The organism is Flavobacterium sp. KH_001, assembly GCF_057840745.1.
In genome coordinates this window covers 2883571-2941241 of record NZ_CM174520.1, presented here as the reverse complement: position 1 = coordinate 2941241, position 57671 = coordinate 2883571, and the positions used below count along the sequence as shown (strand labels likewise).

Genomic DNA, 57671 nt, shown 5'->3' with positions numbered 1-57671 from the left:
TTTTAAAAGTCCTTTATAATCTTTTTCCTTAATAAACTGAAAAGCAAAATATCCCGAAAGAATCAGCAAGAAAATCAAAAGATAATACGTCATTTGAAAGTGGTTTGCATTGACTTCTAACGCAACTGCAAACATGGTAAGTAAACCTCCCCAAATATATTTTTTCTGAAAGACCAATATGAAACCGGCAATAACCAGCGGCATATAAGCAATTGCATGCGCTTTTGCATTATGACCAACTCCAAGAATAATAATTAAATACGTAGAAAAACCGAACGCAATTGCGCCGATAAATGCTTTAAGCGGATCTGTTTTTAAAACTAATAACAAACCATAAAAACCTAAAAAGTATAAAAACAGGTAATCAGAAGGACGAGGTAAAAAACGTAAAACATCATCTAGCTTACCCACAAAATCATTAGGATAATTGGCTCCTAACTGGTAAGTTGGCATTCCACCAAATGCAGAGTTTGTCCAATAAGGTTCTGCATGTTCAGCGGCTCTAAAGTCATTTTGCTCTTTTGCCATTCCGGTATATTGCGCAATATCCGATTGGAAAATTTGTTTTCCTTGTAAGACTGGATAAAAATAAATTAACGAAACGAGAATAAAACCCAATATAACAAGGGCGTGCGGATAGAACTTATTTACTATTTTCAATTTAGGTTGGTTTGGGTTAAATGATGAATCCTATTTACTAGGACACAAACTTAATCTATTTCTTCGTAATCAACATAATCGCCAACCTTTTTGGTTTCGCGAGGATTTTTTGCATTAGCAGTGTTGATGATTATCTCATCATTATTAGTACGTGTTTTTTGCCATGAATTATCCTGGGTATATTGTTGCTGTTTCTGAAAATTTTCACCTGCTTTTTCAACCGCTTTTTTTACCAATACTGGCAAAAAGATTCTGGCTAAAAATTTGAAAATATAATAAAACGCAATGATCCACATTATCGTTTTAAACAAATTTGTAAAAGATGCTTCTTGCATAATCGTATAATTTTTGCCAAAATTAATAAATCCGTTGTTTAAAATTAAAATATCAATCTTAAATAAATAATAAAATATAGTACATTTGAAATGCGTTATAGTTTTTTAATCAAAAAATACATTTATGTTAAAAATTAAAAACTTATTTATTACAACTCTTTTATTATCATCCCAACTTTTCTTTGCACAATACACAGATGTTATCAATTCAAATCGTCCTGGCGAAACAATGTCTGCTTATGCAGTTGGAAAATCAATTATTCAGGGCGAAATTGGTGTTTACGGAATTAAAGAAAAACACGATTTACTAGATTATGATGCAAGCGGTTTTGGAACCGATTTAACAGTGCGTTATGGTGCTTTTTTAGAACAATTAGAATTTGTTCTTGATTTACAATATCAAATGGAAAACTTTGACACTCCATACACTAGCTATAAAAAGAACAATTTCAGACAGACTGTTTTAGGGGCCAAATACTTAGTGTACGATCCTTATAAAAATTACGAACCAACAGCTAACATCTATAGCTACAAAGCAAATCACTCTTTCAATTGGCATCAATTGATACCAGCAGTATCAGTATTTGCCGGAGCAAATTTTGTTGGTGCAGATAACCCTTATTCTTTTTCTCCTGAATCTAGCATTTCACCAAAAGTAATGTTGATTACTCAAAATCTTTTTGGAGGCGGAAAATGGGTTTTTGTAACTAACTTTATTGCCGATTATATCACAACTGATTATCCAAGTTACGGATATGTATTAACTTTGACGCACGGATTTAACGACAAATGGTCTGGTTTTATTGAAAATCAAGGTTATAAAAGCGATTTTTACAGCGATGCCATTCTTCGTGGTGGTGCTGCCTATTTGCTTAATTCAAACATGCAGATTGACGCTTCTATAAGTACTAATTTTAAAGATACACCTTCTATATTATATGGTGGTGTTGGATTTTCATGGCGTTATGATGGCTGGTATAAAGAAAAACAAGAAATGACATTCAAGAAAGACAAAAAGTCTAAAAAGAAAGAAACAGAAGAAAACATAGACTATCAGGAGCAAGAAAGAAAGCGTAAAGCTAAATATGAATAAATTACTAACTGAACTTCTCTAAAAAGAGAAAACAATTAAGACTTTTAATGATTACAATTAAAGAAGCCAAAACCAAAAAGGAATTAACAGAATATATTAAATTTCCATTTTCATTATATAAAGACAGTCCATATTGGGTTCCGCCAATTATTGCTGATGAATTAGAGTCTTTTGACAAAACAAAAAATCCTGCTTTTGATCATGCGGAAGCCTATTTTTTTATGGCATACAAAAACAATGAAGTTGTTGGTCGTATTACCGCAATTATAAATTGGTCTGAAGTTAATAATCAACATAAAAGAAAAGTTCGTTTCGGGTGGTTTGACGTTATTGATGATATCGAAGTAACGAAGGCTTTGCTTGAAAAAGTATATGAATTAGGTAGAAAACATAATCTGGAGCATGCTGAAGGTCCAATGGGATTTTCTAATCTGGATAAAGTTGGCGTTCTTACCGAAGGTTATGATCAGGTTGGAACCATGATTACCTGGTACAATCATGCGTATTATGTAACACATTTAGAGCAATTAGGGTTTCAGGTTGAGAAACAATATATCGAAAGTATATTTCCTTTTTCAAATGTAAAACCTGAGTTCTTCTTAAAAGCACAGGCTTTGATAAAAAAACGCTATGAGTTAAGAGCGTTAAATTTCACTAAGACTAAAGACATTATGCCTCACGTAGACAAAATGTTTGATTTGTTTAATGAAACTTATGCCAATCTTGCTTCTTTTGTTGCCATTTCTGATGTTCAGAAAGCATATTTTAAAAAGAAATACATCAGCTTTATCAATCCTGAATATATTAAGTTTGTAGTTGATAAAGACGATAATTTAGTTGCCTTTAGCATTGTTATGCCAAGTTTTACAGAGGCATTGCAAAAAATAAAAGGTAAATTATTCCCATTTGGTTTTTTACAGTTATTAAAAGCAAAAAAACACAGTAAAGATGTTGTTTTTTACCTGATCGGCGTTCATCCTGATTATCAAAACAAAGGTGTTACAGCTATTATTTTTGATGAATATTACAAAACCTTTTCAGAAAAAGGAATTCAAAACTGTATTAGAACTCCCGAATTATTAGAGAATAATGCAATTCACTTACTTTGGAAAAACTTTGACCCAAAAATTCATTGTCAGAGAAAAACATATAGAAAAGATCTTTAAGAAGATTGAAATCAATTCGTTTTCAATAAAAAAATCCATTTCGAACATATCGAAATGGATTTTTCTTTTTTACAATTTTTTTATTTTTTTATTGTGGGCAATCTGATTTTGTCAACGTATTTTTTGCATCAAATTTTAATTTCTTTTTATCCTTAAAAGTAACCTTATTATTAGCATCAACTACATCTCCATATCCTTCAATAAGAGTTCCGTCTTTTTGCAAAAAAACAACCTCTCTAACCGAAGAAACTCCTTCAGACATGAAAGTATAATCAGCAATAAGCGTGTCACCTTTCATATTCCCAATTATAGTTCCTTCATTTTTATCTTTTCCTGTTATATTATAACTTAATTTTCCGTTTACTTCCTGATGTGAGTTCACATTAAAACTTAAGGCTACAATATTACCATTAAGTCTTGAAGTATAACATTGATCTCCTGCAGGCTCTGCAATTTCTGCTTCTTTTGGAGGATTTGGCTCTATTTGGGGAGGCGGAAGTGTTGTTTCTTTTTTACAAGAAATAAAAACACTTAAAATAACGATTACTAATGCTGATACTTTTTTCATAACTCTTATTATTTACTTATTTTGAATTATAAAGTTACCCCAAATAAAAAAAATCCATTCGTATAACGAATGGATTTTTTTACATAATTTCCACTTAAGGAAGTCTATTTTTTTAATACTACTAAGCGTCTAAATCAACGGTAGTTTTACTAGCAATTTCTTTATAAGTTCCGTTAACTAATTTCTCACGAATTGCTTCAAAAGCAACCAAAGTTTCATCAATATCAGCTATAGTATGAGAAGTTGTTGGAATCATTCTTAACAAAATAATTCCTTTTGGAATTACCGGATAAATTACGATAGACAAGAAAATACCGTAGTTTTCTCTTAAGTCATTTACCATCACCATTGCTTCCGGAACACTTCCTTCCAAATAAACAGGCGTTACACAAGTATTAGTATCTCCAATATTGAAGTTTCTTTCACGTAAACCATTTTGTAATGCATTTACATTTTCCCAAAGTTTGTCTTTCAATTCTGGGTGATTACGCAATAATTCTAAACGTTTCAATGAACCAATAGTCTGGATCATTGGCAATGCTTTTGCAAACATTTGAGAACGTAAATTATATTTTAAATAATCAATAATATCCTGATCTGCAGCTACAAAAGCTCCAATATTTGCCATAGATTTTGCGAAAGTAGAGAAGTAAACATCAATACCATCCTGAACTCCCTGCTCCTCACCTGCTCCTGCTCCTGTTTTACCAAGAGTACCAAAACCGTGTGCATCATCTACTAATAATCTGAAATTATATTTTTCTTTTAAAGCAACAATTTCTTTTAATTTACCTTGCTGCCCTCTCATACCAAAAACACCTTCGGTAATAAAAAGAATTCCTCCACCTGTTTCAGTAGCCATTTTAGTAGCACGTTGCAGGTTTTTCTCCATACTTTCTAAATCATTGTGTTTATAAGTAAAACGTTTACCCATGTGTAAACGAACACCATCAATAATACAAGCGTGAGAATCTACATCGTAAACAATAATATCATTCTTAGTAACTAACGCATCAATTATCGAAACCATCCCTTGGTAACCAAAGTTCAATAAATATGCTGCGGGTTTCATTACAAACTCAGCTAATTCATTTTCTAGTTGTTCGTGGTATTTAGTATGCCCTGACATCATACGTGCACCCATTGGGTAAGCTGCTCCAAATTGTGTTGCAGCATCAATATCAGCCTGACGAACTTCCGGATGGTTAGCAAGACCTAAATAGTCATTTATACTCCAATTTAAAATTTCTTTCCCACCAAACTGCATTCTCGGACCTAATTCTCCTTCTAATTTAGGAAATACAAAATAACCTTCTGCTTGTGATGCCCATTTTCCTAAAGGACCTTTATTGTTCTGGATTCTTTCGAATAAATCTTTTACCATAATATATTTGAAGTAATAATTTTATTTATCAGCGAGCAAAAATAATGATTATTATTCTAAAATAGAGTTGGGCTATTATTTTTATTAAAAATTTATCTGAATATCAATATTTAATGGGGAAAGCGCATAATAATACCAAAAATTTAATAAGTTTAAACTTAAAATTTAAAGATTAAATTTTAAAATACATAGCTCTTTTGTAAGTAATAATTGGCGTTTTTTGACCTAAATCGGATGCGTTTTTTACGATATAATCTCTTATTTATAACCAAAATAATTTATAAAATACAAAAGACTTATTTAATACCAAATTCCTATAAAATCAATTTTAGTTTTTACCTTTGGAAGTATTGTAAATATTTAATATCCAGATATGCCTTTAAGCAACTCCAAAGATTTAAAATTAGCGGTTCTTATAGATGCCGATAACGTACCCTACAGCAATGTAAAAGGTATGATGGAAGAAATAGCAAAATTTGGAACACCCACTACCAAACGTATTTATGCAGATTGGACCAAGCCTAACTCAAATGGATGGAAAGGTGTTTTGCTTGAACATGCCATTACTCCTATTCAACAATATAGTTACACGGTTGGAAAAAACTCTTCTGACTCTGCCCTAATTATTGACGCAATGGATTTGCTTTATTCCGGAAAACTAGACGGATTTTGCATAGTCTCCAGCGACAGCGATTTTACGCGGTTAGCGATTCGATTGCGTGAATCTGGTATGAAAGTAATCGGAATTGGAGAAAAGAAAACACCTAACTCTTTTATCGTTGCCTGTGACAGATTTATATATATTGAAGTTTTGGATGGTGCTATTCAAAAGAAAAAACCAAAAACGACGGTTACTGCTGACGCTAAAAAACCAGTAGAAAAACCCTCAGAAAAAGCATTGCACAAAATTGACAAACAAACCATTGAATTAATTGAAGACACAATTGAAGACATTGAAGATGATGATGGATGGGCATTTTTAGGCGATGTCGGAAATTTAATTGTTAAGAAGAAGCCTGAATTTGATCCGAGGAATTATGGCTTTTCTAAGCTTACGCCTATGTTAAAATCACTAACTGATATTCTTGAAATCGACGAGAGAGAATCAGACAAAAAAGGCATTAAGCACGTGTATGTTCGCCTAAGATTCAATTAATTATTACTCTTCTAAATATTTTAAAAACATGAGAAAAAAATTCTTTATCTACGGATTCTTATTGTTTCTAATTGTTGCCGCAATTTATTATTATACAGAACGTGGTTTTCTGCTTGTCATTATTCTGCCAATCTTACTTATTGTCGGCGTCTATAATGCAATTCAGAAAAAACATGCTATTCTACGAAACTTTCCCGTGTTAGGTTATTTTAGGTATTTATTCGAAATGATTGCTCCTGAAATTCAGCAGTATTTTATTGAAAGATCTACTGACGGAAAACCTTTTTCCAGAAATCAACGCTCTTTAGTTTATCAAAGAGCTAAAAATATTGATTCGAATTCACCTTTCGGAACACAACTAAATTTAAATCAGGATAATTACGAAGGAATAAAGCATTCCATTTTTCCTGCCAAAGTAAACGAAGAATTACCACGCGTTCTGGTTGGCGGAAGAGATTGTAAACAACCTTATTTAGCTTCTTTATTTAATGTTTCTGCAATGAGTTTTGGTTCGCTAAGTGAAAATGCAGTTCGTGCAATAAATATTGGTGCCAAAAAAGGAAATTTCTACCAAAATACCGGAGAGGGTGGTTTAACCGAATATCATTTGGCCGGCGGTGGCGATATTACCTGGCAAATTGGTACAGGATATTTTGGTTGTCGTGATGCCGATGGAAATTTCAGTGCTGAAAAATTCTCAGAAAAAGCGAATCTTCCAAACGTGAAAATGATTGAAATTAAACTTTCACAAGGTGCAAAACCAGGTCATGGAGGTGTACTTCCTGCAGCTAAGAACACCGTTCAAATTGCTAAAATAAGAGGCGTTGAACCTCATAAAATGATCCTTTCTCCTCCTGGCCACCATGCTTTTTCAGACAGTAAAGGACTTATTCGTTTTATAGCCCAGCTACGTGAATTATCAAACGGAAAACCTATCGGATTTAAATTATGTATTGGAAATACGGCCGAATTTGAAGCCATTTGTCACGAAATGATTGCTGAAGATATCTATCCCGATTTTATAACTATTGATGGTGCCGAAGGCGGAACCGGAGCCGCTCCACTTGAATTTGCAGATGGGGTTGGAATGCCTTTTGAACCTGCCCTGATATTTGTAAACAAAACATTAGTAGGATTAAATATCCGAGATAAAATACGAATTATAGGAAGTGGAAAGATTATTTCTGGTTATTCTATTCTGCATGCTATAGCTTTAGGTGCCGACATGTGTAACAGTGCCCGTGGATTTATGTTTTCATTAGGCTGCATTCAGGCCTTACGTTGTCATAACAATGAATGTCCAACCGGAGTCGCAACTCAAAATAAAATGCTGATGAAAGGTTTGGTTGTCACCGATAAATCAGAGCGTGTTTATCATTTTCATAAAAACACTTTACATGCGGCCAATGAACTATTGGCAGCAGCAGGAAAGAAAAGTTTTGCTGACGTTGATATTAATATCTTCATGCGTGGTGATGAATTTGCGAATTTATCAGACTCATATTTTCCTGATCAATTAACGAATGTTACCAAACATTAAGAATAAAAAAGCCTCTTTGTAAATTTTAAAGAGGCTTTCTTATATTTTGGTGATTTATGTTTTTTGGCATTTATTTCAATTAAAGTTTTGCAGTTTCTTTACCAGCTGCAGAACCATTTTCTATAACCGCTAATTCTTCCTTATCAACTAATTGCTGCGCAAGAATTATATTATTGTAAGATATAAAGTACACATCAAATTTTACTCCTTCTTCGATTAACTCTGGCGAAATTTGGTCATTCTTAACCATTTCTTTCAACAATTCAGGAAAAGTATCTTTATAGGCTAATTTATTCGCATCAGTACCTTCCAGATTTGTCTCAATTCTGATTTCAATTTTGTTATCATTTAAAAATGCTTTTGCACTTGTACTAACAACATTTCCACCTTTTATAGAAGAGGAAGTATTATAATTACTAACATGCTCCTGTATCTTCTGCTTGGTGTTTTTACAGCTTGCCAGCAGTAATAAAAAGGAAATAGCAAATGCGATTTGGGTAATTTTTTTCATAATTTTTTGGTTTTATAGTTATTTTTTAACTCAAACATAACAAACTTTTAACACAAAAGCAACATGAAACAAAAAAAACAATAAAACGTAATTATTTAACTACAAATCGATTAGCGAAAAGAAATCATTCCTTTTATGAAAACAAAAAAGCGGTCATTCTCCACAAAAAAACCTCTTTAAAAATGCATCAAAGAGGCTTAAAATATTCAGCATGTTATACTCAGGATTACTACTTCAGTAATGAAGACATTTCTTCTGTATTAATTATTCTTTTCTCCAAAACGGTATTATCATTTGCCAAAAAGTAAACATCAAACTGCACCCCTTCTTCTACAAGTTCCTTAAAATTTTCATCCTTGTTTATCATCTCCTTCAGGAGCTTCGGGAATTCTGTTGCAGCCTTTGTTTTATTAGATTCATTTTGTTCTAGGTCCGTTTCAAATCGCAATTCAATTTTATCATCATTGATATAACCCCTGGCAGTTGTTAATGTAACATTTTCGCTTTTAAAATTGACAGCTGTTTTATTGTACGAAACCACATATTCCTGAAGTTTCTGTTTGGTGTTTTTACAGCTTACCACCATTAATGCAATTGCAATTAAAAATAAAATTTGGCTTATCTTCTTCATCATAATCTTTTAATTTATTTTAGTTTTTGAAGTCTTAAAAGAGCTTCCAAATAATAATAATCCGCATAATTTATAGAACAGTCAACTTCACTTCCGGCCGGTTTATGACCTGTTGAATGAAGCAGGAATGCTGAATTTATATCATGACTTTGATAATCATCTGAAAGTGACACAATCATCTTTTTAGATTTTGACAAATATTCATTTTTCAGAGTTGCATCTTTTGTATAAGAGCTCAACTCAATTAGTGCCGAAGATACAATAGCTGCCGCCGAAGCATCTCTTGGCTCATTCGGAATTCCCGGAGCATTAAAATCCCAATACGGAACTAAATCTTCTGTCGTTAATCTATCCAAATAAACTCGTGCTATTTTATGCGCAAAATCTAAAAATTTAGGATCTTTAGTTTCTCTGTAAACCATTGTAAATCCATAAATACCCCACGCCTGACCACGAGCCCACATACTGTCATCGCTATAACCTTGTGCCGTTCTTCCTTTTATTTTTTTACCTGTTTCATAATCATAAATAATAACATGATAAGAGGAATAGTCAGGTCTAAAATGATTGGCCATTGTGGTTTCAGCATGTTTTACAGCAATATCATATAACTTTTTATTTCCACCGTTTTTAGAAGCCCAGAAAAGCAATTCTAAATTCATCATATTATCGATAATCGTATTATGACCGCCCATTTTATTATGTGGCCAGGATTGAATCGTTCCTACCTTTGGATTAAACAGTGTGGCCAGCGTATCAGCCGTTTTTAGGATAATATCTTTATACTCTTTGTTTTTTGTTAGGCGATAGCCATTTCCAAAACTATTGAAAACCTGAAAACCCAAATCATGATCACCGGCTTTGCTTACTGACAATGGTGTTAAAAATCGACTGAATTTATCGGCTTCTTTTTCCCATTTTTTATTGCCAGTTGCCTGATACAAATACCATAATTCTCCAGGCCAAAATCCGCTTGTCCAATCTTTGTAATCCACAAATTTCCATTCTTTGCTTCCATTTGGAACCGTTCTTGGGGAAGTTCCGTCATTCGGAATTACTTTTAAAGTTTTTGAGGCTTGTTCTGCGCAATATTCAAGTTGTTTTTTAACGTCAAATGAATCGTTTTTTTGAGAATAGGCAGAACCCGTTAAAAAAAACAAGGATAAAATGAATGGTGTAAATCTTGTAATCATGTGGTTATTTTTGTAAAGTTTTTTTTTAGAATTGATAAATTTATAAAATAAAGTATATCTATTCGAATCTTTGTATTTTTGTTTACCTCAAAATGTACTAATGTCGCCCAACAAAATTTAATTTTGAAAAAATACAGATTTCAATATTTCATTATTTGCCTTGGAATTATTTACCTCGGAATCCTTTCCAGAAAAATAAGTTTTATTCCTCTATTTACAGGTGACTTACTGTATGCCGTTATGATTTACGTTTTGACCAGAATAGCATTCATTAACAACAAAGGAATTCATGTAGCAGTTATTTCTTTATCGCTTTGTTACGGAATTGAATTTCTACAACTTTATCAGGGCGAATGGATGATAGAACTCAGAAAAACGCTTTTTGGAAGATATGTTCTCGGACAAGGTTTTCTTTGGACTGATATGCTTGCGTATACTTTTGGAACTACAATTGCTTTTTTACTCGAAAACCTGACTTTAAAACGTTTATCTAATCAAGGGTCTGTGTAATTTTCTCAATATTCAGACTATTCGCCATAGCCGTAAATATTCCATAATAAACTGATTTATTATCGTATAATTCATCGTGTGTCCCTTGCTCTATGCATTTTCCTTTTTCTAAAACTATTATATGAGAGGCATCAATAATTTGAGAAATACTATGCGATATAATAATTACGGTTCTGTCTTTTTTAATAGCGTCAAGTGATTTTTTGATTTGTTCTGTTGCAATTGCATCGAGACTGGCTGTTGGTTCATCCAGAAAAATAATTGGCGGATTTTTTAAAAACAATCTTGCAATAGCAATTCGTTGTTGTTGTCCGCCCGAAAGTAGATGCGCATCAGAATCATATCCTTTTGGCAATTGCATCACTTGTTCATGAATATAAGCCTGTTTGGCTGCATCTATTATTTCAGATTGTGTCGCATCAGGATTTCCGTATAGAATATTCTCAGCGATAGTTCCTTTGAAAATATGATTCTTTTGCAATACCAATCCAATGTTTTTCCGAAGAAAATCAGTATCATAATCATTTAGATCAACTCCATCCAAATAAATTTTTCCTGATGAAGGCAGATAAAATTTATCTAATAAATTGATAATCGTACTTTTCCCCGCGCCGCTTAACCCAACCAAAGCACTGGTTTCATTTGGCTTAATTGTAAAATTAATATCCGATAATGCTTTTGTTCCGTTTGGATAACTAAAATCGACATTTTTAACTTCTATTAGTCCCACAATTTTCTCTGGAATATATTTTCCGCTTGTTTCTTTCTCTTTGTCCGATTCTAAGATATCGAAAAATCCTTCGGAATAAATCAAAGCATCATTTACTTCATCATAAATACGATGCAATTGTCTGATGGGCGATGAAACATTGTTAAACAACATAATATGAAACATGATTGCGCCAATTGTCATTGTATTATTTAAAACAAAATAAGCCGTCAAAATGATGATAATTACTACTCCAATTTGCTCAATAAAACCTTTAATACTTTCAAAAATAAAACTGGTTTTTCTAGTCGCCAATTGATTTTCAGTCATTTCAAATTGAATCTTCTGATGACGATTTGCTTCCATTGGCTCTCGTACAAACGATTTAATTACCGTTATTGATTCTATTAAACTTATGATTCCGTTATTCTTCGTTTCACGATAATTACGCATTCTTCTTCTAAATCCGCTTAATTTACTAGCCTGCAATTGACTGACATAAAAATAAATCGGTATTATGCATAAACTTACTAGACCAACATAAAAATTGGCGTAAAACATCAAAATCAAGGCAACAAAAGCGTTGGCAAATAAAGGCAGAATATCAATAAAAAAGTTCTGAACTAATCTTGTCAAACTACTGATTCCTAAATCAATTCTGGTTTGAAGCTTACCGCTTTCATTTTCATTCGAAGTATAAAACTCCATTCTGTAACTTAGAATTTTTTCGACTATAGTTTGAGAAATATCCCGGGTTATGAAGATTCGCAATTTTTCTCCATAGAATTTCTGTCCAAATTGAACTACTGAATAAATCAATTCTTTGGATAATAACACAATACTAATAATACCTAATAAATGAAATCCTTTTGATAATGGTTCGTGTGCCACCATCAAGTTACTGATTGTATCGACAGTATATTTTAAGATTAAAGCATTTACCTGTGCCGCAAAGGAGCCTAAAAATGTAAGCAGTAAGGTTGCGATAACCATTTTTCGATAAGGCCTGACAAAAGGCGTTATCTTTTTATATAAGGCGGATATCTCCATTTATTTTCTTTTTAGGCTACTTATCAAATATAAGAATTCTAAATTTGTATTACAATTACTAATACAACTAAACTCGTTATTATGAAACTCGTTTTTGCGTCAAACAATCTAAATAAAATCAAAGAAATTCAAAGCATCTTAAACGGATCTATTCAATTATTGAGTCTTGAAGAAATTGGCTGCTTTGAAGAAATTCCGGAAACTGCTGATACTATAGAGGGAAATGCTATTTTAAAAGCCAATTATGTAACTGAAAAATACGGTTATGATTGTTTTGCCGATGATACAGGTTTGGAAGTTGCAGCTTTAAATGGAGAACCTGGTGTTTATTCTGCGAGATATGCGGGCGAGCAAAAAAATGCAGACGATAATATGAATAAGCTTTTAGAAGCACTAAAAGACCAATCAGATCGCACTGCACAGTTCAAGACCGTTATTGCTTTAAACTTAAATGGAGAACAACATTTATTTACCGGACTTGCAAAGGGAGAAATTATTTTTAAGAAAGCAGGAAATTACGGTTTTGGATATGACCCTATTTTTCAGCCGGAGAATTATTCAGAAACTTTTGCCGAATTATCTTCAGAAATCAAAAATAAAATCAGTCATCGTGCCAAAGCAACTCAGCAACTAATTGATTTCCTGAACTCCACAAAATAATTGTTTAAAATACAACATTTTAAAGGGTATATTTTATATTACTAGACGTAAAAATATTCATTTTCTGATCAAATTGATTTTGCGATAAACATAACTTTTTGATAATCAAATCATAACAAATACATAATTCTTAAAAATGCATTAGTTTATATGGAATATTAACAGTAATTTTGCACCCTATTTTAAATACACATATGAATAAATTTGAACAATTAGGATTGAATGAATCGTTACTGAAGGCGATTTTAGATCTAGGATTTGAGAATCCGTCAGAAGTACAGGAGAAAGCGATTCCCCTATTATTGGAAAAAGACACAGATATGGTTGCGTTGGCTCAGACAGGGACAGGGAAAACGGCAGCTTTCGGTTTTCCGCTAATTCAAAAAATTGATGCTGACAACAGGAATACACAAGCATTAGTTTTATCGCCAACACGAGAACTTTGTTTACAGATTACCAACGAACTTAAAAACTACTCAAAATACGAGAAAGGTATTAATGTGGTAGCAGTTTACGGCGGGGCTAGTATTACAGAGCAAGCTAGGGACATTAAAAGAGGAGCACAAATTATTGTAGCTACTCCGGGAAGAATGCAAGACATGATTAACAGAGGTTTGGTTAACATTAAAAATATAGATTACTGTATTTTGGATGAGGCAGATGAGATGTTGAACATGGGATTCTATGAAGACATCGTATCTATTTTATCAGATACTCCAGATCAAAAAAGTACATGGTTGTTCTCTGCAACTATGCCACAAGAGGTTGCCAGAATTGCAAAACAATTCATGAGCGAACCGGTTGAAATTACTGTTGGAGCTAAAAACTCAGGTTCTGCAACAGTTTCTCACGAGTTTTACTTAGTAAATGCACGTGACCGTTACGAAGCTTTAAAACGTTTAGCCGATGCAAATCCAGATATTTTCTCTGTGGTTTTCTGTCGTACTAAAAGAGATACACAAGCTGTAGCTGAAAAATTAATTGAAGATGGATACAGCGCTGCTGCATTGCACGGAGATTTATCTCAGGCGCAACGTGATGGTGTAATGAAATCTTTCCGTGGAAGACAAATTCAGATGCTTGTTGCTACTGACGTTGCTGCACGTGGTATTGACGTTGATAATATTACTCACGTAGTAAATTACCAACTTCCTGACGAAATTGAAACTTACAATCACCGTTCTGGACGTACTGGTAGAGCTGGAAAATTAGGAACTTCTATTGTAATTGTTACAAAAAGTGAGTTGCGTAAAATTTCTTCTATCGAAAGAATCATCAAACAAAAATTCGAAGAAAAATCTATTCCATCTGGAATCGAAATCTGCGAAATTCAGTTATTACACTTAGCAAACAAAATTAAAGATACTGAAGTTGATCACGAAATTGACAACTATTTACCGGCAATCAACAATGTTCTTGAAGGTTTATCTAAAGAAGAACTGATCAAAAAAATGGTATCAGTAGAATTTAACCGTTTTATTGCTTACTATAAAAAGAACAGAGATATTTCTACTCAATCTGGAGAAAGACGTGAAAGAAGTGATTCTGAACCAAGAGAATTCAATAATAATGGAGCAGTTCGTTATTTTGTAAACATTGGTTCTAGAGACAATTTTGACTGGATGACTCTTAAGGATTACCTGAAAGAAACATTAGACTTAGGTCGCGATGATGTTTTCAAAGTAGATGTAAAAGAAGGTTTCTCTTTCTTTAACACTGATCCTGAGCACACTGATAAAGTAATGGAAGTATTAAACAACGTACAATTAGAAGGGCGTCGTATTAATGTTGAAATTTCTAAAAATGATGGTGGCGGAAGACGTGACCATAACGGACGTTCTGGTGGTGGAAGAAGCGCTGGAGGACCAAGACGTGAAGGTTCTGGAAGCGGAAGTTTCGGACCAAGACGTGAAGGTTCTGGTGGAGGTTTCAGAAGCGATAGAAACTCAGCTCCAAGAGAAGGTGGTTTCAGAAGCGACAGAAATTCATCTGCTCCAAAAAGAGAAGGTGGTTTTAGAAGTTCAGCCCCAAGAAATGAAGGAAGTTCAGACAGAGCTCCAAGACGTTCTGAAAGCTTTGGTGATTCACCAAGACCAAGAAGACCAAGAAGAGACTAATCATTTAGATTATCTTTAAATATAAAATCCCAAATTCCAGACATACTTGGAATTTGGGATTTTTTTATATCTCTATCTGTGAGTTTTCTAATTCAAAGACAATTTAATTAATCATCCTTTTACCTTTTTATGTAAATACCAAAAGCAACTCTACCTGCTTTGTTAATTTTCTTATAATTATATTCGAAGACTGCGAAATATTTAATCCCTATTTACTACTTTTAGTGCTTTAAATCAGGATATGAAATATTTCGCAGTTTTCTTTTTTATACTAGTATCGACCATAAGTTTCGCTCAGGAAACGGAACCTACAACTCCTCAAAGAGTTTCTGGTTACATCTACAACGATAATAGTAAACAGCCAATTCCTAATGTAAATATCATTAACACAAACAAAGTACGTGGTGCACAGTCTGATGGTAAAGGATATTTTGAAATTGATGTGCAGCCAAATGACACACTCCATTTCTCTCTTTTAGGATTTCAATCTCTGCGAATCAGAGTAACAAATGACTGGATAAAAAATAAAGTAACAAGAATTCAGCTTACTGAAAAAGCAATTGCTCTTGAAGAAGTTGTTATTGCTCCTTTTAATTTGACAGGATACCTTGAAATCGATTCCAAATTGATCCCTACCAAAGAAAATTACCGTTACAGTATTTCTGGTCTTACGCAAGGATATGAAGCTGGTGAATATGCTCCAAATGCCTTTGGAAAAGTATTGGGATCCATCTTCAATCCGGCTGATATGCTCTACAATTTCTTTGGAAAAAACGGTAAAGAGCTCAAGAAACTAAAAGATATGAAAAAAGACGATACTATTCGAAACCTTTTAGAATCGAAATACGATCGCGAAACACTTGCTGTTCTTTTAGGAATAAGCAAAGACGAAATTCCAGATATTTTGCAACGTTGCAACTATTCTGATTCCTTTATTCAATCTGCAAACGATTTGCAAATTCTGGATGCTATTAGCGGTTGTTACGAACAATACAAAGTTTTAAAACGAAATTAGATTTTGTTTTAAAATCAAAATATTCGAATCCTTAATTTTAATTAAGGATTTTTTTATGCCTGACAAAGAAATTTTCATCTTCTTTTTCTAGTCATTGCAGATAGTTTCTCTAACAAATCCAGCTTTTAATCTCTTTTTTTGATTAAATTAGACATACCAACTTCTATTTACATTTTAATTTTACTTTATAATTCCTTTTCAAATCATGACAGATATTACTCAAAAAATTTTAAATTTTATTGATCTTCATAAAGGCGAAGAGAACAAAAAATCTGTAATAGAAAACATTACAGGCTCTGTATCTTTCAGAGGTTCCAATATTTGGATTTTAGCTTGTGCTATCATTATTGCATCAGTTGGATTAAATGTGAATTCAACAGCAGTAATTATTGGCGCCATGTTAATCTCACCTTTAATGGGACCAATTGTTGGAGCCGGATTTGGTTTAGGAATGTATGATTTTGAGCTTTTAAAAAAATCTATTAAAAACCTGATTATTGCCACTTTGGTAAGTTTAGCTACTTCTACCCTATATTTTTATATTAGTCCGTTTAAAGAAGCCCAATCCGAATTATTAGCCAGAACTTCTCCTAATATCTATGATATTTTAATTGCTTTTTTTGGAGGATTAGTGGGTGTGATAGCCGTAACACGGGTAGAAAAAGGAAATCCGATTCCAGGAGTAGCGATTGCAACCGCTTTAATGCCTCCTCTTTGCACAGCTGGTTATGGATTGGCATTAGGGAATTACCTGTACTTTTTGGGAGCCTTGTATCTATACACTATTAATTGTGTTTTTATTTGCATCGCTACCTTTTTGATTGTTAAATACTTAAAATACCCAATTGCAAAACAGCTTGATCAAAAACATCAGAAACGAGTACAATACGGAATCTCGATTTTAATTTTATTCTTAATTACACCTAGTGTTTATTTTGCTTACCAGTTATATAATCAAAAAAGCTATAATTCTAAAGTAGAAGTTTTTCTTGAGGATGAATTCCAAAATAAAGATTATCCTATTATTTATAAGAAAATAAGATACAATGCAGATCCTAAAAAAATTGAGGTAGCTTTTTTAACCAAAAAATTTAATGATAATGAAATTGCAAATCTTAACAAGAAGCTAATTAATTACGACTTACCCAATACAAAACTTATTATTAGACAAGATACCGTTAATTTGAGAAAAGACATTATGAATCAGATTAACAACAATCAAAGTGTTGTCGATCAAAAGGATATTTTAATCAATAACCTTAGAAATCAATTATCGCAATATAATTTCAGCGCGAACCAGATTAACAATGAAGCTAAAATTTTATTCCCAGAAATAACTTCTCTTAAGATTGGAAATTATACTATTGAGAACGAAACAACTAAATCGAAAGTTATTCCGGTAATTCTTTTTCAAAGCAAAAAAAGTCTAGATGAACCAACACAAATAAAAATGAAAATGTGGTTAAAACAAAGGCTTGCCAAAGACTCAATTGAAGTATATCGACAAAACTAGCATCATAAACCAAAAATAGAAGGTATATTTACTTGAAAATAAATAAAATAACTTAATCATAAAAAATATGTCAAAGAGTCAAGATGCTAAAAAAACAGCAAAAAAAGAACCGTTAAAAACGGCAAAAGAAAAAAAAGAAGAGAAACGAGAGAAGAAAAATTCTCCGAAGAGAGATTAAAAAAGTAAACAGTGTCCAGTTTTTTAGTATACAGATTTACTGGATACTAAAAAACTGAACACTGAAAACTATTACTTAACCGGAATATTTGAAAGAATTTCTAATACAAATTTCCAATATTTTTGAGCTGATGATATACTAGCTCTTTCATCAGGTGAATGCGCACCGTGAATTGTTGGCCCAAAAGAAATCATATCCATATCTGGGTAGTTTGTTCCTAAAATTCCACATTCTAAACCAGCATGACAAGCAACCACTTTTGGTTTCTCATTATTTTGCTTTTCGTAGATTCCAACTAAAGTATCTAAAATTTCAGAATTTACATTTGGTGTCCAACCTGGATAAGAACCAGAAAGTTCAACTTCACAACCTACTAATTCAAAAGCAGAACGAAGTGAATTCGCTAAATCAAATTTTGAAGTTTCGACAGAGGAACGCGTTAAACATCCAACTAAAATTTCACCGTCTTTTACAATAACACGGGCAATATTATTTGAAGTTTCAACTAAATTTTCCATATCAGCACTCATTCTGCAAACACCGTTTTGAGCCGCATAAATAGCTCTTATGATTCCTTCCTGCACGCCTAGGTCCATTACTTTTTCTGGTAAATCACATTTTACGATTTCAATAGATAAGTTTGGTTCAGTCGTTTTGTATTCTGCTTTAATATCGTTGATAATTTCCTGCATATCAAAGATATAAGCTTCATCAAACATTTCAGAAATAATCACTTTTGCAACACTTTCTCTCGGAATAGCGTTACGCAAGCTTCCTCCGTTAATTTCAACAACCTGTAATCCGAAGTTTTCGAAAGCATCAAACAACAAACGGTTCATTATTTTATTGGCATTACCCAAACCCTTATGAATATCCATTCCAGAATGACCACCTTTTAAGCCTTTTACGGTAATAATATGACCTACTGATCCTTCCGGAACTTCTTCTTCATGATAGGTTCTTGTCGCCGTTACATCGATTCCACCAGCACATCCTATATCAATCTCATCATCTTCTTCAGTATCAAGATTCAATAAAATCTGACCTTGAAGAATTCCTCCTTTTAAGTTTAAAGCTCCTGTCATTCCAGTTTCTTCATCAATCGTAAACAAAGCTTCGATTGCCGGATGCGGAATATCCTTGCTTTCCAAAATAGCCATAATTGTTGCAACTCCTAATCCGTTATCAGCACCAAGCGTTGTACCACGCGCACGAACCCAATCACCATCAACATACATATCGATTCCCTGAGTATCGAAATCAAAAACAGTATCTGCATTTTTTTGATGTACCATATCAAGATGTCCCTGCATTACAATTGCTTTGCGGTTTTCCATTCCCGGAGTTGCAGGTTTACGGATAATTACATTTCGAATTTCGTCTTCAAAAGTTTCCAAACCTAAACTGTTTCCAAAGTTTTTCATAAACTCGATCACACGTTCTTCTTTCTTTGACGGACGCGGAACAGCGTTTAAATCGGCAAACTTATTCCATAGTGCCTTTGGTTCCAGATTTCTTATTTCCTGACTCATTATATTTTGTTTGAAGTTTAACAATTAAGAATGTCAAAGTTACAAAGTTTATATTTTTTTTCGCCACAAATTTCACGAATTAGCATCAATTATCTACTTTAAAATCAAATTCCATAAATACAAACTTTTTTTAGTTCTAATATTGTATTTATATTTACGTATCCAAAATTTAAGAAGTGAAATCAAAATACATTCTCCCTATATTTCTAATCATTCAAATTGTTTTTCTAAAGATCCTTCCTTTTTTTCCGGATTTTATAGAAGGTGCTTATAGCAACAATTTATATATCAGAATTTCGCATTTGTCACGCACACTTTTAGGTAAGATTCCGTTTTCTATTGGTGATCTTATTTATTCTATTCTAATTCTGTCTGTAATCAGCTGGTTTTGGCAAATCCGGAAAACTTGGAGAACAGACTGGAAAGATCATCTGCTAAAAATCGTAGGTAAAATTTCTGTTTTTTATTTCTTATTTCATGTTCTCTGGGCATTCAATTATTATCGCGAACCACTTTTCGAAAAAATGGAGATCAAAAGAGAATATACAGATGCGGAATTATTAGCTTTTACAAAAAAACTAATTAGTAAAACCAATGAAATTCAATTTCAAATCACCAAAAATGACAGCTCAAAAGTTATTTTTCCGTACTCTCAAAAACAAGCTTTTCAGATGAATCTGAATGGTTACGAGAACCTTGCTAAAGAACATCCTTATTTCAAATATGAAATTTTAAGTGTGAAAAAATCTCTTTTTAGCCTGCCTTTGACCTACATGGGTTTTGGCGGATATCTGAATCCTTTTACGAATGAAGCTCAGGTAAATGACTTATTACCAATGTATAATTTTCCAGTTACTACCAGTCACGAAATGGCGCATCAAATAGGTTTTGCAAGTGAAAGTGAATGTAATTTTATTGGCGTTTTAGCTTCAGTAAAAAACAAAAATTTATACTTCCAATATTCTGGATACAGTTTTGCTTTACGTTATTGTTTAGGAATCTGGCAAGTTAAGAATGAGAAGATATTTGAGCAGTTAAAGAAACAAACTCATATTGGAATCCTAAAAAACTATCAGGAAAGCCATGATTTCTGGAAACAGTACGACACTTTTATAGATGAAGGTTTTCATGTTTTTTATGATAATTTTCTAAAAACAAACAACCAAAAAGACGGCATGGACAGTTACAGTAAATTTGTCGATTTAATGGTGAATTACTATAAAACCAAAAAATAATAATACATCTGTAACAAAATAGATTGCAATACTACTAATACATTATGAGCGAAAACCTAGAACAGTCATTTGTTGCGCAATTGAAGGCTAATCAGAATATAATCCACAAAATTTGTAGATTGTATACTGCTGGCGAAGATGCACACAAAGACTTGTTTCAGGAAATTACCATTCAGCTTTGGAAAGCTTATCCGAAATTTAGAGGCGACAGTAAATTTTCGACCTGGACGTATCGTGTGGCTTTAAATACCGCCATTACCTTATACCGAAAAACCAAAAGAACCATATCGACCGTAGAATATGAAAGTCATCAGCATTTTGTAAAAGATGTTGATTACAACTATGAAGAGGAAGAACAGATTAAATTGATGTACAAAGCCGTTTATCAGCTTAATGACATCGAAAAAGCATTAGTTTTTATGTATTTAGAAGACAAAGATTATCAAGAAATAGCAGAGACCCTAGGGATCAGCGAAGTGAATGCGCGCGTGAAAATGAACAGAATTAAGGGGAAACTTAAAAAAATACTAAATCCTTAAAAATTATTATGAAAGAACTGGATTTATTAAAAAAAGACTGGAAAAAGAACTCGGCTTCTTTTCAACAAATTTCTGAACAGGAAATCTACAAAATGATTCACAAAAAATCATCTTCTATTGTGAAGTGGATTTTGATAATCAGCATTTTGGAGATTTCGTTTTGGACTTTTTCAAACTTATTCCTTAATACTGATGATGCTTTGCAAAAAATCAATCATCCGGAAATTGTCAATGCACTTGAATATCTGACTTACCTAAATTATTTAGTAGGATTGATTTTCGTATTTATTTTCTATAAAAACTACACCACAATTTCAACAACTGTTGCCACCAAATCATTAATGAGTGCTATTTTAAGAACTCGAAAAACCGTCCAGTACTATGTTTGGTATAACCTGGGAATGATTGTTATAATAGCAATATTAAGCTTCTTTGTCGCTTTTGTATATAATCCGGATATGGCTTTTATAAGAGAAAAATTGGCTGCCAATGGCAAAGCTATGTTTATAACTTTTGGGATAGCTCTTTTAGTTTCCTGTGCCTTTTTTGGACTCTTCTGGTGCTTTTACCGTTTGCTTTACGGAACGCTATTGCGAAGATTATACGCTAATTATAAAGAGTTGAAGAAAATTGATTTTTAAAAAAGGTACAAAGGTTCAGAGAGGCAAAGGTTCAAAGGTTTTCTTTTAAGTCAATAGAAAAATAATAACCGCTTATCATTTTATCACACCTAAAAAATATTTACAAATCTAATTTTCATTTTCTGGCTCCTTATAACTCCATCTTCTCATTTCGTTAAGTTCTTCCTCTGCCTTAATTACTTCGGCTGGAATAACTTTTAAAAACGAGGGATGTTGTTCGATAGCATATTCAACTTTTTCTACAATTTCTTCAATGGTGTCGTTTTCATAATCAATGTCAAGAGGTTCTTTGATTATAAAAGACTGCAGAATCCCTTTTTTCTTCATTCGTAATCCTTTTTTGTCAAATGAACGACGGAAACCGTCAATAACAATCGGAATTACAATTGGTTTATGCTGTTTGATAATATGAGCTGTTCCTTTACGAACTGGCTTAAAAGATTTTGTAGTTCCTTGCGGAAAAGTAATTACCCAGCCATCTTCAAGGGCAATTCTAATATTTTCAGTATCATTTGGGTTGACTTCACGTTTTTCCGTTACATCGACACCTTTGGCTCGCCATGTTCTTTCTACTGTAATAGCACCAACATAAGCCAGGATTCTTGGCAATAAACCTGCTTGCATGGTCTCTTTTGCAGCAACATAATAAATATTCATTTTGGGTTGCCACAAATATCCAATGTTCTTAATAGTATCTTGACGTCCACTTAAACTTGCGTTAAAGACATGAAACATTGCCACAACATCGGCAAAATAAGTCTGGTGATTCGAAATAAACAATACATTATTATCTGGCAATGTTTTAATAATTTCAGACCCTTCAATCTGCAGTTCATTAAAACCTCTGTATCTGCGGTGCGTCATGGCGCCCAAGATTCGGATTAACCATTTCTTGATGAATAATATATGTCCAAAAGGATTTCGTTTAAACAATCCCATAAGTGCTTATTGTGTTTTTTTGTTAGGTCGCAAACATACAAAAATTATTCTTTTAGCAATACTATTAAGCAATTTCGGAAATAAATTGTTATTATAATGAATATCAAATCATTAATTTTTCATTTTTACGAGTTTTCCTCAAAAGTTATTTTCAGAACTTCTCTTAGTTCGCTCAATATCATCGCGGTTGCTCCCCAAACAACGTGATTTTGAATATTAAATGCCGGAACTAAAACATTTGCAGCGTAAGAAGTTGACAATGTGGTTTCGATAATAATTTCATCATCCAAAAAGACGGACAACGGCAATTCTATAATATCAGCTACTTCTCTGATATCGGGAAAGAATGAAAGTTCTTCTTTGGCAATTCCCAAAAAGGGATGTACTAAAAAATTACTTGGCGGAATATACATAGGAGTAAAATGCTTAACTATTTCAATTTTTTCAGATGATACACCAACCTCTTCTTCTGTTTCTCTAAGTGCTGTTTCTTCAAAATTGACATCTGAAATTTCATATTTACCTCCTGGAAAGGCTATTTGAGAGGAATGAACGCCATTATAAGCATTCCGAACAATTAAAACCAAATGTGTTTCCTCATTTTTAGGATAAAACAACATCATAACTGCGGCAATTCTCGGGGTTTTAGTTGTTAAATCAAAATTTTTAAGTTCTTCAATGCGTCCTTTTGGAGCCATCTTTATGTGGGCCAAAGTTGCCGGCAATTCAACTGGAATTAAATTAGGAACATATTGCAAAAAATCTTGAAAATCCATATTCAAAGTTTATTTTTGTATTTTCAAATAAAATATAAATATAGTCCAGAAAACGCGGTTTTACAAGTTTTCTGGAACCAAAGCCTATAAAAATGTACAGTAAAGAAGAATCACAGAAGATTAAAAGAGAATTTTGGGTGGCTTTCGCCGAGAAATATCCACGCAAATGGGTTCTTTACGACACTAAAATAAAAGACTTTTCTTTTAAATTTTTCGTTGACAATAAAAAAGCTCAGGTTTTAATTGATATCGAACACAGAAGTGATGAAAAACGAACAGCCTATTTTGAAAAAATAGAAGCTTTAAAAAATATTTTGGAAGAAGAATTTGTTCAGGATTTAGTTTACGAGAAAAATTACACTTTGGAAAGCGGTAAAACTATCAGCCGAATCTGGGTTGAAAAAACAGGTTTAGGCTTTAGTAACCGTAATAACTGGGATGCTATTTTTGATTTTTTCAATGAAAAAATGCATACTCTTGAAATGTTCTATTTAGAATATGATGAGTTCATCAAAGACATTGATTAAAAAAAATCTTAGATTTAAATAAAAAGGCTCTGAAATTCAGAGCCTTTTTAATCCTGCTTTAGAATAATTACTTTTTAATTATCTTTTTCGTTTCCGTTCCTTTCTCAGAAAAAACTTTCACAAAATAAATCCCCGAATTAAGCTGACTCATATCTATTTCAGGACTATCTGTATTCTTTAAATCTGCAGTATATACTTCTGCTCCATTTACTGAATAAATGACAATTTTTGTTGGCGCAATCGAATTTGAAAATGATAAACTCATTTTCTCGGTAACAGGAATTGGATAAACCAGAACATTTGAGATCTCTTTTTGTGGAATTGGCCCAACTCCTAAAGATCCTGAATCTTTACCTACATTTAATTTTACAATAAATGATGGTGCTTCAGCTCCAGTATTTTTTGATGAACCAATAGCAAATATAAAACGATCAGCATCAATTGCTGCCTTTGCTGTAGATTTTTTACCCGCGGGCGTAATTTGTTCTTCCACTGCAACAATATCACTTACCTGATCCATTTCAACTGGTAATTCAAAATCTTTAACAAATGTACCATCTAGATTAATTGCGGTAACATTGGCATCTCCTTCAGTAATATAAAGAACGTTTCCTACTTGCTCAATTTTTCTGTAATCATGATTTGTACTGATACCAATTGTACCTGATTTTTGATTTTCATTAAATTCCAAATCCATTTCACCATCTTTAGAAAGCTTTACAATTTGATTGGGAACTGGCAATCCATTAAAATTTAAAAAATCTCCTGCCAAAATAATTTCACCTGTATCCAGTACTTTTATTTTGCTAATTGAAGTATCAGGACCTGAACCGTTTATTTTGAACGTGTCATCAACTTGGCCTGTAATATCAATCCTCAAAATTTCATAAGAACTGTAAATGTTAGGAACAGTCCTATAATCATTATACATTGCGCCAAAAATAATTTTACCCTCCTGAAGGTCGAATTTAGTCCCTACAAACCAATATTGAGTATTAGTTGGCAGAGTAAAAGACTTAATACCACCCTCTCCTTCACCAAGTACGAAATATAATCCATATATATCCGAAACTAAAATTGTCCCACTTTCTAAAACTTTAAAATTATCTACTGAAATTAAGTGAACATCCTCAAAATTAAAATCTTTTAAAATTTCGCCTTTATTATTAAGTTTTAGAAGCTTCTCATTACTGCTAACAAAAATAGTTTCATTATCTACAACTTGAAACTGTTTAATTTCTCCAAGATAATTAGAAAAAGCAAAAGATGGATCAACCGAACCGTCTTCATTTAAAAGAGCGATATCATTAGTATCAACATCATTAATTTTTACAAAATCGCCTTTAACTACTAATTTTCCATCAAAAGATACACCTTTGTCAAAGGTTCCGTATTGACTTGGTTTTAATTCTGAAGAATCTAATTGATTACCATTTAGATCACATACAGACAAACCATATTTATTGCCAACATTTCCTGAATTGTTATAAATAATCTTATCATCTATTAGACCCATTGTGAAAAATTGCTCTCCCCTTTCATTCAATCTGCCAAGAGAAAAAGTTTGATTTAGTGAACCATCAGGATTAAGTTTGGCTATATAACTTTTAAATGCTGCAGCGTCATACATTCCGAAGTATACATAGGAATCTTTCACTATAACTGTTGAAGCATGAAAATTAAGATAATAAGAGTTAAAAGTATCATCAAATGATCCATCTAAATTTAACCTGCGTATATTGCTTGATAATGGCTCATTAGGTTTTGGTAAAAAACTTCCTCCAACTAATAATTTGCCATCCTCCTGAAGTGTCATTGAAAAGGCAGAACCATTAGAACCTTGTCCTACATCAAATGTTTCATCAATTTCACCATCAGAAGTTAATTTTACAATACTATTTTTAGCAATTTCATTGATAGTAGTAAATGTACCGCCTACATATATACTGCCTTCCTTAGAAACTACAAGTGATGTTGTTGATGTATTAAAAGCCAAATCGTTGTTGAATGTTTCATCTAAAGAAAAGTCACTATTGAATCGGTTTAAATAACAGCTGGTAAAATCATAATAACCTGGCGCTCCTCCAGTTACTAATATTTTATTATCAGCCTGAATGGCAATAGCTGTTGCATTAAAAATAGTAGTAATTTCTTTTACAATGTCACCATTAGGATTAAGCTGATACAATTTAAAATAATCAGCAAGACCAAAATTATCTTTGGTAGTTAGAACTATAATATTTCCGTTGCTTTGAAACTTAACATCTTTAATTTCAAAGCCCGGATCTCCCACAAAAACAAAACTTTCATCAAGAGAGTAATCTGAATTTAAACGAATAAGGTTATTTACTTTTTTATCCTGATAAAAGGCGATCTTTCCAGCAAGCAAAATCTTACCATCGGCGAGTTCTTTTATAACGCTAATTTTAGCAGCTTTATAAGCTGTTGGTTCTTTAAATGTTTCATCTATGGTTTGGGCATAAGATGATAAAATTCCGAAAAGAGTAAATAAAAGTAAAGAGTAGAATTTCTTCATACGCGGTGTAGGTTAATTGTTTTTTAGTTTAGGTATTTTGAAAAAATCATTCAATAACTTATCATTTTATTAAATAAATGAACAATTTTAACAAGTCAAAATATAACAATTTTCATCACAAACTCTTAAAATAAGTAATTTTAATAAAACATACTTTTTTAATTCTCCCATCATTAAAATTTTAAAATTACAAACCCGATAAACTTTAAAAATTTATCGGGTTTGAGATGCTGTTTATATGAATACTTTTACACACTAGACATATTATAAACAATAATATGATCGTCGTAATTGATATAAAGCTGTTTGCGGTAATCCTGTTTTTTGCGTGTAATAATAGACAACTTACACTCTCTTCCGTCATTATCTTTACACATGAAAGAATAAACGATATCAGTATCGTTCTCTTCTCTTTCAATATAACTCAAAATACTAAAAAGTTGAATTTCTTGAGAATAAACAACAATTCTATGTTTATTAGTATCCAGAATTACAGATAAATTGACTAAGTCAAGATTCGACCAATCACCCCATTTTCCTCTTTCGTTTTTTTCTAAAACACTAAATCCTGATGTTTTAAATTGATAAGACTGGCTTTGAACCTGTTGTAGACCAAATGCCAAAAAAAGTAATATTATGTAGGTTCGTATAGAATTCATATTGTATTTCTTGGGGAAATTAAAACTCAAATTTAGCCTTTTCTTTGCAGGCAGTTTCAAATTCAGTCATCATTTGTTGAATAATTTGTTCAACCGGCAAAATTTCGTGAATGAGTCCGGCAATTTGTCCAATTTCAAGTTCTCCTTCATCAAGATCTCCTTCAAACATTCCTTTTTTTGCTCTGGCACGACCTAAAAGCTGCACTAAATCTTCTTTTGATGGGCATTTTTCATATAGATCCTGAACATCCTGATAAAACTTATTTTTTATCAGACGAACTGGAGCCAATTCCTTTAGAGTCAATTGCGTATCTCCTTCTTTCACTTTAACTATTGTTTCTTTGAAATTATTGTGTGAAGATGATTCTATTGAGGCTGCAAAACGACTTCCAACCTGAACACCATCGGCACCCAAAATCATGGTAGCCAGCATTCCTCTTCCTGTTGCGATTCCACCAGCGGCGATAATCGGAATCTGAATTTTTTCTTTCACCATAGGAATCAGCGTTAATGTTGTAGTTTCATCGCGACCGTTGTGTCCCCCGGCTTCAAAACCTTCTGCAACGATAGCATCTACCCCTGCTTCTTGTGCTTTCAAAGCAAAAATACTACTACTTACAACATGAACAACTGTAATTCCTTTAGATTTCAAAAAAGAAGTCCAGGTTTTAGGATTTCCAGCCGAAGTAAAAACGATTTTAACACCTTCTTCCACCACAATATTTATGATTTCTTCAAGATTGGGGTATAACATCGGAATATTAACACCAAAAGGTTTATCAGTCGCTTTTTTACATTTCTGAATGTGCTCTCTTAATACTTCAGGATACATTGAGCCAGCGCCAATTAAGCCTAAACCTCCTGAGTTACTAACTGCAGAAGCTAGTTTATAACCGCTGTTCCAAATCATTCCACCTTGAATTATTGGGTATTTTATATTGAAAAGTTGTGTGATTTTATTCATGCAGGCAGATTCTTATTGTTTGATTATCTTTCCGGTTTTATGTAACCCTTCAGCATCAAAAGTATAGAAATAAAGTCCACTTTTTAATGCTTCTACAGAAAGAATTGGGTTTTGATTTGTAATTTGTTTCTCGATTATTTTTTGCCCTAAAACGGAGTAAATGGAGACTAATGCTTCATAATTTTCATTTGACAAAGAAAAAGAAACAAAAGTTCTAGCTGGATTCGGGAATACTGAAAAATTAGAAGAAACCAGAAAATTTCCAACCCCTAAAGTAGATCCGAAATTTGGAATTCCATATCCATAATCATTGTTTGGATTTACAAATCGATCAGAAATTTCCAAAAGCATTTGTCGAATTTCCTTATTTGTTTTATCTGGAAACGCTTGCCATAAACAGGCAATCATTCCCGCCATTACCGGACATGAAAATGAAGTTCCATTAGAAGTCCCAATATTTCCTAATACATCAGAAACAACCGTCCCTGTTCCCTGCGCCATGACGTCTGGTTTTATTCGATTATCGAAACTAGGGCCAATTGAACTGAAATTAGATTTTATCTTTGCAGCATCAACAGAACCAACTGTAATAACTGAAACTGCATCGGCCGGAGCTCCAATATGAGGTTCAGCCGTTCTGCCTTCATTTCCTGCTGAAGCTACCACGATAATTCCTTTACTGAAAGCGATTTCTGCACCACGAGAAATAAAACTAGTACTTCCGTTCATATCACTGTAAGTATGGCTATAACTGGCATTATCAAATTCAAAATACCCCAATGAAGTGGTAATAATATCTACTCCTAAACTATCTGCTTTTTCAGCCGCTTCTACCCAAAGCGATTCTTCAACAGGATTTTCAGAAGCATCATTTTCGGTTATAAACAGGTAATACGAAGCATTAGGAGCCGTACCAATCAACTCATTCTCTTTATAACCTCCCATAGTTGAAAGTACTAAAGTTCCATGACTATCTCCTGTATAAAAATTGACATTTCTATTAACAAAATCATAACCGCCCAAAATACGATTATTAGTTTGAAGATTTTGAAAAGGCTGCGCTGTATTTACACCTGGAAAACCAGCATCTAAAACTGCAATTATTTTTCCCGTACCAGTATAATTCTGTTTATGTAAAGCCTGGCCATTAAGCATTTGAATTTGACTTGCAGAATTTCCGTAAGCAAAATCAATAGTTGTTTTCAGCTTGTCATTTGTTTGCGTCTTCTTATGCTCTGATACTTTTTTAGAAGTAGTACTTAAAGCCTTATTTGCAAATACAACTTTTTCAACAAATAAAAATGATTTTAGTGCCAAAATATCAGCCTGATTTCCACGAATATGAAGTGCATTTAACCATTTTGAATTTGCCATAATGGTAATTCCTGCGCTCGCTTTTATTTGACTTATGTAGCTTTTTTCTACAGGAACATCAGAATTGGTCAGTGGTATATTCTGATTCGTTCTTCGATCTAAAGAACGTTGAGTAAGCATATCTAAAGGGTTATCTAAAAACAGTTGCGCACCTGGCTTGTCTTTAAAATAAACCCATGCGTCTTCTTCCTGCGAAAACATCACAATAGAAGACAAGAATAAAACAAACGTGAAACAGTATTTCATAGTTTACTTTTTTTAGAGGGATAGCCTCCGTAAAAAAGTATAAAGCTAAGAAATTACTCCCGAACCAACTAATTCATCATCGAAATACCAGGCAACAAACTGACCTTCAGTAATAGCAGATTGTGGTTCATCAAAATGAACATACATTCCATCTTCAAACTGAAGCAAAGTCGCTTTTTGTAAAGGCTGACGGTAACGAATTCTCGCCATTACTTCCATTGTTTCACCAGCTTTTAAAGTCAGATCGGTACGAATCCAATGCACCTCAGATTTTTCGATGAATAATGCTTTTTTGAATAAACCAGGATGATTGCTGGTTAAACCTGTATAGATTGTATTGGTCTCAACATCCGTTGCAATAATAAATAATGGATCAGTTGTTCCACCAACGTTCAAACCTTTTCTTTGTCCAATAGTAAAATAATGAGCACCTTGATGTTTACCCACTACTTTTCCCATTGTTGGAAGATAAGCACGTTTCTGAGCTTCTAATTTCAATTCCTCTTCTAATGATAAACCAGCTGGTTTTTCAATATTATAAATTGGATCGTTTTTATCAATCTGAACAATTTTACCTTCTTTAGGCTGCAATTTTTGTTGCAAAAATTCCGGTAAACGTACTTTTCCAATAAAACATAATCCTTGAGAATCTTTCTTTTCAGCGGTTACCAAATCCATTTCAGCAGCAATTTCACGCACTTCCGGTTTTGTTAAGGCGCCAATTGGAAACAATGCTTTTGCTAATTGTTCTTGTGACAATTGACATAAAAAATACGACTGATCTTTATTGTTATCAGCTCCGGCAATCAATTGATAAACCGGTTTTCCATCAACTTCAATTTCACTTTTTTGACAATAATGCCCCGTTGCTACGTAATCAGCACCAAGACTTAAGGCAATTTTCATGAAAACATCAAATTTTATTTCACGATTACAAAGCACATCCGGATTTGGAGTTCTCCCTTTTTCATATTCGTTGAACATATAATCAACGATTTTTTCTTTGTATTCTTCGCTTAAATCGACAGTTTGAAACGGTATTCCGAGTTTTTCAGCAACTAGTAAAGCGTCATTACTATCCTCTAACCATGGGCATTCGTTAGAAATAGTAACCGAGTCATCATGCCAGTTCTTCATAAAAAGGCCAATAACTTCGTATCCTTGTTGTTGCAATAAATAAGCTGCAACACTCGAATCTACTCCACCAGAAAGTCCAACTACTACACGTTTCATTCTAAATCGTTTATATTTTTACAAGGGTGCAAAGATAAACCATATTTTAGATAATTCTGGCAGTTTTGATTAGTTTATATAATCCCATAGTAGACAAAACCTATCGTTTTTTTTAATTACTTTTAATCATCAATAAAAATGTCATGCAAAAATTTGTTTACAGCTTTATTTTTCTCTTTCTAATTAATTCGTTGAGTGCTCAAAATTACAGCGCTACTTTGTCTAATTACGAAGCCTACAAGGCATTCAGAGGTAAACCTTTATCGGATAAATTCTCCAATATCGAATCCGTAAAAATTGTTTATGATCTGAAATCTAAAAAAATGTATTATTTCAATAGTGCTTTAATTTCTCATCATTATGACTTTGTAACCAACTATTTAAGTTATGATAAAGAAGTCGATATCTTTAACAAAGAAAATTATAGCGATACCGAAAAAGGCAGAAATTATCTATTAGGAAATCTCAATCATATTAAAGGGACTGAAAAATGGATTTTCGAATTAGCGGCTTCAGATCGCATGCCTGTTCCGTTAATTGAAAACTTTTACAATTTAATTTTAAAATCCAGTTTCATTGGTCCGGATTTAAAATTCTATCTCAATAATCCTGAAAAAATGGAATGGTTTCAGCAAAATAAATTCAAAATCCCCTGTGTAAAATCAGATTACATTTTTAATGATATCACTTACCAGGAAGTCGTTTCAGGAAGCACCGTTGGCCTTCTCAAGCAATACAAAATAAAAGATTTAGAAAAGGTACAGCCAAACCCTGATGAAATCATAATTTTGGATGGAACGCCAGATATTTTACCTGATGTAAGAGGAATTATTGTGAATGAACTTCAAACGCCATTAAGTCATTTGGTACTTTTAGGTAAAAACAGAAAAATTCCAGTTATGGCTTATACGAATGTTTTTAAAGACAACAATATTAAAAGATTGATTTCGAAAAAAGTGGAACTAAAAATAGAAATCGACACATTTTATATCAAAGAAACTAATAAAAAAATAGCTCAAAAACCCGTTCCAAAAAAGAAACAATTACTAGTTGACAATAGTGTAACCGATTTGGTCGATTTGAATACTATTCCAAAGAAAGGTGTGAATTTTATTGGTTCCAAAGCTCAGAATATGGCGTATTTAATTGCAATTTCAAAAGATATTGCCAAAGATCTTCCGTTTAAAACTCCCGAAAATGCGCGCGCTATTCCGTTTTATTACTATACAGAGCACGTTCAGAAAAAATTAATTTCATCGTTAATTAAGGAACTTTTGGCTAATCAAAACAAAGATTCAATAGTTTGGGTTAATCATCAACTTAAAAAAATTCGAGATGCGATTAAAAAAGAACCTATTGATCCTAATTTAATTAGAAAGCTAAATGAAACTTATAAAAATGCCACTTTTAAAAATTTCAGATTCAGATCCTCTACCAATGCTGAAGATTTAGATGATTTTAACGGAGCTGGTCTTTACGATTCTAAAACTGGAATTTTAGGTGATACTATAAAGACTTTCGAAAAGGCAATTAAACAAGTTTGGGCGAGTGTCTGGAATGAAGGTTCCTACACTGAAAGAGAACTTTTTGGAATCGATCAACAAAGTATAGCCATGGGTGTTTTAGTACACCGTTCTTTTCCTGATGAAATAGCCAATGGTGTAATAATTACACAAAACATCTTCAGAAAAGATTTCCCGGGTATTACTGCTAATATACAAAAAGGAGAAAACTCCGTTGTTAAACCTGCAAAAGGAGAAATCTGTGAACAATTCACTGCATACTATTTACCAACTCAAACTAAAGACGAAGAGTTCAATGTCGATTACACATCAAATTCTAATCTGAACAATAATGAGCCTTTGTTAAATAGAAAAGAAATGATCAGACTAAATCTTGTCAGTCAAAAAATTGAAACTCAAATGAATCGCTATTGGAAAAAGAACCGATTAAATCCAGTCGATATCGAATTTAAAATAGTTGGAGAAAACCGTGATTTATATATTAAACAAGTACGGCCTTTTAATGAATAATCAGTAGAAAACCTGCAAATCTATTTCATTTGAAACCATATTGATCAGGATGATTTTAAAATCAAAATCCTCAACATTAATTTTTTGTTGAATCGATTGACGAATCCTTTGATTCTCTAACAAAAAATCACCTTCAAATGGAATTTTCACGTCCACAATATTCAAATATTTAGAAGCTTTTTTATTGACTAAAATAGAAGCAAAAATGTAAAATCCAATAATGATAACCTGAAAAAACAGTAACACCTCAATTTTTTCATACGGATACATGATATCTAAAATAGAAAGCGTAATAGTTGCAAAGAGAAAAATAATAGCATTTACGGTAAAAGACTGTGTCCTAAATCTAAGAATTGAAAAAATAGCAAATAACCCGAAACCAATCCCTACTCCAATTTCTATTTTGGTGAATAAATAGCAAAGCGAAAATGTACAAAGCCCAACAATTACCATCAGCGGATTTATGGTTTCATTATCTTTTCTGTTAGAGAAAAAATACAAAACCAAAATTGAGAAAAACAATAATAAAAATCTTCCTGTAAGTTCGTTTAAATCCATTTACTCAAAGTATTAGCAAATCAAATTTAGAAAAAAGTTTGCCACGAATTCACGAATTTATAAATCAATATTTAAATTCGTGAATTCGTGGCAAAAATTTTTTTTTACTCGAGCAATTTCGGGAACTATTATTCCATTTTAGGTTTTGAATCCGCTTTATAATTGCTTTTTGGGTCGCTCATATTTACTTCTTTGGTTAACTTTCCTTTTAAGTAAAACTGCCACATTCCAACTTTCTTCCCATTTAAAAATTTTCCCTTAGAAGCCATAACTCCATCAGAATCGTAAAAAACAGCTTCACCGTTATATTCATTATTTTTATAAGTACTTTGTTCTAGAAGCAATGCATTTTGACCGTATTTTTTATAAGTTCCTTCTTTTAAACCATTCTTATACGTCATTTCTTCCGCTATTTTAGAGTCCGGATAAAAAACAGATCTCACACCTTCCAGTTTTCCGTTTTTATAATTTTCAAGCGTCATAACCACTTTAGAAGCTTTATGATAATATTTCCATTCCCCTTCACGAGCCTTACCCACTTCTTTACCTTCGCTTACTTTGTTATTATTCTGATCATAAAAAATAGTATACGAACTTCCATCATTAGAAGTAAAATCTCGTGTTGCTACAACATCACCTTTTTTGGTATCATCGAAAAACTTAAAAAGTCCAGTTTCTTTTCCGTGGCTAAAAGTTCCTTCATAACGCGGGCGTTTCGAAAGCTCATAAGTTCCTTTCCAAACTCCGTCTTTTTTTCCATTAGTATCAAGTTTGTTGAAATCTTGTGAAAAGGCGGCAGCGCTTATTAACAATAAAATCCAAAATTTTCTCATAATTCGTTTTTCTATATAACAGCAAAAATTATTTTTTAGTATTTACAAAAGTAGGATCATTTCAACATTAATTGCGCTTTTTTTAATTAAAATCAAGTTTAAATTCTGTTTAACTTTTCTGGCTCATAAAAAAACAAGGAAGTACAAAAAAAACCACAAAACAATTAAAAAACACTGAAAACCAACACATTAAAACCATTAAACAAAAAAGTTAAATTAATATTAAAATAAATAATTGTTTAATGTTTTTACAAAATTGTTAAACAAAATAAATAACTTAGCAGTAACAAACAAAAAATCAATATTATGAAAACAATCAAAATTAAATTAATTGCTTTATTGGCATTAATTGCTTTCGTCAGTATTTCATGTAACAATGATGATGATGATTCATCTCAACAACCCCAAACGATCGTCTCTATTGCGAAAGCAAATCCTAATCTAACCTCTTTGGTTGCGGCTCTTGAAAAAGCTGATTTGGCAACCACACTAAATTCTTCCGGTTCTTATACCGTTTTCGCACCTACTAATACCGCTTTTAGTGCATTTTTAACTGCCAATGGTTATGCCAATTTAAATGCAGTTCCTGTTCCCGCTCTAAAAGAAATATTATTAAATCATGTTTTAATTACGAAAGTAAAATCGACAGAAATTGCCACGGGATATGTAAAGACTTTAGCAAAAGGAAGTGCTTCATCTTCAAATACCATAAGTATGTATCTTGAAAAAGGCTCTGGTGTCGATATCAATGGTGGAAAAACAAATGGTGGAGCAACAGTCACTACTGCAGATGTTGAAGCATCAAACGGAATTATTCATATAGTTGATGGCGTTATCGGATTACCTACTATTGTTAATCATGCCGTAGCCAATAAAAACTTCACTACCCTTGTTGCTGCTTTAACTTTCAATCCTTCATCTGGTTTTGCAGGAATACTATCAGGAACAGCTAGTTCACCGTTTACTGTTTTTGCCCCCACAAATGCGGCTTTTACAAGTTTCTTAACTGAAACTGAATTTTCAGGACTTGCTGCTATTCCCGCTAATGTTTTAGAGACCACTTTAAAATATCATGTTGTTGCAGGAGCTAATGTGCAATCAACTTCATTAACAAATGGACAAGTTGTAAGCACCTTTGCCGGACAAAATTTTACAATTGGCTTAACTGGTGGCGCAACAATCACTGATGCAAGCAGCAGAGTAAGTAATATTGTCGCTACAGATGTGCAATGTTCAAATGGTATTATTCATGTAATAGACAAAGTTTTATTACCAAATTTTTAAGCACAAAAAAACCGCTGTTTTAAAATAGCGGTTTTTTTTATATGTGTAGAAATACTATTTCTTCTTATCTTGCTTTTTTGCAGCCTCTTGTTGTTCCATTACCTCTTGAAGGCGTTGTTGAAACTTGCTTTGTTTTTTAGGCTCTTTCAATTTATTCTCCTGAATCTGAGCATGAATTTTATCTGTATCAACAATATGATTTTTAATCACAAACATAATTCCGATTGTAATTAAGTTCGAAATAAAGTTATACAAACTCAAACCAGCACCATAACTATTGAAGAAAATCAACATCATTAATGGCGAAACATAAATCATGATTTTCATCATTTTTGCCATATCCGGCATACCTTCTTGCTGAGGAGCTGCCATTTGCTGATCTCCAGATGTCATTTTCATGTAAAAGAAAATCGCAATTGCTGCCAAAATTGGGAACAAACTAATATGACTTCCATATAATGGAATATTGAATGGTAATTGTACTACTGCATCAAAAGATGATAAATCGTCTGCCCAAAGGAAACTTTTTTGTCTTAACTCAAAAGCTGACGGGAAGAACTGAAATGATGCATACATAAACGGAAGCTGAATCAATGCCGGAATACATCCTGCCATTGGGTTAACTCCTGCTTTGTTGTACAATTTCATTGTTTCCTGTTGTTTCTTCATTGGGTCTTTTTTGAATTTTTCTCCCAACTCTGTAATTTCAGGACGTAAAACTTTCATTTTAGCCTGTGACAAGAATGATTTGTACGTAATTGGCGACATAGCCAATTTGATAATAATTGTAAAAATGATAATTGCAATTCCTAATGACAATCCAACTGTAGAGCTTAAGAATCCAAATAATGGAATAAAAATCCATTTATTAATCCATCCAAAAATCCCCCAGCCTAATGGGATGATTTTTTCGAAGTTTTTATCGTAAGATTTTAAAGTTTTATAATCAGCCGGTCCAAAATACCAGTGCATCTTATAATCAACTTCTCCATTAGAAAAAGCTAAAGGAACTGTTGCTCTAAACTGCTTCACAAATGTTGTATCAATAACTTCGTCTTTAACTAAATCATCAGATTGCAGCTTAGATTTTTCGAATGGCTTATCAGTTGCTAAAATAGCAGCAAAAAAGTGCTGTTTAAAAGCGATATAACTTACTTTTTCAGGAGTATCTTCTTTTCCTACACCTGAGCTTACATAGTTAGATTTTTCATCATCATATTCATATTCTAACAGAGCATATCTCTTTTCAATAGAAACACTTTTCTCGTTTCTGTAACTTTTCAAATCCCATTGTAAATCTAATGGTTTAGAAGAATTTAAGACTTTATTCAATCCTTGAGAACGAACATCAAAACCAACTAAGTAGTCGTTTGCTTTTAAGATATATTTATATTCTAAAAATTCGTTTGCACCAGCTTTCAAACGCATTGTTAAGATTTGATCCGTTCCATTTTTAGTCAATGTTGGTTCAAAATATAGATCTTTAGAATTTAACGTTCTGTTGTCTGTAGTTTGTAATTGAATATTTAAATTCGAATTATTATCTCTAATCAATTCTATTAACTGCCCGGAGTTTTTCTCAAATCTTTTAAATTCTTTCAACTTAGCTTCAACTATATAACCACCTTTGTTGGCGATTTTTAGTATCATCTTTTCGTTTTCAATAGTTGTAAAACCTTCTTTTGCAGAAGGAAGTGTAGCAGAATAAGCAAAACCGCCTAAAGTCTTTTGCAATTGCACCAATTGAACTGTATCGCCAGGAGTTGTTGTCGTAGCTACTGGTAAAACAGCTGTTTTAGTTTTATCCGCTTTAGCCTGAGCTTCTTGCTTAGCAACTAATTCTTTCTTGGCTTTTTCAGCAGCAATTTCCTTATCTGAAGGTTGATTTTGGTACATAATCCAAATCAAAATTCCAAATATCAATACAAAACCAATGATTGAATTAAGATCAAATTTTTTTTCTTCCATTATTAATTTAAAAAAGTTATTCGTTTAAAGGCTATTAGTAATGAGTTCGACTCAAACGTTACATCCTTTTGAGAATATTAATTATTATTTTTTATGTGCAATAACTGCAGCAGCCACAAAGTTTACGAAAATTGGGTGCGGATTTGCAACCGTACTTTTGTACTCAGGATGGTATTGTACTCCAATGAAAAATGGGTGATTTTCTAGTTCTATGATTTCTACCAAACCAGTATCAGGATTAACTCCGGATGCAATCAAACCAGCTTTCTGCAATTCATCTTTATAAGTATTATTATACTCATAACGGTGACGGTGACGCTCTGAAATCGTTTTTTGACCGTAGATTTTATGTGCCAATGAGTTTGGCTTAATATCACACTTCCAGGCTCCAAGACGCATTGTTCCACCTTTGTCTGTAATTGTTTTTTGCTCTTCCATCAAATTCACCACAGGATGTTTTGTTTTCTCGTTCATCTCTGTAGAATTCGCTTCAGCGTAACCTAAAATATTTCTTGAATATTCGATAACAGACATTTGCATTCCTAAACAAATTCCGAAAAATGGAATATTATTTTCTCTTGCGTAACGAACCGCTTCAATTTTTCCTTCGATTCCTCTTTCACCAAAACCAGGAGCAACTAAAACTCCGTCAAGAGGCCCTAATTTTTCAGCAACATTATCACTATTAATATGCTCTGAATGTATAGAAATTACATTTACTTTTGTTTCATTTGAAGCTCCAGCATGAATAAAAGCCTCTAAAATTGACTTGTAACAATCCTGCATTTCTACATATTTTCCGATCAAACCGATATTAACAGTATGTTTTGGATTTTTTAATCTGCGTAAAAAAGTATTCCAGTTTTTTAAATCCGGAGCTGCTTTTTTAGGTAAATCTAATTTTTTCAAAGCCACCACATCTAATCCTTCTTCAAGCATTAAATTTGGAACTTCATATATAGTTGAAGCATCAATAGATTGAATTACGGCTTCTCTTTTTACATTACAGAATAATGCTAGTTTATTACGCAATTCATCTGAAAGTTCATGTTCTGTTCTACAAACTAGAATATCTGCTTTAATACCACTTTCCATCAAGGTTTTTACAGAGTGCTGTGTCGGTTTTGTTTTTAACTCACCTGCAGCAGCCAAATAAGGAACCAATGTTAAATGAATAACGATTCCGTTATTTTCACCCAATTCCCAAACCAACTGACGAACAGACTCGATATAAGGTAAAGACTCAATATCACCAACTGTTCCACCAATTTCAGTAATAACAATATCATAATCGCCAGATTTACCCAGCAATTGCATTCTGTCTTTGATTTCGTTAGTAATATGAGGAACAACCTGAACTGTTTTTCCTAAAAACTCTCCTCTTCTTTCTTTCTCAATAACCGAAAGATAAACTCTTCCTGTAGTAACGTTATTAGCCTGAGAAGTTGGAACGTTTAAGAAACGCTCGTAGTGACCTAAATCTAAATCCGTTTCAGCACCATCATCTGTCACATAACACTCACCATGTTCGTACGGATTTAATGTTCCCGGGTCTACATTGATATACGGGTCAAATTTTTGAATAGTTGTACGGTATCCTCTTCCTTGTAACAATTTTGCTAAAGATGCCGCGATAATTCCTTTTCCTAATGAAGAAGTCACACCGCCTGTAACAAAAATATATTTTGTTTGATTCATTCTGTTGTTGTTTGTATTGTAGTTGTGTAAAAAACTTGGCAAAAGTACAAATTTAATTAGATAATTTGTCAATAAGAGAATGAGATAATTTGCAAATTTTTAAACAGAATGATTAATTGCTTTTGTAATCGATAATTTTAAGAATTTATTAGGATTATTTTTGAAGAATGTATTTAAATTGACACTAATTATTACGCTCCAATTTCATAATAACTGAAAAATCATTTCACTTTCTGCCTAAATTATAAGTTTACAGGAAAGTTTAAGCATAAAAAAATATTATAATTTTAAAAAATCGGCTTGTACACATTTACAAATTCAGTCTTGAATTCTGTGGTGCCAATTTGTTTTTAAAAATTATAATATTTTTTATGTCTATTATAATTTCAAAATATTGACTTGTACACATTTACAAATTCAGTCTTGAATTCTGTGGTATCAATTAGTTTTTAAAAATTATAATATTATATACATCAAACTTAAATAAAAAAAATTAAACCACCAAAGATTTTTCCTACTATTTAATTAGTTTCGGATATTGCTTTTTAATATTACGTATCAATTCTTCCAAACCATTTAATTTTAATTCATAAACAAGCTGTAATTGTTGCCCTAATTCTCCATTGGGGAAACCTTTGTTGTGATACCAAACCACATAATATTCAGGTAAATCAATTAAAAAACGACCTTCGTATTTCCCGAAAGGCATTTTGGTATGAGCTAATTTTATGAGCAGTTTTTTGTCTTGTTCCATTTTTTTTAAGAAGAAAGAAGCAAGAGAAAAGAATATAAATTTATTCTCTTTCTTGCTTCTTGTTGGTACAAAGCTATTATTTTTTGCCACAGATTAAAATGATTTTTATAATCTATGCGTTCTTTTGCCACGAATTTCACGAATTAGCTCGAATTTAATTAGTGAAAATTAATGTAATTCGTAGCGAATATTTTTAAAGCTAAAGCCTTAGAATCTTAGCAACTTAGTAATGCCATCTCACAAAAGCTTCCATAGCAGCATAAGTTGCCAAACCTAATTGTTGGTATAATGCTGCTGTTTCTGCATTTCGGTCTTCAGCTCTTTGCCAAAACTCTCTTGCATCAGTTCCCTGAAAAACTACACCATCTTTTTGAGACTGGTGTTTAAAGATTCCGTGACGTTTTGCCAAAACCTGATCCGGGCTCATTGGTACCGCCATTTCGACTTCGTCAATTCCCCATTCCTGCCATGCTCCTCTATATAACCATAACCAGCAATCATCCATGAATGATTTTGGTTTTAAAGCTTTTACAGCTTCAAAAATAGCATCCAGACATACTTTATGTGTTCCGTGTGGATCTGCTAAGTCTCCAGCCGCGTATATTTGGTGTGGTTTGATTTTTTCAATTAAATCCATCGTTAATTGAATATCTTCTTTTCCAAGTGGTTTTTTCTCGATTGTTCCTGTTTCATAAAATGGCAATTCCATAAAATGAATTTGATCGTCTGTTAATCCAACAAAATGACTTGTTGCTCTCGCTTCTCCTTTTCTAATCAATCCTTTTATATAACGTACTTCCGGAATATCAATTTCGCTGTTCTTTTTATTGGTTAAGAAAGTCGCCGCTTTTTGGTAAATATCATCTGCCTGAGCACTTTTGATTCCGAATTTTTCGTTGTAATCAATCACGAATCTTGCAAAACGTAATGCTTCATCATCCGCTACAGCGATATTTCCTGAAGTTTGATACGCTACATGAACCTCATGTCCCTGCTCCTGCAAACGCATAAAAGTTCCTCCCATACTAATAATATCATCATCAGGGTGTGGACTAAAAATCAATACACGTTTTTTAGCCGGTTCAGCTCTTTCCGGACGATTAGAATCATCGGCATTTGGCTTTCCTCCTGGCCAGCCCGTGATTGTATTTTGAAGCTTATTAAAGATTTTAATATTGATATCGTAAGCCGGGCCAGAATCTGCCAATAAATCGCTCATTCCGTTTTCGATATAATCAGCATCAGTTAACATTAAAATTGGTTTTTTAAGCTGAAGTGCCAATCCTAAAACTGCTTTACGGGTTAATTTATCTGTCCAGATTACTTTTTCTACCAACCAAGGTTTGTTGATTCTGGTTAGCTTTGAAGAAGCTTCCTTATCTAAAATAAAAACGGCGTTGTTGTGTTCCTGCAAAAATGAAGCTGGTACTCGATTCGTCACTTCATCTTCTACCGATTTTTTTACAATGTTTGATTTCCCTTCTCCCCAAGCCATCAAAATAACTTGTTTAGCCTCCATGATTTTTTTCACTCCAAGCGTTATTGCCGTTCTTGGTGTATTACTTAATCCGAAGAAATCTTTGCTTGCCGCAACTCTTGTAATATGATCTAAAGCTACTAAACGTGTTTTAGAGTTTTGAAGCGAACCCGATTCGTTAAAACCGATATGCCCGTTTCCTCCAATTCCTAAAATCTGCAAATCGATTCCACCTAAAGCTTCGATTTTAGCTTCATAATCATGACAATAATCTGCAATTTGTTCTTTTGTTAAAAGTCCGTCGGGAACGTGGGCGTTTTCAGGTAAAATATCGACATGATCAAACAGTAATTCTTTCATAAAACGAACATAACTGTTGATTGAGTTCGGTTCCATCGGATAATATTCATCCAAATTAAAACTGATTACGTTCTTAAAACTCAATCCTTCTTCTTTATGCAAACGAACTAATTCTGCATACAATCCTTTTGGAGAAGAACCAGTTGCAAGACCTAAAATACAAGGTTGATTCTCTTTTTGCTTGGATTGAATTAAAGCCGCAATTTCCTGAGCCACTGCTTTTGAAGCATCAGAAGAATTTTCAAAAACAACCGTGTTGATGTTTTCGAATCGTTTTTCGAATCCTGTTGCTTTGTCGATTTTACTTTTTAACATGATATAGTTTTTATTTAATTTCTCTAGTTTATTCTACCATTTTCGGTATTTATGACCTTTAACTGCATAGAAAAGGATCATTATATACGATGGCAATAGCATTAAATACGCAAGCTGATTTCCGCTTCTTGAAACATCCTGAGTTCCGGCTGCAATATTTGATGTATTTATAGTTTCTGTAATTAATCCATATAATAAAGGAAAAATAGCTCCTCCAATAATTCCCATAATCAAAATGGCACTTCCAATTTTAGTGTATCCTCCCAAATCTTCAAGAGCCATTGGCCAAATTGCCGGCCAGCAAAGTGCATTTGCCAAACCAAGTAATGCTACTAAAAGAATTACAATTGGCAGATTTGGAACTCCAGGCAATTGAATCGTTAATTTAGGTGAAATAATAACAATTGCTAAAACCAAAATGATTCCTAAAATCCCTGAACCTTTTAAAGCCGTAACCTGCGATAGATATTTCGGAATCAACGTTATTCCTAAAATATATCCCACAACCATTGCTGACATAGTAAAAGAAGTCAACTTTAGATAAAAATTTCCTTCCTCTCCATAGACTCCCAATTGTTTTCCGAAGCCTCCAATTGAATCTCCAGCCAAAACTTCGGCAGCCAAATACAACATTAAAGTGATCACTCCCAAAACCAATTGAGGGCGTCTGAATGCATTTTTAATTTGTTTGAAAATACTTAAATTTGAAATATTACCTTCCTCGTCCAAATCAATTTCAGGAAGCGGAGAAAGCTTAACTAACAAAGCTAACACCGTAATTATCAATCCCATATAAAGATAAGGTCTTTGTAATTGTAATGCAAGAGAATTTAAAGCATTTGCTTTTGAAACGGAATCCAGCATCGCAATTTTATCGGCTGTAAACTCCTGCATATTAGACAAAACCAATGCTGTCAAAATAAGTGGCGCCACAAAACCAGCGAGTTTATTGGCGATTCCTAAAACACTTATTCTGGCTGCTGCACTTTCTCTTGGACCAATAACTACTACATAAGGATTCGCAGCCGTTTGTAAAATTGCCAAACCAGTTCCCATAACAAAAAGTGCTATTAAGAACAGTAAAAACGTACGGCTTCCAGCAGCAGGATAAAACATAAATGCGCCGAATGCAATGATCAATAATCCTAAAGAGATACCGTTTTTGTATCCCACTTTTTCAATCACCCATGATGACGGAACTGCCATTACAAAATAGGCAATATAAAAGGCAAAAGTTACAAAGTAAGCCTGTGAAGAAGAAAGCTCGCAAGCTAACTCAAAAAATGGAATTAAAGGACCGTTTAACCAGGTTACAAATCCGAGAATAAAAAACAATGCGGTCAGAATAACCATCGGAAGAATTGCACTCCTTTTTTCTACTTGTATGATACTTTCAATGTTTGACATAATACTTTTTGGTTGATTGTTAATAGATTATACTTTTATCCATCTAAAATAGCACCAACACTTTTGCGACAATTTTGCAAATTAAACACACTTTATTGCGTTTTTTTTGCAAAGTAAAGCAAAAATTAGGTAACATACACTACCCGTAACTACTTTAAATATCAATTTTGTGTTAATATTTGTTAAACATTCCAGTCTAAAACCGGATAATGCTTTTTTAGATATTCTTTTACATCGGCAATATCTTCTTTAGCCGTTAAATCTGGAACGTGCTCAGAAAAAGGAATACCTAAAGTTGTATTCGGATTTGCTTTAACCGAATTCAAAAGCACTGTCGGCAATTCTTTTTCATCCCTTTCCGGATTTACAGGACAATTTTTAAGATGCGTATACAAAGTGACTCCATTGAATTTGAAAGCATTCATACTCACTCTTATTTTTCCATCAACATCTTTATAATGCTCCAAATCGTCTGCTGTAGGCTTCTCTAAAATGTCCAATAATTGATTATTCTGATCTAATTTGGCAATAGCAAAACGCGAAATTCTTTCAGAAGGAAATTCTAAAGCATCACGATCATAACTGATAAAAGCATTTGGACTTTCTGTTTCTCTTAACGCCAATAAAGCTTTCGCCGAATACAAATTATCACTATTGCAAACTGAATATTCCTGAGTATTTAATTCCGGAAATTGTTCTACTGCCTGAAACAAAGCATCAGCAGTACCAAAAGGTTTTACTCTGCCTTCAGGAATATATTGAACAGCAAATGAAATATTTAAGCCATGAAAATTGTTGTTTTCATTCTGGTTTCCATAAAACTCTTTAAACAACTCACCTTGTTCTCCTATAATAATATAGATGTTTCTGTAACCCGCTTTTTTAGCATTCAATAAAAGATAATCCAGCAAGGGTCTCCCACTTGCTCCTACCCCAATCAAACCCTTACTTCTTTCATTAGCCTGTGCAATTTCTTCTGGAGATAAATTATCTAAAACGGCTTCTTTTTTCATACGGGAAGATGCTCCGCCCGCAAGAATAACTAAATTGTTGTGCATATTTATTTTTTAAATTTCAATATTTTCAATAATTCTCACACCCGGATCAACGGTAACACCATATGCTTCCTGTGCTCCGGCTTTCAAAATCGCCTCAATTACAGTCGCTTCTTTTGCAGGATCCGCAATTACGACAATGCTTCCGCCGCCGCCAGAACCTACAATTTTAGCTCCATAGGCACCAGCTCGTAAGGCCGCATTTATCATATCATCAATTCGCGGAACTGTAATTTTTAATAAATCACGCAAAACTTCATGATGCTGATTCATTAATTCCCCAATTTTTTTAAGATCTAAAACTGGTTTTTCAAATTCTTTTAAAGCTTCTTTGGTATAATGATAATTCTTTAACGCTGCTTCAAAAAACGGAATTAACCGGTCTGGCAAACAATTTCTGTAACGATCAATATCTCCAATTTCAGAAGTATTCAAATCAAAGGCCGGAAAATGCTGCTTTACCATATCAATTGCCATTAAAGCATTTCCTTTCAATTCACCAATCAGTCCAATCGTTTCTTTAGGAACGCCTGAAACTCCAGTAATTAAGCCTTTCAAATTAGTCCCAATAATTTTATACGAAAAAGGATCTTTTGTATTAATATACACAATATTCCCTACTCCAATACTAAAATGATCCATCATTCCGCCTGGCTCCCCATGTTCCAAAACCTCTGAAGCATATCCAATTTTAGCAATAAACTCTGGTGTTACTTCGTCATCAACTCCAAAGGCCGTAATTAAAAATTGAATCCATCCCATTAATAAAGCTGACGAACTCGATGTTCCTGAATTAATTGGAATATCTCCTGTAACAGTAATATCGTACCCTACCGTTGGTATACAGCCATGCCTGCGCAAAACACGAAGCGATGAGGCAAAATAATCCCTGGATTCCAGTTTTTCAAAAGTTGCATCGATATCAATAACACGTTTTTCATTGATATCGATCATATTAAGAACAAACGTTTTAGTTTTATTTTCTTCGGCAACTAGTTTTATATTTCTATTTATAGCACAGGCTATCACGGGTAATCCTAAATAATCCTGATGATCTCCAAAGAGACATGTTCGACCCGGGGCTAATGAAGTAATTTTTATCACTTGAAAAATTTATATTATAACATTGTAATTCAGATATTTACAATGAAAATTGGTTATGAATTTATTTTACGATTTCGGTTTTGATTCTACGAAACTATATATTATATTTCTATAAAACAAGAAAAAAATAAAAAATGTGCTCGAACACACCAAAATAATGTTCTCGAGCACACTAATTCATTTTTCTAAAAAATTATACAATATTTAAAACAAAGTTTCTATATTTGCTTATATGGATAAAAAGTACACAATTAAGGATATAGCAAAAATGGCAGGAGTTTCTAAAGGAACTGTTGATCGTGTTTTGCATAATAGAGGAAAGGTTTCTCCTACTGCACTCGAAAAGATAAATGAAGTTTTAAACGTCATTAATTACGAGCCTAACTTAATTGCCCGAAATTTAAAAAACACGAAAGTCTATCGCATTTGTGTTTTAATGCCCGATCCGGAAATAGATCCTTATTGGTTTCCATGCGTTAATGGAATTCAGGATGCCATAACGGAATTTAAAGCTTACAGCGTAATTATCGAAACCTATTTTTTCAATCCTGAAAGTACTAAATCATTTTTAAGTACTAACGAAAAAATAATCGAAAAGTCACCCGACGCTGTTTTGATTGCTCCTTTATTTCATAAAGAAACTATTGAAATTATTAAGCAGTACGACGAATTAGAAATTATAGTTAATACTTTTAATAACCAGGTTGAATCATCGTCAATTAAAAGTTTTGTCGGACAGGATTTATACAAAAGCGGTCGTGTTGCTGCCAGTTTAATGAACCTGATTTTAGATCAAGGGCAGATTGCCATTATCCATATTGATGAAAGTCTAAAAAATGCGGTACACATGCAGGAAAAAGAAAAAGGCTTCAGGAATTATTTTGAAGAAAAAAACTTATCTGATTTTTCTTTAACAACATTAAAATTAAAATATTCAAATATTGACACTAAGCTACCTGCCTTTCTGGAAGAACACCCGGATTTAAGGGGAATTTTCATTACGACTTCAAAGGCATATCAAATTGCCTCCTTTTTATCTTCTTTAAAAGATAGAAAAATTGCACTTATAGGTTATGACTTAATTGAGAAAAATGTAAACTTTCTAAATCAGGGATTAGTTCATTTTTTAATTCACCAAAATCAAAAGAGACAGGCTTATTTAGGAGTCAGCACTTTAGTAGATCATTTTTTATTCCGAAAAGAAATTCCGGAAACTATTTTGCTTCCCATTGACATTATTAATGTAGAGAATGCTTCCTTTTATGTATCATAATAAAATTGCCACAAAGACACAAAGGCGCTAAGTTTGTATTTCTTTGTGACTTCGCGACTTTGTGTCTTTGTGGCCAATTATAACTATTCCATCAAAATAAATTTACCGAAAGAAGAAGCAATATGAAAATTGGGTTCCGGCGTATTTGGATTTACCCATGAAATCCAGGTTGGCTGATAATTCTGATTTTCATCTTTAGAAAATTTTGCTCTAAAAACTCCTGTCTCAATACAATTGCCCTGAATTAAACTTAAAACTTTTAAAGAAGCCAAACTAATTCTTCCTTCAACAGTAAAAGAATTTTCCTGTTCTGAAGCTTCTATTTTTAAATGCTCTTTAGGCCAATTCCAATTAAAATCAAAATCCTTATTTGGTTTCGCTTCAAAATCCATTATTCGGGCTCCTGTATCCATTTCAAGACAATAATAGGGATTTAGAGAATCATTAGCTCTAAAAAATAATTCCACACGATCTGAGTTTCCAATACTATCTACACTATCGTCCTTTTGGTCTATGTAAATATCCGTATCAAACACGCGAAAATTAAAATATAAATTTTCCGAATCATAAAGAGCACGAAACTCAATATTTGAAATTGGATCATTTTTCCACGGAGAAGAAAAATCAGTTAAACAATTTGCTTTTTCCCATAAAGAAGGATCTAAAATTTCTGCCTTACTTTTTTGATATTTATCTATTAAAACAACTTGATATTCTTTCACAGTACAGGGTTTTAAATTTTGTTAATTTTTATTTTCTTCAAAAATGTAAATAACAGAAACAGGAGGTTATTTTAAGTCATTTTTGGAGGCACCAATTTAGCCTAAAAATTGGAAGTAAAAACGGTTCAGCAAATTTTAAATAAAACTTCGATAAAAGCAATTTTTCTGTTAAATAAAACAATAAGAAAATACTGTTTAATTACTATCTATTTAATGTTGTGATTACGAAATTCATAAGATTTTACAAAAACATCATTTATTATTCATCTAAACAACAAATTCGCATTAAATAAGCCCAAATAAAGAAGTCCATTTATTTCCAAAGATATTTATAAAAATCACATCTTTTTAAGTCAAAAAAAACGTTTCGAACAATTTTATGTGCTCGAGAACATAAATTTAGTGTGTTCGAGCACATTTTTTGTGTTTTTTCTTGTTTTATAAAAATATAATCTATAGTTTCGTCAGACAATAATCTTAAAACGAAGTTAAATCGTTAAAATTTAAAACAATTTAAGCACTTCAAAAAAGAGGAAAAACGAATAAAATAACGCGTTTTGAGATCGAAAAACGAACTGAATATTTCAAAAAGAAAATAGTCAAATAGAAAAGCAAAAGTGAATTCCTGAATCAAAAAAAGAAGTCCAAAACTTACAATCAAGAAAAAACAATTAAACATTAACCAAAACCAATTTTAAGTATGAAATTATTAACCCAAAAAAAGCCAAGAGATTTTCGGATTAACAATTTATCCAGAAAAGAAATTAAACTAACCCTTCTTTCGTTGTTAGCTTTTACATTTCAGGCTTCGGCTGCTTCGACAATATCTACATCGCACAAAAACAATACGGTCTTGTTTTTTGAAAAAACGGTAAAAGGGACAATAACCGATCAAAACGGCCTTCCTTTACCTGGTGCGAACGTAATAGTAAAAGGCACTAAAACAGGTGTTCAAACCGATGTTGACGGAAGTTTCGCAATTACTGTTCCAGATAATGCAACCAAACTTATTGTTACTTATATTGGTATGGAAGACCAGGAAGTAACAATAACAGGTACGACACTAAAAATTGTCATGAAAGAAGCAGGACAAAAATTAGAAGAAGTTGTTATTGGATATGGGAAAGCGAAGAAAAAAGACCTTACCGGTTCTGTTGCTTCCGTTGGAAAAGAAAACTTAAATTTAGGTGGTACTGTTTCAAATGTTGGTCAGGCATTACAAGGAAGAGCATCTGGGGTTCAAGTACAGCAGAACAGTTATGCTCCTGGAACTACTCCTACCGTAATTATTAGAGGTGGAAACTCCATTAATAATTCTAATGGACCATTATATGTTGTAGATGGTTTTATTACAAGTTCAGGAAGTTCAATCAGTCCAAATGATATTGAAAACATTCAGATCTTAAAAGACGCTTCCTCTACTGCTATTTATGGTTCAAGAGGTGCGAATGGGGTAATTATCATTACAACTAAAAAAGGAAAACTTGGAAAAATGCAGGTCGAAGCTGAAATCTCTGATGGTTATCAAAATATAATCAAAAAACCTTCATTATTGACTGGTCAGCAATATGTAGATATTCAAAATGCTATTCAAAAAGAAAATGGATTTTCTCCACTTTTTCCAGCTGATCTTCCGGTTGCTAATACGAATTGGTTTGATGCAGCGACCCGTACTAGTGAAGTACTAAACAGATCTATTACTTTTAGTGGCAGCGATAAAACATCTAAATTTTTTCTTTCCGGAAATTATATTAAACAAACGGGGGCTATTGAAAATACCGATTTTAAAAGATATTCTGTTAGAATGGGTGGTGAAAAAAGATTCAATGATAAATTAAACATGGGAACTAATGTTTACGGTGCTGCAAGCGAAGGAAATAATAGTGACTTTGGAGACAATATTCTTTCTCCAATGTTTTCAATTCAGACTGCATTCCCTAACCTTCCTATTTATAATGCTGATGGATCTTACCACAAATATCAAGGTAAAGATAATGCCTTGGCTCTTTTATTAGAACCTACAGACCACATTATCAACAGAATGGTTAATGGTAATATGTTTTTAGATTATGAAATAATCAAAGGCCTAACCTATCATTTTGGTGCAGGTGCTGAATGGCAGGAAAATATCGAAGGAAAATACACACCACGAACATTAACAGCTGGAGCAGCTTTAAGAGGAACTGGCTCTGAAGAAAACAAAACTTATTTCAGATGGAGTACAGAGCAGTACTTAACTTATAAATTCAATTTAAAAGAACAACATTCTTTCTCTGCAATGGTTGGAACATCAAACCAAAAAGATACATATGAAAGAATGAAAGCGGCTGGTTCTGGTTTTTCAAATGATTTATTAACTTATTACAATTTGGAATCTGCTGAAGTTTTTTTGCGTCCGGAAACGCAGAAACTTGAAACTAAATTGAAATCCTATTTTGGAAGACTAAATTATGCCTTTGATGATAAATACTTACTATCATTTACACTAAGACGAGACGGTTCATCTCGCTTTGGACCAAATAATAGATATGGAACGTTCCCATCTGGTGCTGTTGCATGGAAAATTTCGAACGAACCTTTTATGCAAAAATCAAATACTTTTTCTGAACTTAAATTAAGAGTAAGTTATGGTGTTACAGGAAATGATGGTATTGGAGATTATGCCTATATGAATACATTAAAATCTTGGGCAGCAACAATTGCTCCAGATAGTTATGTAGGTGCTACAGAACCAGCAAATTTACCAAATCCTAACTTAAAATGGGAAGAAACTGCCCAGACTAATATCGGTTTAGATATTGGATTCTTTGACAGCAAGTTAACAGCAACAATCGATTTATATAAAAAGAGAACTACAGATGCACTTATCAGAGTGCCCGTAGGAGACTGGTGGGGCTTTAGCACTCAAACACTTAACTCTGGAGTTATTGACAATCAAGGTATTGAATTAGGCATTAACAGTACAAATTTTAGCAATGATAAATTTATGTGGACAACTTCCTTAAATCTTGCTTACAATAAACAAGAAGTTGTTTCACTTGCTGATAATGTTAAAATTATTAGCACAAATACAGCAAACCCAAGCGGTACTGTTTCAGGACGAGAATTCACACGTTTAGAACCAGGAAAAGAAATGGGCGTATTATACGGATTTAAATATGCAGGTGTAATAAAAACTGGAGAAATTTATGCCGCGCAACCTTTATCTAAAGCTGGAGATCCAAAATATGAAGATTTAGATGGTGATGGGAAAATTACAGCAAATGACAGAACTTATTTAGGTAATTCTACACCACATTATATTGCAGGTTTTAGTAATGATATTAAATACGGAAATTTTGATATGAATATCTTTTTCCAAGGTGCTTTTGATTATTCAGTTTACAACATGACAAGAATGGTTGGGGAATCTACTACAAGCACAGATGCATTAAACCGTTGGGTTGCAGGAAAAAATGAAAATACAGATATTCCAAGAGATGGATATTACAAAAGCACGTATGGTAGTTATGTAAATTCAAAATTTGTTGAAGAAGCATCTTATGTTCGTTTAAAAAATGTTTCTATCGGATATTCTATTCCAGAAAGCGCATTTAAACAAGCCAAATTCATAGACAATATCAGATTGTACGTTATTGGACAGAATCTATTAACCCTGACTAATTATTCTGGAAACGATCCAGAAATAAATGGGCATACAGGAAGTTCTACAGCTCAAAACATAGGCGGAGGAATTGATTTCAATTCATTCCCAGCTTCACGAACATTTATCTTAGGTATTAAAGTAGCAATTCACTAGCCTGCGAGCTTTTAGTAACATTAAATCCATTAAAATGAAAAAATATACACTATTATTAATATTATGTGCTGCCGGATTACAATTTTCCTGTAATCAGGATCTCGAACCTACCGTATATAGTAGTTTGACTAATACCAATGGGTACCAAACAAAATCAGATGCTATTGCGGCGGTTAACTCTGTTTATGGTAGATTAAAAGGTCCTTCTGTAGGTGATAACTATTCTTATTGGGCAACAAGACACTTCGCATTAACTGACATTGCAACAGATTTAGGTCATTGCCAATTTGGTGGAGATCCAGGACAATTGTCTTTAGGAACATGGAATTCAAGTAACGGATTACTTAAAGAAGATTGGAATTCCATGTATAAATTGATTGCCAACGCAAACAATGCTATTTTTAATATCTCCAAAATGTCTGGAATTTCTGATGTTGAAAAAACTCAATTTATTGCAGAAATTAAATTTTTGAGAGCTTCTTCGTACATGGACTTAACAGATGCGTGGGGCCCAGTAATCTTAGTTACAGAAGAAAATATTGCCAATCCTAATTATTTAGAGCAAACTCCTCCCAAATCTGTAGAAGATATAGATGCCTATTTAATCAAAGAACTTAACGAAGCTGCTGCTGTATTGCCTTTAAATTACAAAGACAATGTTATTTATGGCTCTAATGACGAAGCTCGTGCAACAAAAGGTGCTGCTCTTACATTGTTAGCAAAATTATATCTTCGCAGTCATGATTGGCAAAAAGTAGTAACTCTTACTCAAGAAGTTATGAATCTAAACCAATATGCTTTATATCCTTCATACTTAGGCCTATTTAAAGAAAGTAACAAATGGTGTGTTGAAAACATCTTTTCAGTCCTAAGTGATGCTAATACAAACGGGACAGAATTGTTAAATCACTTTGGACCATCAGATCACCCGGTTGTTCAAAACAGATGGCAGTATTATACTGTAAACTGGGATTTCTATAATACGTTTGGTGATGAAGATGATAGAAAAAAATGCTTTTTCCCAGAATTTATGGGGACAGACGGTCTTTTACACAAACAAGCTCCATCTATAGGAGCTGAACCACCAACTGGTGAATTCTACATGCAAGACGTTGCTACAAGAAAGTATGCTGATGACGAAACTACTACTTATTATGATGGTCATAGTGTCAACATTTTAAGATATGCAGACGTATTATTATCAAGAGCTGAAGCATTAAATGAAATTAGTGGCCCAACTCAGGAAGCAATTGATCTTATAAATAAGGTTAAAGGAAGATCACACGCAAAACTATTAGTTTTAGCAGATCACACTCAGAGTTCTTTAAGAGATGCTATTTTACAGGAAAGAGGATGGGAACTTTTCTATGAAGGAAAACGTCGTGCCGATTTAATCAGAATGAACAAATATGATGTTCTTGTAAATGCATATCATCTTAGAGTGGGAGAAGCAGCTTTAGTAAGAATGCCACAAAATAAGTATTATACTTATCCACAAAGTCAGGTAGATCTTAACCCACAGTTAAGTAACGCCGATAGACAATAATAAGAAGGTTAATCAAGAATAGACAGTTAAAATGGTCTGTCTATTCTTGATTTTTATAAAAGAAATACTTTGCTGTTTCATTAAAGAATCTATAAGATGATCAAAAAAATAATAGTAAAAGGGAGTTTTATTTTGGCATTACTTGCATTGGCAAGTTGTTCTAAAAATCAGGTAGGTATCACAAATATCAATATTGGGACACATAGCAACAACGAATTGAAGATTCAAATCGATGTTACTACGAGTGACAATGCTCAGGTATATGCTGAATATTGGTCTGAAAAAAAAGGAATTAAAAGCAAAATAAGTTCTCCAATTTCAAAAACAGGTCTCTCCCACTCTTTAGTGCTTTGTAATATTACCCCTGAAACCAATTACAATTTTCAATTGGTTACCGTTCAGGGACAGCAAAAAGACAGTAGTAAAGTATATAATTTTAAGTCCAGAAGTTTACCGGAATGGCTACAAAAGCAATTCAAAGCAAATTGCCCAAAACCGGAACTTTTGCCAGCAAATTTTAAAAAAGGGTTCATGCTTTTGGCTAAAAGAGAAACTCCGGGAACAGCCTATATTGTAGATTACAAAGGAAACATAAGATGGTATCATACGCTTGAAAATACAGGTTTTAAAGTAGTGCATTTTACAAAAGACCAAACCATTCTTTCGATACTAGGTACAAATGATGAACCAACAAGTTACGGAAGCGAAATTCTGGAAATCAATTTGCAAGGTGACACGTTAATGCACATCAAAAAAGGGCAAGGCGATTTAAAACAGGTTATTCACCATGAAATTATCAAAAAATCGGAAAATGAGATCGTTACGATAACCGTTGATCAAAAGATAATGGATTTAACTTCCATTGGAGGAAAAAAGAATGACACTATAAACGGAGACGGAATTTTGATCATGGATAAAAAAGGAAAACAACTTTGGAAATGGAGTGTTTTTGATGATTTGGATCCATTGAAAGATAAAAAAATATTGAAAACAAAAAAAGACTGGACACATGCCAACAGTCTTAATTATGATACAGATGGAAACTTTTTAATCTCCTTCTACAACAACGGTCAAATTTGGAAAGTAGATTCAAAAACCGGAAAAGTAATCTGGAAATTAGGAAAAGATGGCAACATGAAAATGGCTGCTGATACTAATTTCTCTCAGGGACATGCCGCACACATCAACCAGGATGGAAGTTTAATGTTTTTTGATAATGGAGTGGATAAAAAACAATCTTCTGTTTTTGCTTTGAAGGTTGATGAAAAAAGCAAAACGGTAAAACTGGATTTCCATATCAATTTGCCAAGAGACATTTACAATGATAGAATGGGAAGTGCTTATATGATTGACAAAGAAACCATTTTAGTTTGCTGTTCAAAAAGACACATTACTGTTTTAACGAATAAGAAAGGAGTCTTGCTTTGGGCTTTAGAATCTGAAATTCCTCCTTACCGTACAGAGTTTATTCCCGAAGAAAATATGAAACCTTTTCTTCTGAATTAAATAATTGATTAAAAATTTTAGACATGAAAAAAATAATTCTTATTGGTATCTTTTCGGCATTGCCAATTGTTGTTTTCAATTCCTGCAATACTTCAAATTCTCAAACTTTGGCAGAAAAAACAGCTGAAGATGAGGCATACATTACTATTGACACTTCCAAAATTCCGGATGATCAATTTGGAGAATCCGTTCGTTATGGAAGAGAATTAATGCTAAAAACGGCCTATTATATAGGACCAAATGGCGTTAAAGGAAAATATTTAGGCAATAAAATGAATTGCACCAATTGTCACCAGGACGCAGGTACAAAACCTTACGCTTTCAATTTAATGTCTTCTCATGACAATTATCCACAATACCGCGGACGTGAAAATAAAGTACTTACACTGGCCGAACGTGTAAACAATTGTATTATGCGTCCACATTCTGGAAAACCGCTTCCACTTGACAGTGACGAAATGGTTGCCTTTTTATCTTATTTTAAATTTATAAGCAAATTTGTTCCTAAAGACGGCGATTTTAAAGGAGCTAAAAACTTAGAAATTGAATTCCCGGATGTAGCTGCAAGCCCTGAAAGAGGAAAAGCGCTGTTTGTTGAAAATTGTGCCCGCTGTCACGGAAATAATGGCGAAGGCGTTTACAACGCTGATAAATCTGGATATACTTATCCGCCGCTTTGGGGCGATTATGGATACCAGCCAGGTTCAAGCATGCATCGCGTTATCAAACAGGCACAATGGCTAAAAAGCAATATGCCTTATGATAAAGTGACGATTGGAAAACCTTATTTAACAGATCAGCAGGCATTGGATATTGCTGCCTTTGTTAATGATGACGCTATCCATCCAAGGCCAAATCCAAAAACATTTGATTATCCAAATAAAATGGGCAAACCTATTGATTACTCACATAGTCCTTTTCAGGACAATTTTACCGAAGAACAACACAAATACGGGCCTTACAAACCCATTATTGCTTACTGGAAAAAAAATGGATGGAAAGCAGTTTACTAAATTATTAATTACGCATACCCTTTTAACCTGAACATCAAAAAAATGAAACTAAACCTAAAAAACAGACCTCCTTTAAGTAAAGTATTGATTATGTGCCTTTGCATTTTCAGTATCCCATTGGCTGCACAACAAATAAAATATTCAGATGGAAATGACAGCTGGAATCCTAATTTACTAGGAAATCACCGCGTTGTTGTTGAATTTACCGGAAAAGATAATGTTGCCAAAACCACTATTGAATGGCGCAGAAGAGATGAAAACCCAGAACTTAAAAGAATTATTGTTCAGGATGCGAATGGAAAGGAAATTCTAAACACAAAAACAGAAAACATCAATAGAGAAAATGGTACAATTTTCTTTGAGCCAGTTTCAGGAAAAGGAAAGTATTACGTTTATTACATGCCATATATTGATGAAGGAGATGCGAATTATCCGAAAGGAGTTTATGCAAAACCAGAAAGCAAATCTGATACAGCATGGTTGTCTAAAATCAAAACGAATTTAAAAGACAATTGCACGGTTACAGAAATTCAAAGTGTAAATCCTTTCAACAGTTTTTATCCAATGGAAGTAATCGCAACTGCAGCAGAAACCAAAGACATCATTGCTAAAAACAGTGGTAATTCCTTTTTAGTTTTTCCGGAAGACAGATTGTATTCTATCCGAATGAAAACCGATTTACCTCAAAGATGGATTCAAAAAGGGGTTCAAAACAGTTTTGCTGATACCGCTATGAAAGGTGAATATTTAGCTTTTCAATTAGGTGTTTATGCCTTAGAAAATTTAAGCAATGTAAAAGTCCAATTTTCAGATTTAAAAAATGAAAGTGGTGCTGTAATTGCAGCAAAAAACATCAACTGTATTAATACAGACGGTACTCGTTATGACGCCTCTAATTTTGCTGCAACTGTTTCTGTTTCTAAAGGAAAAGTTCAGGCAATGTGGTGCGGTGTTGATGTACCGGAAACTGCTGCTGCAGGAACATACACAGGAAAAGCTACCGTTATTGCTGACGGAAAATCAAAAGAAATCACACTTCAGATAAAAGTAACAAATGAAGTTACTAAAAATGGAGGAATCGACAGTCCTGAAAAAATGACGCGTCTGAAATGGTTAAACTCAACTTTAGCACAGGAAAATACGGTTATTGCGCCTTACACTCCATTAGAAATAAAAGGTTCTGAAATTTCATTATTAGGAAGAAAATTAATTTTAGGAGCTGATGGTTTTCCTGCACAAATTCAAACTTTCTTCACACCTGAAATGACTGTTATCGGAACAAAAGCGAATGATATTTTGAGCGCTCCAATTGCTTTTCATTTTGTAGATGGTGCTGGTAAAGAATCATTACAATGGAAAAATACAGGGGTTAAATTCCTTAAAAAAGAAGCGGGAACTGTAGCATGGGAAAGTGTTTCGACTTCGAAATCGCTTCAAATGGATGTAAATGCTTCTATTGAATTTGATGGTTTTGTACATTATACTGTTAAAATTACGGCCCTTGAAGATGCTTCTTTTAATGATATCAATATTCATTTACCAATGCAGTCTTCATCAGCAAAATATATGATGGGATTAGGTCAAAAAGGTGGAAATCGTCCTGAAACTTTTGACTGGAAATGGGATGTTGCTCATAAAAGCCAGGATGGTGCCTGGATCGGAAATGTAAATTCAGGTTTGCAATTTTCTTTGAGAGATGAAAAATACAGTCGTCCGCTAAACACTAATTTCTATTTACAAAAACCATTATTATTGCCAACTTCATGGGGTAATGAT

General features: G+C 33.1%; 47 protein-coding genes (2 of these 47 only partly in view). 21 read left to right on the top strand and 26 right to left on the bottom strand.

What is annotated here, in order from left to right; all coding sequences use genetic code 11:
- Positions 1 to 660 carry the 5' end (the start) of a YfhO family protein gene (locus AC3ITQ_RS12680; protein ID WP_489234590.1) on the bottom strand. The gene continues 1797 nt to the left of window position 1, outside the view, so only the first 660 of its 2457 coding nucleotides appear in the window; it begins with the start codon at positions 658 to 660; the stop codon falls past the left edge of the window.
- Between the two features lie 50 nt (positions 661 to 710).
- Positions 711 to 995 (bottom strand): DUF4834 family protein, encoded by a 285-nt coding sequence (locus AC3ITQ_RS12675; RefSeq protein WP_489234589.1) that lies wholly within the window; start codon positions 993 to 995, stop codon positions 711 to 713.
- A gap of 124 nt (positions 996 to 1119) precedes the next feature.
- On the opposite strand from AC3ITQ_RS12675, the gene AC3ITQ_RS12670 reads away from it, so the two are divergent.
- Positions 1120 to 2088 carry a transporter gene (locus AC3ITQ_RS12670; RefSeq protein WP_489234588.1) on the top strand — a complete coding sequence of 323 codons (969 nt, stop codon included), beginning with the start codon at positions 1120 to 1122 and terminating at the stop codon, positions 2086 to 2088.
- Positions 2089 to 2135: 47 nt separating this feature from the next.
- Positions 2136 to 3254, top strand: coding sequence for a GTP cyclohydrolase (locus AC3ITQ_RS12665; RefSeq protein WP_489234587.1), 1119 nt, complete (start codon positions 2136 to 2138; stop codon positions 3252 to 3254).
- A gap of 88 nt (positions 3255 to 3342) precedes the next feature.
- Here the strand turns inward: AC3ITQ_RS12665 and AC3ITQ_RS12660 are convergent, their stop codons facing one another.
- Complete coding sequence (locus AC3ITQ_RS12660) at positions 3343 to 3822, bottom strand: hypothetical protein (RefSeq protein ID WP_489234586.1); 480 nt, start codon at positions 3820 to 3822, stop codon at positions 3343 to 3345.
- A gap of 121 nt (positions 3823 to 3943) precedes the next feature.
- The gene (capB, locus tag AC3ITQ_RS12655) at positions 3944 to 5206 is read right to left on the bottom strand and encodes a cysteate-C-fatty acyltransferase (RefSeq protein ID WP_489234585.1); all 1263 of its coding nucleotides are present in this window, start codon (positions 5204 to 5206) and stop codon (positions 3944 to 3946) included.
- Between the two features lie 373 nt (positions 5207 to 5579).
- On the opposite strand from capB, the gene AC3ITQ_RS12650 reads away from it, so the two are divergent.
- Positions 5580 to 6362, top strand: coding sequence for an NYN domain-containing protein (locus AC3ITQ_RS12650; protein ID WP_194655451.1), 783 nt, complete (start codon positions 5580 to 5582; stop codon positions 6360 to 6362).
- Positions 6363 to 6390: 28 nt separating this feature from the next.
- Positions 6391 to 7902 carry an FMN-binding glutamate synthase family protein gene (locus tag AC3ITQ_RS12645; RefSeq protein WP_489234584.1) on the top strand — a complete coding sequence of 504 codons (1512 nt, stop codon included), beginning with the start codon at positions 6391 to 6393 and terminating at the stop codon, positions 7900 to 7902.
- Positions 7903 to 7981: 79 nt separating this feature from the next.
- Here the strand turns inward: AC3ITQ_RS12645 and AC3ITQ_RS12640 are convergent, their stop codons facing one another.
- The 3 genes from AC3ITQ_RS12640 to AC3ITQ_RS12630 all read right to left on the bottom strand — a co-directional run bounded on the left by AC3ITQ_RS12640 (position 7982) and on the right by AC3ITQ_RS12630 (position 10237).
- On the bottom strand, positions 7982 to 8413 hold the full coding sequence (locus AC3ITQ_RS12640; protein WP_375032045.1) for a hypothetical protein: 432 nt from the start codon (positions 8411 to 8413) through the stop codon (positions 7982 to 7984).
- Between the two features lie 229 nt (positions 8414 to 8642).
- Positions 8643 to 9047, bottom strand: a complete 405-nt coding sequence (locus AC3ITQ_RS12635; RefSeq protein ID WP_489234583.1) for a hypothetical protein — start codon at positions 9045 to 9047, stop codon at positions 8643 to 8645.
- Positions 9048 to 9058: 11 nt separating this feature from the next.
- On the bottom strand, positions 9059 to 10237 hold the full coding sequence (locus AC3ITQ_RS12630) for a glycoside hydrolase family 88 protein (RefSeq protein WP_489234582.1): 1179 nt from the start codon (positions 10235 to 10237) through the stop codon (positions 9059 to 9061).
- A 123-nt stretch (positions 10238 to 10360) separates the two neighbouring features.
- Here AC3ITQ_RS12630 and AC3ITQ_RS12625 point away from each other — a divergent pair, with 123 nt between their 5' ends.
- Complete coding sequence (locus AC3ITQ_RS12625; protein WP_489234581.1) at positions 10361 to 10747, top strand: ribosomal maturation YjgA family protein; 387 nt, start codon at positions 10361 to 10363, stop codon at positions 10745 to 10747.
- Here AC3ITQ_RS12625 and AC3ITQ_RS12620 read toward each other — a convergent pair.
- The gene (locus AC3ITQ_RS12620) at positions 10728 to 12506 is read right to left on the bottom strand and encodes an ABC transporter ATP-binding protein (protein ID WP_489234580.1); all 1779 of its coding nucleotides are present in this window, start codon (positions 12504 to 12506) and stop codon (positions 10728 to 10730) included. The genes AC3ITQ_RS12625 and AC3ITQ_RS12620 overlap by 20 nt on opposite strands.
- Positions 12507 to 12587: 81 nt before the next feature.
- On the opposite strand from AC3ITQ_RS12620, the gene AC3ITQ_RS12615 reads away from it, so the two are divergent.
- The 4 genes from AC3ITQ_RS12615 to AC3ITQ_RS12600 all read left to right on the top strand — a co-directional run bounded on the left by AC3ITQ_RS12615 (position 12588) and on the right by AC3ITQ_RS12600 (position 17811).
- A complete protein-coding gene (locus tag AC3ITQ_RS12615) occupies positions 12588 to 13166 on the top strand; it encodes a non-canonical purine NTP diphosphatase (RefSeq protein WP_489234579.1) in 579 nt (192 codons plus the stop codon).
- 194 nt (positions 13167 to 13360) lie between these two features.
- Complete coding sequence (locus AC3ITQ_RS12610) at positions 13361 to 15283, top strand: DEAD/DEAH box helicase (RefSeq protein ID WP_489234578.1); 1923 nt, start codon at positions 13361 to 13363, stop codon at positions 15281 to 15283.
- A gap of 241 nt (positions 15284 to 15524) precedes the next feature.
- Positions 15525 to 16298 carry a carboxypeptidase-like regulatory domain-containing protein gene (locus tag AC3ITQ_RS12605; protein ID WP_489234577.1) on the top strand — a complete coding sequence of 258 codons (774 nt, stop codon included), beginning with the start codon at positions 15525 to 15527 and terminating at the stop codon, positions 16296 to 16298.
- Between the two features lie 205 nt (positions 16299 to 16503).
- A complete protein-coding gene (locus AC3ITQ_RS12600; RefSeq protein WP_489234576.1) occupies positions 16504 to 17811 on the top strand; it encodes a DUF389 domain-containing protein in 1308 nt (435 codons plus the stop codon).
- A 249-nt stretch (positions 17812 to 18060) separates the two neighbouring features.
- On the opposite strand, the gene AC3ITQ_RS12595 is transcribed toward AC3ITQ_RS12600, so the two are convergent.
- Positions 18061 to 19521, bottom strand: a complete 1461-nt coding sequence (locus tag AC3ITQ_RS12595; RefSeq protein ID WP_489234575.1) for an aminoacyl-histidine dipeptidase — start codon at positions 19519 to 19521, stop codon at positions 18061 to 18063.
- 176 nt (positions 19522 to 19697) lie between these two features.
- Between AC3ITQ_RS12595 and AC3ITQ_RS12590 the strand changes: the two genes are divergently transcribed.
- From AC3ITQ_RS12590 to AC3ITQ_RS12580, 3 genes are read left to right on the top strand one after another with little or no spacing between them, the layout of a single operon-like run.
- A complete protein-coding gene (locus AC3ITQ_RS12590; protein WP_489234574.1) occupies positions 19698 to 20756 on the top strand; it encodes a DUF3810 domain-containing protein in 1059 nt (352 codons plus the stop codon).
- Between the two features lie 44 nt (positions 20757 to 20800).
- Positions 20801 to 21295, top strand: coding sequence for an RNA polymerase sigma factor (locus AC3ITQ_RS12585; protein WP_026982022.1), 495 nt, complete (start codon positions 20801 to 20803; stop codon positions 21293 to 21295).
- A gap of 8 nt (positions 21296 to 21303) precedes the next feature.
- The gene (locus AC3ITQ_RS12580) at positions 21304 to 21936 is read left to right on the top strand and encodes a DUF8845 family protein (RefSeq protein WP_489234573.1); all 633 of its coding nucleotides are present in this window, start codon (positions 21304 to 21306) and stop codon (positions 21934 to 21936) included.
- A gap of 108 nt (positions 21937 to 22044) precedes the next feature.
- Here AC3ITQ_RS12580 and AC3ITQ_RS12575 read toward each other — a convergent pair whose 3' ends face one another.
- Together AC3ITQ_RS12575 and AC3ITQ_RS12570 are read right to left on the bottom strand one after the other, a co-directional pair.
- Complete coding sequence (locus AC3ITQ_RS12575; RefSeq protein WP_194655438.1) at positions 22045 to 22875, bottom strand: lysophospholipid acyltransferase family protein; 831 nt, start codon at positions 22873 to 22875, stop codon at positions 22045 to 22047.
- Between the two features lie 125 nt (positions 22876 to 23000).
- The gene (locus AC3ITQ_RS12570; RefSeq protein ID WP_489234572.1) at positions 23001 to 23651 is read right to left on the bottom strand and encodes an NUDIX hydrolase; all 651 of its coding nucleotides are present in this window, start codon (positions 23649 to 23651) and stop codon (positions 23001 to 23003) included.
- A gap of 92 nt (positions 23652 to 23743) precedes the next feature.
- Here AC3ITQ_RS12570 and AC3ITQ_RS12565 point away from each other — a divergent pair, with 92 nt between their 5' ends.
- Positions 23744 to 24178: a DUF4268 domain-containing protein gene (locus tag AC3ITQ_RS12565; protein ID WP_489234571.1), complete on the top strand. Its 435-nt coding sequence runs from the start codon at positions 23744 to 23746 to the stop codon at positions 24176 to 24178.
- A 67-nt stretch (positions 24179 to 24245) separates the two neighbouring features.
- Here the strand turns inward: AC3ITQ_RS12565 and AC3ITQ_RS12560 are convergent, their stop codons facing one another.
- The 5 genes from AC3ITQ_RS12560 to mnmA form a co-directional block, all read right to left on the bottom strand.
- Positions 24246 to 26714, bottom strand: coding sequence for a T9SS type A sorting domain-containing protein (locus AC3ITQ_RS12560; protein ID WP_489234570.1), 2469 nt, complete (start codon positions 26712 to 26714; stop codon positions 24246 to 24248).
- Positions 26715 to 26962: 248 nt separating this feature from the next.
- Complete coding sequence (locus AC3ITQ_RS12555) at positions 26963 to 27373, bottom strand: hypothetical protein (protein WP_489234569.1); 411 nt, start codon at positions 27371 to 27373, stop codon at positions 26963 to 26965.
- Between the two features lie 19 nt (positions 27374 to 27392).
- A complete protein-coding gene (locus tag AC3ITQ_RS12550) occupies positions 27393 to 28337 on the bottom strand; it encodes an NAD(P)H-dependent flavin oxidoreductase (RefSeq protein ID WP_489234568.1) in 945 nt (314 codons plus the stop codon).
- Between the two features lie 12 nt (positions 28338 to 28349).
- Positions 28350 to 29957 carry a S8 family serine peptidase gene (locus AC3ITQ_RS12545; protein ID WP_489234567.1) on the bottom strand — a complete coding sequence of 536 codons (1608 nt, stop codon included), beginning with the start codon at positions 29955 to 29957 and terminating at the stop codon, positions 28350 to 28352.
- A gap of 45 nt (positions 29958 to 30002) precedes the next feature.
- On the bottom strand, positions 30003 to 31190 hold the full coding sequence (gene mnmA / locus AC3ITQ_RS12540) for a tRNA 2-thiouridine(34) synthase MnmA (protein WP_489234566.1): 1188 nt from the start codon (positions 31188 to 31190) through the stop codon (positions 30003 to 30005).
- A gap of 143 nt (positions 31191 to 31333) precedes the next feature.
- Here mnmA and AC3ITQ_RS12535 point away from each other — a divergent pair, with 143 nt between their 5' ends.
- Positions 31334 to 33223 (top strand): PEP/pyruvate-binding domain-containing protein, encoded by a 1890-nt coding sequence (locus AC3ITQ_RS12535; protein WP_489234565.1) that lies wholly within the window; start codon positions 31334 to 31336, stop codon positions 33221 to 33223.
- Here AC3ITQ_RS12535 and AC3ITQ_RS12530 read toward each other — a convergent pair whose 3' ends face one another.
- Both AC3ITQ_RS12530 and AC3ITQ_RS12525 read right to left on the bottom strand, forming a co-directional pair.
- Positions 33224 to 33781, bottom strand: coding sequence for a DUF4956 domain-containing protein (locus AC3ITQ_RS12530; protein WP_489234564.1), 558 nt, complete (start codon positions 33779 to 33781; stop codon positions 33224 to 33226).
- A gap of 128 nt (positions 33782 to 33909) precedes the next feature.
- The gene (locus tag AC3ITQ_RS12525; protein ID WP_489234563.1) at positions 33910 to 34614 is read right to left on the bottom strand and encodes a toxin-antitoxin system YwqK family antitoxin; all 705 of its coding nucleotides are present in this window, start codon (positions 34612 to 34614) and stop codon (positions 33910 to 33912) included.
- Positions 34615 to 34920: 306 nt separating this feature from the next.
- Between AC3ITQ_RS12525 and AC3ITQ_RS12520 the strand changes: the two genes are divergently transcribed.
- Positions 34921 to 35898, top strand: a complete 978-nt coding sequence (locus AC3ITQ_RS12520) for a fasciclin domain-containing protein (protein WP_489234562.1) — start codon at positions 34921 to 34923, stop codon at positions 35896 to 35898.
- Between the two features lie 54 nt (positions 35899 to 35952).
- On the opposite strand, the gene yidC is transcribed toward AC3ITQ_RS12520, so the two are convergent.
- The 7 genes from yidC to AC3ITQ_RS12485 form a co-directional block, all read right to left on the bottom strand.
- Positions 35953 to 37866 (bottom strand): membrane protein insertase YidC, encoded by a 1914-nt coding sequence (gene yidC, locus AC3ITQ_RS12515; RefSeq protein ID WP_489234561.1) that lies wholly within the window; start codon positions 37864 to 37866, stop codon positions 35953 to 35955.
- 84 nt (positions 37867 to 37950) lie between these two features.
- Positions 37951 to 39564 (bottom strand): CTP synthase, encoded by a 1614-nt coding sequence (pyrG, locus tag AC3ITQ_RS12510; RefSeq protein WP_375032070.1) that lies wholly within the window; start codon positions 39562 to 39564, stop codon positions 37951 to 37953.
- 517 nt (positions 39565 to 40081) lie between these two features.
- Positions 40082 to 40318 carry a DUF3820 family protein gene (locus AC3ITQ_RS12505; protein WP_489234560.1) on the bottom strand — a complete coding sequence of 79 codons (237 nt, stop codon included), beginning with the start codon at positions 40316 to 40318 and terminating at the stop codon, positions 40082 to 40084.
- A 223-nt stretch (positions 40319 to 40541) separates the two neighbouring features.
- Positions 40542 to 42470, bottom strand: a complete 1929-nt coding sequence (gene nagB / locus AC3ITQ_RS12500; RefSeq protein WP_489234559.1) for a glucosamine-6-phosphate deaminase — start codon at positions 42468 to 42470, stop codon at positions 40542 to 40544.
- Positions 42471 to 42503: 33 nt separating this feature from the next.
- A complete protein-coding gene (locus AC3ITQ_RS12495) occupies positions 42504 to 43877 on the bottom strand; it encodes a sugar MFS transporter (RefSeq protein ID WP_489234558.1) in 1374 nt (457 codons plus the stop codon).
- 182 nt (positions 43878 to 44059) lie between these two features.
- Positions 44060 to 44935, bottom strand: coding sequence for a sugar phosphate nucleotidyltransferase (locus tag AC3ITQ_RS12490; protein ID WP_489234557.1), 876 nt, complete (start codon positions 44933 to 44935; stop codon positions 44060 to 44062).
- A gap of 9 nt (positions 44936 to 44944) precedes the next feature.
- On the bottom strand, positions 44945 to 46036 hold the full coding sequence (locus tag AC3ITQ_RS12485; RefSeq protein ID WP_489234556.1) for a GHMP family kinase ATP-binding protein: 1092 nt from the start codon (positions 46034 to 46036) through the stop codon (positions 44945 to 44947).
- Between the two features lie 232 nt (positions 46037 to 46268).
- Between AC3ITQ_RS12485 and AC3ITQ_RS12480 the strand changes: the two genes are divergently transcribed.
- The gene (locus tag AC3ITQ_RS12480; RefSeq protein ID WP_489234555.1) at positions 46269 to 47309 is read left to right on the top strand and encodes a LacI family DNA-binding transcriptional regulator; all 1041 of its coding nucleotides are present in this window, start codon (positions 46269 to 46271) and stop codon (positions 47307 to 47309) included.
- Positions 47310 to 47392: 83 nt separating this feature from the next.
- On the opposite strand, the gene AC3ITQ_RS12475 is transcribed toward AC3ITQ_RS12480, so the two are convergent.
- On the bottom strand, positions 47393 to 48031 hold the full coding sequence (locus AC3ITQ_RS12475) for a sugar-binding protein (RefSeq protein ID WP_489234554.1): 639 nt from the start codon (positions 48029 to 48031) through the stop codon (positions 47393 to 47395).
- Positions 48032 to 48731: 700 nt separating this feature from the next.
- Between AC3ITQ_RS12475 and AC3ITQ_RS12470 the strand changes: the two genes are divergently transcribed.
- The 5 genes from AC3ITQ_RS12470 to AC3ITQ_RS12450 form a co-directional block, all read left to right on the top strand.
- Complete coding sequence (locus tag AC3ITQ_RS12470) at positions 48732 to 51830, top strand: SusC/RagA family TonB-linked outer membrane protein (RefSeq protein WP_489234553.1); 3099 nt, start codon at positions 48732 to 48734, stop codon at positions 51828 to 51830.
- Between the two features lie 34 nt (positions 51831 to 51864).
- Positions 51865 to 53376 (top strand): RagB/SusD family nutrient uptake outer membrane protein, encoded by a 1512-nt coding sequence (locus AC3ITQ_RS12465; RefSeq protein ID WP_489234552.1) that lies wholly within the window; start codon positions 51865 to 51867, stop codon positions 53374 to 53376.
- Between the two features lie 96 nt (positions 53377 to 53472).
- Entirely contained in the window at positions 53473 to 54882 is a 1410-nt protein-coding gene (locus AC3ITQ_RS12460; RefSeq protein ID WP_489234551.1) for an aryl-sulfate sulfotransferase, read from the top strand.
- Positions 54883 to 54905: 23 nt separating this feature from the next.
- Positions 54906 to 55895 (top strand): c-type cytochrome, encoded by a 990-nt coding sequence (locus AC3ITQ_RS12455; protein ID WP_489234550.1) that lies wholly within the window; start codon positions 54906 to 54908, stop codon positions 55893 to 55895.
- Positions 55896 to 55937: 42 nt separating this feature from the next.
- Positions 55938 to 57671 carry the 5' portion of a glycoside hydrolase domain-containing protein gene (locus AC3ITQ_RS12450; protein ID WP_489234549.1) on the top strand. The gene runs 1275 nt beyond the window's last position, so the window shows 1734 of its 3009 coding nt (coding positions 1-1734); it begins with the start codon at positions 55938 to 55940; its stop codon lies off the right edge, out of view.

What these genes read in the sequence shown, in the direction of transcription:
- AC3ITQ_RS12610 (WP_489234578.1), top strand. Translation starts at nt 13,361, where the DNA reads ATGAATAAATTTGAACAATTAGGATTGAATGAATCGTTACTGAAGGCG.
- AC3ITQ_RS12600 (WP_489234576.1), top strand. Translation starts at nt 16,504, where the DNA reads ATGACAGATATTACTCAAAAAATTTTAAATTTTATTGATCTTCATAAA.
- AC3ITQ_RS12490 (WP_489234557.1), bottom strand. Translation starts at nt 44,935, where the DNA reads ATGCACAACAATTTAGTTATTCTTGCGGGCGGAGCATCTTCCCGTATG.
- AC3ITQ_RS12670 (WP_489234588.1), top strand. Translation starts at nt 1,120, where the DNA reads ATGTTAAAAATTAAAAACTTATTTATTACAACTCTTTTATTATCATCC.
- AC3ITQ_RS12520 (WP_489234562.1), top strand. Translation starts at nt 34,921, where the DNA reads ATGAAAACAATCAAAATTAAATTAATTGCTTTATTGGCATTAATTGCT.
- AC3ITQ_RS12565 (WP_489234571.1), top strand. Translation starts at nt 23,744, where the DNA reads ATGTACAGTAAAGAAGAATCACAGAAGATTAAAAGAGAATTTTGGGTG.
- AC3ITQ_RS12545 (WP_489234567.1), bottom strand. Translation starts at nt 29,957, where the DNA reads ATGAAATACTGTTTCACGTTTGTTTTATTCTTGTCTTCTATTGTGATG.
- AC3ITQ_RS12580 (WP_489234573.1), top strand. Translation starts at nt 21,304, where the DNA reads ATGAAAGAACTGGATTTATTAAAAAAAGACTGGAAAAAGAACTCGGCT.
- AC3ITQ_RS12630 (WP_489234582.1), bottom strand. Translation starts at nt 10,237, where the DNA reads ATGATTACAAGATTTACACCATTCATTTTATCCTTGTTTTTTTTAACG.
- AC3ITQ_RS12495 (WP_489234558.1), bottom strand. Translation starts at nt 43,877, where the DNA reads ATGTCAAACATTGAAAGTATCATACAAGTAGAAAAAAGGAGTGCAATT.
- AC3ITQ_RS12570 (WP_489234572.1), bottom strand. Translation starts at nt 23,651, where the DNA reads ATGGATTTTCAAGATTTTTTGCAATATGTTCCTAATTTAATTCCAGTT.
- AC3ITQ_RS12615 (WP_489234579.1), top strand. Translation starts at nt 12,588, where the DNA reads ATGAAACTCGTTTTTGCGTCAAACAATCTAAATAAAATCAAAGAAATT.
- AC3ITQ_RS12470 (WP_489234553.1), top strand. Translation starts at nt 48,732, where the DNA reads ATGAAATTATTAACCCAAAAAAAGCCAAGAGATTTTCGGATTAACAAT.
- capB (WP_489234585.1), bottom strand. Translation starts at nt 5,206, where the DNA reads ATGGTAAAAGATTTATTCGAAAGAATCCAGAACAATAAAGGTCCTTTA.
- AC3ITQ_RS12465 (WP_489234552.1), top strand. Translation starts at nt 51,865, where the DNA reads ATGAAAAAATATACACTATTATTAATATTATGTGCTGCCGGATTACAA.
- AC3ITQ_RS12525 (WP_489234563.1), bottom strand. Translation starts at nt 34,614, where the DNA reads ATGAGAAAATTTTGGATTTTATTGTTAATAAGCGCTGCCGCCTTTTCA.
- AC3ITQ_RS12535 (WP_489234565.1), top strand. Translation starts at nt 31,334, where the DNA reads ATGCAAAAATTTGTTTACAGCTTTATTTTTCTCTTTCTAATTAATTCG.
- AC3ITQ_RS12505 (WP_489234560.1), bottom strand. Translation starts at nt 40,318, where the DNA reads ATGGAACAAGACAAAAAACTGCTCATAAAATTAGCTCATACCAAAATG.
- AC3ITQ_RS12660 (WP_489234586.1), bottom strand. Translation starts at nt 3,822, where the DNA reads ATGAAAAAAGTATCAGCATTAGTAATCGTTATTTTAAGTGTTTTTATT.
- AC3ITQ_RS12550 (WP_489234568.1), bottom strand. Translation starts at nt 28,337, where the DNA reads ATGAATAAAATCACACAACTTTTCAATATAAAATACCCAATAATTCAA.
- AC3ITQ_RS12595 (WP_489234575.1), bottom strand. Translation starts at nt 19,521, where the DNA reads ATGAGTCAGGAAATAAGAAATCTGGAACCAAAGGCACTATGGAATAAG.
- mnmA (WP_489234566.1), bottom strand. Translation starts at nt 31,190, where the DNA reads ATGAAACGTGTAGTAGTTGGACTTTCTGGTGGAGTAGATTCGAGTGTT.
- AC3ITQ_RS12460 (WP_489234551.1), top strand. Translation starts at nt 53,473, where the DNA reads ATGATCAAAAAAATAATAGTAAAAGGGAGTTTTATTTTGGCATTACTT.
- AC3ITQ_RS12640 (WP_375032045.1), bottom strand. Translation starts at nt 8,413, where the DNA reads ATGAAAAAAATTACCCAAATCGCATTTGCTATTTCCTTTTTATTACTG.
- AC3ITQ_RS12620 (WP_489234580.1), bottom strand. Translation starts at nt 12,506, where the DNA reads ATGGAGATATCCGCCTTATATAAAAAGATAACGCCTTTTGTCAGGCCT.
- AC3ITQ_RS12555 (WP_489234569.1), bottom strand. Translation starts at nt 27,373, where the DNA reads ATGAATTCTATACGAACCTACATAATATTACTTTTTTTGGCATTTGGT.
- AC3ITQ_RS12575 (WP_194655438.1), bottom strand. Translation starts at nt 22,875, where the DNA reads ATGGGATTGTTTAAACGAAATCCTTTTGGACATATATTATTCATCAAG.
- nagB (WP_489234559.1), bottom strand. Translation starts at nt 42,470, where the DNA reads ATGTTAAAAAGTAAAATCGACAAAGCAACAGGATTCGAAAAACGATTC.
- AC3ITQ_RS12650 (WP_194655451.1), top strand. Translation starts at nt 5,580, where the DNA reads ATGCCTTTAAGCAACTCCAAAGATTTAAAATTAGCGGTTCTTATAGAT.
- AC3ITQ_RS12665 (WP_489234587.1), top strand. Translation starts at nt 2,136, where the DNA reads ATGATTACAATTAAAGAAGCCAAAACCAAAAAGGAATTAACAGAATAT.
- AC3ITQ_RS12560 (WP_489234570.1), bottom strand. Translation starts at nt 26,714, where the DNA reads ATGAAGAAATTCTACTCTTTACTTTTATTTACTCTTTTCGGAATTTTA.
- AC3ITQ_RS12645 (WP_489234584.1), top strand. Translation starts at nt 6,391, where the DNA reads ATGAGAAAAAAATTCTTTATCTACGGATTCTTATTGTTTCTAATTGTT.
- AC3ITQ_RS12605 (WP_489234577.1), top strand. Translation starts at nt 15,525, where the DNA reads ATGAAATATTTCGCAGTTTTCTTTTTTATACTAGTATCGACCATAAGT.
- pyrG (WP_375032070.1), bottom strand. Translation starts at nt 39,564, where the DNA reads ATGAATCAAACAAAATATATTTTTGTTACAGGCGGTGTGACTTCTTCA.
- AC3ITQ_RS12480 (WP_489234555.1), top strand. Translation starts at nt 46,269, where the DNA reads ATGGATAAAAAGTACACAATTAAGGATATAGCAAAAATGGCAGGAGTT.
- AC3ITQ_RS12635 (WP_489234583.1), bottom strand. Translation starts at nt 9,047, where the DNA reads ATGATGAAGAAGATAAGCCAAATTTTATTTTTAATTGCAATTGCATTA.
- AC3ITQ_RS12585 (WP_026982022.1), top strand. Translation starts at nt 20,801, where the DNA reads ATGAGCGAAAACCTAGAACAGTCATTTGTTGCGCAATTGAAGGCTAAT.
- AC3ITQ_RS12675 (WP_489234589.1), bottom strand. Translation starts at nt 995, where the DNA reads ATGCAAGAAGCATCTTTTACAAATTTGTTTAAAACGATAATGTGGATC.
- AC3ITQ_RS12530 (WP_489234564.1), bottom strand. Translation starts at nt 33,781, where the DNA reads ATGGATTTAAACGAACTTACAGGAAGATTTTTATTATTGTTTTTCTCA.
- yidC (WP_489234561.1), bottom strand. Translation starts at nt 37,866, where the DNA reads ATGGAAGAAAAAAAATTTGATCTTAATTCAATCATTGGTTTTGTATTG.
- AC3ITQ_RS12455 (WP_489234550.1), top strand. Translation starts at nt 54,906, where the DNA reads ATGAAAAAAATAATTCTTATTGGTATCTTTTCGGCATTGCCAATTGTT.